44 protein-coding genes (2 of these 44 only partly in view) are annotated in these 57,671 nt (G+C 68.8%); 19 read left to right on the top strand and 25 right to left on the bottom strand.

Features of this window, described 5'->3' with window-relative positions; all coding sequences use genetic code 11:
* Positions 1-180: the end of a LamG-like jellyroll fold domain-containing protein gene (locus tag ACQZ13_RS15375; RefSeq protein ID WP_431045843.1), read on the top strand. The gene continues 1,833 nt to the left of window position 1, outside the view; 180 of the gene's 2,013 nt are visible here — the last part of the coding sequence; its start codon lies beyond the left edge, outside the window; its stop codon occupies positions 178-180.
* 11 nt (positions 181-191) lie between these two features.
* Here ACQZ13_RS15375 and ACQZ13_RS15370 read toward each other — a convergent pair whose 3' ends face one another.
* From ACQZ13_RS15370 to ACQZ13_RS15355, 4 genes are read right to left on the bottom strand one after another with little or no spacing between them, the layout of a single operon-like run.
* Positions 192-1,031 carry an alpha/beta fold hydrolase gene (locus ACQZ13_RS15370; RefSeq protein WP_431045841.1) on the bottom strand — a complete coding sequence of 280 codons (840 nt, stop codon included), beginning with the start codon at positions 1,029-1,031 and terminating at the stop codon, positions 192-194.
* Positions 1,028-1,849, bottom strand: coding sequence for a 2,3-dihydroxyphenylpropionate 1,2-dioxygenase (locus ACQZ13_RS15365; protein ID WP_431045839.1), 822 nt, complete (start codon positions 1,847-1,849; stop codon positions 1,028-1,030). Before ACQZ13_RS15365 ends, ACQZ13_RS15370 begins: the two co-directional genes overlap by 4 nt.
* Complete coding sequence (locus ACQZ13_RS15360) at positions 1,842-2,156, bottom strand: subunit of meta cleavage enzyme (protein WP_431045837.1); 315 nt, start codon at positions 2,154-2,156, stop codon at positions 1,842-1,844. The genes ACQZ13_RS15365 and ACQZ13_RS15360 overlap by 8 nt, the downstream gene beginning before the upstream one ends.
* Complete coding sequence (locus tag ACQZ13_RS15355; protein ID WP_431045835.1) at positions 2,153-3,322, bottom strand: alpha/beta hydrolase family protein; 1,170 nt, start codon at positions 3,320-3,322, stop codon at positions 2,153-2,155. The genes ACQZ13_RS15360 and ACQZ13_RS15355 overlap by 4 nt, the downstream gene beginning before the upstream one ends.
* Positions 3,323-3,659: 337 nt before the next feature.
* On the opposite strand from ACQZ13_RS15355, the gene ACQZ13_RS15350 reads away from it, so the two are divergent.
* Positions 3,660-4,781: an FAD-dependent oxidoreductase gene (locus ACQZ13_RS15350; RefSeq protein WP_431045833.1), complete on the top strand. Its 1,122-nt coding sequence runs from the start codon at positions 3,660-3,662 to the stop codon at positions 4,779-4,781.
* A 106-nt stretch (positions 4,782-4,887) separates the two neighbouring features.
* On the opposite strand, the gene ACQZ13_RS15345 is transcribed toward ACQZ13_RS15350, so the two are convergent.
* Entirely contained in the window at positions 4,888-5,730 is an 843-nt protein-coding gene (locus ACQZ13_RS15345) for an SDR family oxidoreductase (RefSeq protein ID WP_431045831.1), read from the bottom strand.
* 110 nt (positions 5,731-5,840) lie between these two features.
* Here ACQZ13_RS15345 and ACQZ13_RS15340 point away from each other — a divergent pair, with 110 nt between their 5' ends.
* The 3 genes from ACQZ13_RS15340 (at position 5,841) to ACQZ13_RS15330 (ending at position 8,514) form a co-directional block, all read left to right on the top strand.
* On the top strand, positions 5,841-6,800 hold the full coding sequence (locus tag ACQZ13_RS15340) for an AraC family transcriptional regulator (RefSeq protein ID WP_431045829.1): 960 nt from the start codon (positions 5,841-5,843) through the stop codon (positions 6,798-6,800).
* Positions 6,801-6,970: 170 nt separating this feature from the next.
* On the top strand, positions 6,971-7,510 hold the full coding sequence (locus tag ACQZ13_RS15335) for a hypothetical protein (RefSeq protein ID WP_431045827.1): 540 nt from the start codon (positions 6,971-6,973) through the stop codon (positions 7,508-7,510).
* Positions 7,511-7,599: 89 nt separating this feature from the next.
* Positions 7,600-8,514 (top strand): alpha/beta fold hydrolase, encoded by a 915-nt coding sequence (locus ACQZ13_RS15330; RefSeq protein ID WP_431045825.1) that lies wholly within the window; start codon positions 7,600-7,602, stop codon positions 8,512-8,514.
* A gap of 31 nt (positions 8,515-8,545) precedes the next feature.
* On the opposite strand, the gene ACQZ13_RS15325 is transcribed toward ACQZ13_RS15330, so the two are convergent.
* The 4 genes from ACQZ13_RS15325 to ACQZ13_RS15310 form a co-directional block, all read right to left on the bottom strand.
* The gene (locus ACQZ13_RS15325) at positions 8,546-8,806 is read right to left on the bottom strand and encodes a hypothetical protein (RefSeq protein ID WP_431045823.1); all 261 of its coding nucleotides are present in this window, start codon (positions 8,804-8,806) and stop codon (positions 8,546-8,548) included.
* Between the two features lie 186 nt (positions 8,807-8,992).
* Entirely contained in the window at positions 8,993-10,075 is a 1,083-nt protein-coding gene (locus tag ACQZ13_RS15320; RefSeq protein ID WP_431045821.1) for an alpha/beta fold hydrolase, read from the bottom strand.
* 15 nt (positions 10,076-10,090) lie between these two features.
* Positions 10,091-10,732 (bottom strand): uridine kinase, encoded by a 642-nt coding sequence (udk, locus tag ACQZ13_RS15315; RefSeq protein ID WP_431045819.1) that lies wholly within the window; start codon positions 10,730-10,732, stop codon positions 10,091-10,093.
* 135 nt (positions 10,733-10,867) lie between these two features.
* Positions 10,868-11,797: a LysR family transcriptional regulator gene (locus tag ACQZ13_RS15310; RefSeq protein ID WP_431045817.1), complete on the bottom strand. Its 930-nt coding sequence runs from the start codon at positions 11,795-11,797 to the stop codon at positions 10,868-10,870.
* 114 nt (positions 11,798-11,911) lie between these two features.
* Between ACQZ13_RS15310 and ACQZ13_RS15305 the strand changes: the two genes are divergently transcribed.
* Positions 11,912-12,700, top strand: a complete 789-nt coding sequence (locus tag ACQZ13_RS15305) for an SDR family oxidoreductase (protein ID WP_431045815.1) — start codon at positions 11,912-11,914, stop codon at positions 12,698-12,700.
* A gap of 58 nt (positions 12,701-12,758) precedes the next feature.
* On the opposite strand, the gene ACQZ13_RS15300 is transcribed toward ACQZ13_RS15305, so the two are convergent.
* On the bottom strand, positions 12,759-14,150 hold the full coding sequence (locus tag ACQZ13_RS15300; RefSeq protein ID WP_431045813.1) for a sigma-54-dependent transcriptional regulator: 1,392 nt from the start codon (positions 14,148-14,150) through the stop codon (positions 12,759-12,761).
* Positions 14,147-16,006 carry a sensor histidine kinase gene (locus tag ACQZ13_RS15295; protein ID WP_431045811.1) on the bottom strand — a complete coding sequence of 620 codons (1,860 nt, stop codon included), beginning with the start codon at positions 16,004-16,006 and terminating at the stop codon, positions 14,147-14,149. The genes ACQZ13_RS15300 and ACQZ13_RS15295 overlap by 4 nt, the downstream gene beginning before the upstream one ends.
* 130 nt (positions 16,007-16,136) lie before the next feature.
* Between ACQZ13_RS15295 and ACQZ13_RS15290 the strand changes: the two genes are divergently transcribed.
* The 4 genes from ACQZ13_RS15290 (at position 16,137) to ACQZ13_RS15275 (ending at position 22,685) form a co-directional block, all read left to right on the top strand.
* Complete coding sequence (locus tag ACQZ13_RS15290) at positions 16,137-16,823, top strand: DUF4166 domain-containing protein (RefSeq protein WP_431045809.1); 687 nt, start codon at positions 16,137-16,139, stop codon at positions 16,821-16,823.
* Between the two features lies 1 nt (position 16,824).
* On the top strand, positions 16,825-18,342 hold the full coding sequence (locus ACQZ13_RS15285) for a TIGR01777 family oxidoreductase (protein ID WP_431045807.1): 1,518 nt from the start codon (positions 16,825-16,827) through the stop codon (positions 18,340-18,342).
* A 16-nt stretch (positions 18,343-18,358) separates the two neighbouring features.
* A complete protein-coding gene (locus ACQZ13_RS15280) occupies positions 18,359-20,173 on the top strand; it encodes a hypothetical protein (RefSeq protein WP_431045805.1) in 1,815 nt (604 codons plus the stop codon).
* A gap of 178 nt (positions 20,174-20,351) precedes the next feature.
* Positions 20,352-22,685: a di-heme oxidoredictase family protein gene (locus ACQZ13_RS15275; RefSeq protein ID WP_431045803.1), complete on the top strand. Its 2,334-nt coding sequence runs from the start codon at positions 20,352-20,354 to the stop codon at positions 22,683-22,685.
* Positions 22,686-22,694: 9 nt separating this feature from the next.
* Here the strand turns inward: ACQZ13_RS15275 and norR are convergent, their stop codons facing one another.
* Positions 22,695-24,302, bottom strand: a complete 1,608-nt coding sequence (norR, locus tag ACQZ13_RS15270; RefSeq protein ID WP_431045801.1) for a nitric oxide reductase transcriptional regulator NorR — start codon at positions 24,300-24,302, stop codon at positions 22,695-22,697.
* Between the two features lie 193 nt (positions 24,303-24,495).
* Here norR and hmpA point away from each other — a divergent pair, with 193 nt between their 5' ends.
* Together hmpA and ACQZ13_RS15260 are read left to right on the top strand one after the other, a co-directional pair.
* Positions 24,496-25,683 (top strand): NO-inducible flavohemoprotein, encoded by a 1,188-nt coding sequence (hmpA, locus tag ACQZ13_RS15265; RefSeq protein WP_431045799.1) that lies wholly within the window; start codon positions 24,496-24,498, stop codon positions 25,681-25,683.
* Positions 25,684-25,856: 173 nt separating this feature from the next.
* Positions 25,857-26,690 carry an enoyl-CoA hydratase-related protein gene (locus ACQZ13_RS15260; protein WP_431045797.1) on the top strand — a complete coding sequence of 278 codons (834 nt, stop codon included), beginning with the start codon at positions 25,857-25,859 and terminating at the stop codon, positions 26,688-26,690.
* 81 nt (positions 26,691-26,771) lie between these two features.
* Here ACQZ13_RS15260 and ACQZ13_RS15255 read toward each other — a convergent pair whose 3' ends face one another.
* Together ACQZ13_RS15255 and ACQZ13_RS15250 are read right to left on the bottom strand one after the other, a co-directional pair.
* Positions 26,772-28,652: a putative bifunctional diguanylate cyclase/phosphodiesterase gene (locus tag ACQZ13_RS15255; RefSeq protein ID WP_431045795.1), complete on the bottom strand. Its 1,881-nt coding sequence runs from the start codon at positions 28,650-28,652 to the stop codon at positions 26,772-26,774.
* Between the two features lie 131 nt (positions 28,653-28,783).
* Positions 28,784-29,713, bottom strand: a complete 930-nt coding sequence (locus ACQZ13_RS15250) for a LysR family transcriptional regulator (RefSeq protein WP_431045793.1) — start codon at positions 29,711-29,713, stop codon at positions 28,784-28,786.
* A 198-nt stretch (positions 29,714-29,911) separates the two neighbouring features.
* On the opposite strand from ACQZ13_RS15250, the gene ACQZ13_RS15245 reads away from it, so the two are divergent.
* From ACQZ13_RS15245 to yghU, 5 genes are read left to right on the top strand one after another with little or no spacing between them, the layout of a single operon-like run.
* On the top strand, positions 29,912-31,114 hold the full coding sequence (locus ACQZ13_RS15245; protein ID WP_431045791.1) for an efflux RND transporter periplasmic adaptor subunit: 1,203 nt from the start codon (positions 29,912-29,914) through the stop codon (positions 31,112-31,114).
* Positions 31,111-34,332, top strand: a complete 3,222-nt coding sequence (locus ACQZ13_RS15240; RefSeq protein ID WP_431045789.1) for an efflux RND transporter permease subunit — start codon at positions 31,111-31,113, stop codon at positions 34,330-34,332. The genes ACQZ13_RS15245 and ACQZ13_RS15240 overlap by 4 nt, the downstream gene beginning before the upstream one ends.
* Complete coding sequence (locus ACQZ13_RS15235) at positions 34,329-35,864, top strand: efflux transporter outer membrane subunit (RefSeq protein WP_431045787.1); 1,536 nt, start codon at positions 34,329-34,331, stop codon at positions 35,862-35,864. Before ACQZ13_RS15240 ends, ACQZ13_RS15235 begins: the two co-directional genes overlap by 4 nt.
* Complete coding sequence (locus ACQZ13_RS15230; RefSeq protein ID WP_431045785.1) at positions 35,852-36,952, top strand: NADH:flavin oxidoreductase; 1,101 nt, start codon at positions 35,852-35,854, stop codon at positions 36,950-36,952. Before ACQZ13_RS15235 ends, ACQZ13_RS15230 begins: the two co-directional genes overlap by 13 nt.
* A 52-nt stretch (positions 36,953-37,004) precedes the next feature.
* Entirely contained in the window at positions 37,005-37,877 is an 873-nt protein-coding gene (gene yghU, locus ACQZ13_RS15225; RefSeq protein ID WP_431045783.1) for a glutathione-dependent disulfide-bond oxidoreductase, read from the top strand.
* A 31-nt stretch (positions 37,878-37,908) separates the two neighbouring features.
* Here the strand turns inward: yghU and ACQZ13_RS15220 are convergent, their stop codons facing one another.
* The 7 genes from ACQZ13_RS15220 to ACQZ13_RS15190 form a co-directional block, all read right to left on the bottom strand.
* A complete protein-coding gene (locus ACQZ13_RS15220) occupies positions 37,909-38,295 on the bottom strand; it encodes an SCO4402 family protein (RefSeq protein WP_431045781.1) in 387 nt (128 codons plus the stop codon).
* The gene (locus ACQZ13_RS15215; RefSeq protein ID WP_431045779.1) at positions 38,292-41,744 is read right to left on the bottom strand and encodes an RHS repeat domain-containing protein; all 3,453 of its coding nucleotides are present in this window, start codon (positions 41,742-41,744) and stop codon (positions 38,292-38,294) included. Before ACQZ13_RS15215 ends, ACQZ13_RS15220 begins: the two co-directional genes overlap by 4 nt.
* 41 nt (positions 41,745-41,785) lie before the next feature.
* Positions 41,786-46,498 (bottom strand): FG-GAP-like repeat-containing protein, encoded by a 4,713-nt coding sequence (locus ACQZ13_RS15210; RefSeq protein WP_431045777.1) that lies wholly within the window; start codon positions 46,496-46,498, stop codon positions 41,786-41,788.
* A 251-nt stretch (positions 46,499-46,749) separates the two neighbouring features.
* The gene (locus tag ACQZ13_RS15205) at positions 46,750-47,025 is read right to left on the bottom strand and encodes an HU family DNA-binding protein (RefSeq protein WP_067272237.1); all 276 of its coding nucleotides are present in this window, start codon (positions 47,023-47,025) and stop codon (positions 46,750-46,752) included.
* A 307-nt stretch (positions 47,026-47,332) separates the two neighbouring features.
* The gene (locus ACQZ13_RS15200; protein WP_431045774.1) at positions 47,333-48,808 is read right to left on the bottom strand and encodes a PA domain-containing protein; all 1,476 of its coding nucleotides are present in this window, start codon (positions 48,806-48,808) and stop codon (positions 47,333-47,335) included.
* Between the two features lie 3 nt (positions 48,809-48,811).
* Positions 48,812-49,261, bottom strand: a complete 450-nt coding sequence (locus tag ACQZ13_RS15195) for a post-PEP-CTERM-1 domain-containing protein (protein WP_431045772.1) — start codon at positions 49,259-49,261, stop codon at positions 48,812-48,814.
* A gap of 53 nt (positions 49,262-49,314) precedes the next feature.
* The gene (locus tag ACQZ13_RS15190) at positions 49,315-49,953 is read right to left on the bottom strand and encodes a choice-of-anchor J domain-containing protein (RefSeq protein ID WP_431045770.1); all 639 of its coding nucleotides are present in this window, start codon (positions 49,951-49,953) and stop codon (positions 49,315-49,317) included.
* 634 nt (positions 49,954-50,587) lie between these two features.
* Here ACQZ13_RS15190 and ACQZ13_RS15185 point away from each other — a divergent pair.
* Positions 50,588-51,376, top strand: coding sequence for an alpha/beta hydrolase (locus ACQZ13_RS15185; protein ID WP_431045768.1), 789 nt, complete (start codon positions 50,588-50,590; stop codon positions 51,374-51,376).
* Positions 51,377-51,445: 69 nt separating this feature from the next.
* Positions 51,446-53,002 (top strand): HD domain-containing phosphohydrolase, encoded by a 1,557-nt coding sequence (locus ACQZ13_RS15180; protein ID WP_431045766.1) that lies wholly within the window; start codon positions 51,446-51,448, stop codon positions 53,000-53,002.
* A 6-nt stretch (positions 53,003-53,008) separates the two neighbouring features.
* Here the strand turns inward: ACQZ13_RS15180 and ACQZ13_RS15175 are convergent, their stop codons facing one another.
* From ACQZ13_RS15175 to ACQZ13_RS15160, 4 genes are all read right to left on the bottom strand, one after another.
* The gene (locus ACQZ13_RS15175; protein ID WP_431045764.1) at positions 53,009-53,881 is read right to left on the bottom strand and encodes an alpha/beta fold hydrolase; all 873 of its coding nucleotides are present in this window, start codon (positions 53,879-53,881) and stop codon (positions 53,009-53,011) included.
* Between the two features lie 241 nt (positions 53,882-54,122).
* Positions 54,123-55,313 (bottom strand): MFS transporter, encoded by a 1,191-nt coding sequence (locus tag ACQZ13_RS15170; protein WP_431045762.1) that lies wholly within the window; start codon positions 55,311-55,313, stop codon positions 54,123-54,125.
* A gap of 216 nt (positions 55,314-55,529) precedes the next feature.
* The gene (locus ACQZ13_RS15165) at positions 55,530-57,659 is read right to left on the bottom strand and encodes an ATP-binding protein (RefSeq protein WP_431045760.1); all 2,130 of its coding nucleotides are present in this window, start codon (positions 57,657-57,659) and stop codon (positions 55,530-55,532) included.
* A 4-nt stretch (positions 57,660-57,663) separates the two neighbouring features.
* Positions 57,664-57,671 carry the 3' portion of a response regulator gene (locus ACQZ13_RS15160; RefSeq protein ID WP_431045758.1) on the bottom strand. The gene runs 682 nt beyond the window's last position, so 8 of the gene's 690 nt are visible here — the last part of the coding sequence; its start codon lies off the right edge, out of view — the gene reads right to left on this strand; its stop codon occupies positions 57,664-57,666.

The following is a 57,671-nucleotide window of genomic DNA, read 5'->3' as shown; positions in this document are numbered from 1 at the left end:
GCGGCCAGCATGAGCTGGTGGGAGCTGTTGTTTCTCGGCCTGAGCCTGGCCCTGAGTTTTCTCGAGATCATCTTTCCCAACCCCACCACGGCCGTGTGGGCGTCGCTCAAGCTTGGCCAACTGGTGGTCGCCTGCGCGCAGTTGGTGGTTGTCCTGAGCGAAAAACCCAAGGACTGCTGATCGGATCCCGACTAGCGTGGTGCGGCGCGGACGAATCCGCTCACCAGCGCCGCGAAGGTCGCGGGCTCTTCCACGTTGCTCATGTGGCCGGTGTCCAGCGCGACGAAGTCCGCCGCGGGGAGGGTGGCGGCGACGGTCCGCACCGCGGCCAGCGGCACGGCGCGGTCGGCCGCGCCGGCGATGACCAGCGCGGGGCACTCGATGGCGGACAGGACCGCGAGGTGGTCCAGACGCTGGATCGTGCGCACCGCCTGGCGGTAGCCCTCGCGGCTCGTCGAGCGCACCAGGCCTTCGAGCCAGCGCGTCGTCGTCGGCGACGCCTGCGCCACGACCGGCGACAACCAGCGGTCGACCGTGGCGCGCACGTGCTGCTCGACCGGCGCGGCGTCGTAGTCGCTCAGCCGACGCTCCCAGAGCGCGGCCCCCTCCGCGCTGGTGGTCGAACCGGCGTGCGCCAGCACCAGCGAGGCCGTGCGCGACGGATGCCGCAGTGCGAAGGCCTGCGCCACCATCGATCCCCAGGAGGTGCCGACCAGCGTGACGCGCGACTCGCCGTGCGCGTCCAGCGTGGCCGCCAGCGCGTCGGCGACATCGGCCAGCGTGGCATCGCCGGCCAGCGGGGCGCTCTCGCCGTGTCCCGGCAGATCCACGCAGAGCAGGCGGAAGGCCGGTCGCCACGCGTCCAGCTGCGGGGTCCACAGGGCGCCGCTGGTGCAGATCGCGTGCAGCAGCACCAGGGTGCGAGGGGTGTCCGCGTCGCTCCGCCCATCGCGTCCGTCGCGTCCGTCGCGTCGCACATGCAGCGGCGCCAAGGCATGGGGGAGGGGGAAGGGCAGTCGCGCTTCGCTCACAGCGTCCACTCCGCCAGGCCGATGCCGGTGTACCAGCGGCTGATCGCGCGGTAGAAGATCGGCCGGCAGGGCCGCCCGTCCGCCGCGCCGTGGGCCATCAGCCAGGTGCGGATCTCCTCCGCCCCGTTGCCGGCGGTGTGCACCCGGTCGCGTGCGAAGCTCACCAGCTCGTCGGTGTCGCCGCTGACCAGCCGCTCCAGCAGTCCGCGGTCGAAGTCCTCGTTCACCAGGCCCATGCGCGGCGTCGCGATGTCGTGGCTCAGGCCGCCGGTGGCAAGGATGGCCACGCGCTCGCAGCCGGCATGGGCGTGGACGGCGCGGCGCAGGAAGCGCCCCCAGTCCACGCAGCGCCGCATCGTGGGCAAGGGCGGCTGCACGCAGTTCACCATCAGCGGCACCACGGTCACGCCAGGCACCAATCCGGCCAGCAGCAGCGGCGTGAGCGCACCGTGGTCCAGGGTCAGGTCGATCGAGAACGACGGATCGAAGCCGTCCTCCAGCGCCTGGCCGATCAGATGGGCGCCCAGCCCCGCGTCGCCACGCAGGGTCTGGCGCTCGGCCTTGAGCCAATGCTCGACGGGCGTCTCGTACTGCGCCGCGGCGCCGATGCAGAAGGCCGGGAAGTTGTCGAAGAAGAAGTTGTGGACGTGGTCGTCGGAGATGACGATCACCGCGTCCGGCCGCGCGTCGGCGATGCGCCGGCCCATGGTCTCGAAGGCGTCGAAGACCTCGCGCCGTTCCTGCTCGGGCACGGCCTCGGGGAAGTTGAGCATGACCGGCGTGTGGCTCGCCGCGAAGATGCCGACAAGTTCAGCCATGGGCGCTCTCCTTCGCGCCCACGGCGCGCAGCGAGGCGAGGAAGGCCGGCTCCGGGATGTGCAGACCGAGGCAATGCGCGCGCAGCAGATACGGGTTGGCGCCCGCGAGGTACATCGCGCCGATGTCGTTGGTGCGGATGGCGGTGCGCAGCGCGTCGTCCAGCGGAACCGCGGACAGGTAGGCGGCGGCGTCGGTGCGGTAGCTCGCCAGCTGGCCCGCGTCGTGATGCACGTCGTAGAGCACGCGATTGAGCCAGTAGGCCGAGGGGGAGGGGATGCGCTGCACCCAGTTGCCGGCGCCGCTCATGCCGCCTCCGAGCCGCTGGTCAGGTGCCCGTGCAGCCAGGTCACGATGGTGGGCAGCGTCTGCGGCGTGTTGCCCATGTGGCCGCCGGGGAAGAAGCGGACCGCCTTGGGGCTGCCGTGTTCGGTGAGCAGGTGGATGTCGGCGATCGGGCACTGGCGGTCCTCCTTGCCGTTGACCAGAAGGAGCGGGGCGCTCGGCTGGTCCAGCAGGCCCTGGTCCACCAGGGATAGGCGTTTGAAGAAGGCCAGGTACTCGGCGTCGTCGCGCGCGCCCAGCATGCGGCAGCGGGTCTCGACCAGCTCCATCAGGTAGCTGTCCGGATAGCGCGAGGCCTCCACCCACTCCGGCTGGAACATGTGGTGCGCGCCGCCGCCCCAGTTGACGGCGGCGGTGACGCGCTCGGGCAGCAGGTGCGCGAGCTTCGTCGCCCAGTAGCCGCCGAAGGAGCGGCCCAGCAGCCCGAGGCGGTCGCCGCGAAGGTCTTTCTGCGCGGCGGCCCAGCCCATCACCGGATAGAACTGGCGTTCTGCGTCCTGCACGCCGCGCACGGGCGATTCGCCGGTGCCGGCGTTGTCCATCGCGATGGTGGCGATGCCGGCGGCGAGGAAGGCGTTGCACGCGGCGGTCATCTGTTCCTTCCACGCATCGACGCCGCCCCACATCAGCACCACGGGCGGACGCGCGACGCCGGCGGGACGGCGCACCAGGAAGACGATCTCCCGGCCTTCGCCCTCGCGGCCGTCGAAGGGCAGGGTCACCCGTTGCACGGGGTCGGGCCACAGCGCGCCCGCGGCGACGTAGGTCTCGCGCTCGGCCTGGGCGCAGCGTTCCTTGGCCGGATGGTTGGGGCAGGGGAAGCGGCCCATGAAGTAGTAGCCGCTGGCGGCCATGTACGCGGCGGCGGCGGCGCTCCTGTCGCCGCTGTCGCGCGCCTGGTCGGCGCGATGACGCGCCTCGTCGCCGGCGCGTCCCCACACGGCGGCCCAGGCCTCGCCGTCCAGGCCTTCGAGCTGGTCGATCAGCCGCAGCCCTTCGACGGGATCGATCAGGTTCATCGGATGGACCTTGGCGGCGAGCTTGTCCTTCATCCACTGCTTGGCCTCGGCCAGCGTCTTGGGACGGCCTTGCACGTTGCCGGAGACGGGGTGCTGTTCAACGGTTGTCATGAGCGATTCCTCTCGGGTGGTTCAAGCGCCCGGCCGTGCGCCATGCTCGTCGGTGGCGGTCGATCCGGGCCTGCGGGCATGCTAGGAATCGCGGGCGCGCCGGCTTTCTCCGGCGCGCAGGGATCGTTGACTGGATGTGCAGCGGGACTGCGGCGGTGCCGGCGCCGGACCGGGCCGTCCGCCTGGAAGCGCCCCGATGCCGGCCGAGTCAAAACCGCCGACGCTCCTGGACAAGCGCGGGTGAGGGCGCTGGCTACGCTGCCCGCATCGCCGGGAGCCCGGACACGCGGTGGTCGCGTGGGTCGGGCCGACTCCAGGCAGAACAACAGGAAACAGCATGCAGCAGCGACGCGCATTGATCGTGGGCGGAGGCATCGGGGGCATGTCGGCCGCGATCGCCCTGGCCGAATCGGGCGTGGACATCGAGCTCATCGACCTGGACCCGCAATGGCGGGTCTACGGCGCGGGCATCACCATCACCGGGCCGACGCTGCGGGCGTTCAAGGCGCTGGGGGTGCTCGAGGACATCATGGCCAAGGCTTACACGGGCCACGGCATCCAGGTGTGCGGCGTGGATGGCGCGCCGTTGCGGGTGCTGCCGACGCCCGTGCGCGAGCAGGACGGCATCCCCGGCTGCGGCGGCATCCTGCGGCCGCTGCTGCACACGATCCTGTCGACACGGGTGCGCGCCGCGGGGGTGCAGGTGCGGCTGGGGCTGTCGGTGGCGCGTTGCGACGATGACGGCGACGGCGTCTCGGTGACGTTCACCGACGGGAGCTCGGGGCGCTTCGATCTCGTGATCGGCGCGGACGGGCTGTTCTCGCGCGTTCGCGACCTGATCTTCCCCGACGCGCCGCGTCCGGCGTTCACGGGGCAGAACGCGTGGCGGCTGAAGCTGCCGCGTCCGGATGGCATCGACCGGCGGCATTTCTTCCTCGGCGGTCCGTACAAGGTCGGGCTGACGCCGGTGTCGGCCGACGAGATGTACCTGTTCCTGCTGCAGAACTCGACGGAGAAGCTGCGGGTGCCCGAAGCGGATCTGCACCTGCGTCTGCGCGAACTGCTGAGCGCCTACGGCGGCGTGCTGCGGGAGATCGCCGAGGGGCTGTCGCCGCGTTCCGAGATCGTGCTGCGACCGCTGGAGGCGTTCCTGATGCCCGGACCGTGGTACCGGGGTCGGGTGTTGCTCATCGGCGATGCGGCGCATCCGACGACGCCGCAGCTGGCGTCCGGCGCCGGACTGGCGGTGGAGGATGCGCTGGTGCTGCGGGACTGCCTGGACGAGTCGACGGACGTCGAGTCGGCCTTCGAGCGCTACATGGCGCGGCGGTACGCACGCTGCCGGCTGGTGGTGGAGAACTCACTGGAGATCGGCCGCCGGGAGCAGGCCGGGCGGCCGATCGAGGAACAGACGCAGTTGGTGGAGCAGTCGCTGGAGGTGCTGGCGCAGCCGATCTAAGCGGACCCTGTGGCGCACTCCGCCACCTGAATCCGTATAGTCACATAATGCACATTGTCAGTCTTATGGATGGCGGAAGGTGCCGGAGCGCCTCCTGCCATTTGCCTCAGTTCCCGGCTGGAAAGTCGGTCGAGAACGCCGTCTCCTTCTGGGATTCCAGCTCCGCCAGACGTGCGGTCAATGCCCGGTGCATGGCGGAGTACGCGTCGCTTCCGAGCGCCAGACGTTTCGGCGCCGGTGTTTGATCCACGCTGTCGATCATCAGCCGGACCATCTGAGCCGGGTCTCCCTGCGGCTGCACGGTCGCTTCCTCGATCATGCGATGCACCTGCGCGATCGGCGTCGACGCATAGGCTTCCAGCCAAGCCCCCAGCTGCGAACCTCCGTAGCGGAACTCGGTGCGAGCCCCTCCCGGTTCCACCAGCGTCGCTGCGATGCCGAAGGCGGCTACTTCCAGGTTCAAGCCTTCAATGAAGCCTTCGATGCCCCATTTGGTGGCGTGGTACAGCGAGCCGCCTGGAAATGCGGCTTGGCCGCCGACCGAGGACAGCTGCAGGATCCGTCCGCCGCCTTGAGCCCGCAGATGCGGTAGCGCGGCGCGCGCCACCTGGATGGACCCCAGCAGATTGGTGTCGAGCTGGCGTTCCACCTGCTCGTCGGTGAACGATTCCGCCGCGCCGAAGAGTCCGTAACCGGCGTTGTTGACGATCACGTCGATGCGTCCCAGATCAGCGAACGCCTGCGTGACGACGCGTCGGACGGCGTCGCCATCGGTGACATCGAGCAGATGAAGCGAAAGACGATCTCCGTGCTTCGACTTCAGATCGGCGACCGCAGCGTGCTGTCGAACCGTGCCGACGACACGGTCGCCGCGCGCGAGCAGTTGCTCGGTCATGTGACGGCCGAAGCCGCTGCTGATGCCTGTGATGAACCAGGTTCGTTCTGTCATGGGAACTCCTTCAGGAACTTGTGGAGGAAAGGAACATGTCGCCACGATAGGCTCACGGTTCTGGACTTTGAATATCGTGGCGTCCAGTTCTGTTGCTCCATAATCCAGACGTGGCCGATGATCCGTTCTCCGATGTCCTGAGGTTGATCGACGCGAAATCGCTCGTGTCGGGCAGCCTGATCGCCGATGGCGACTGGGCGATCCGCTTTCCGGCATCGGATCGCGTGAACTTCTGGGGCATCGTCCACGGCAGCTGCTGGTGCGCGATGGAGGGGGCGGACCGCCCTCTTCTGCTTGAGCCCGGCGATTTCCTGTTGCGTGCGTCGCCGCGCACGGCCGTGCTGGCGACGGACCTTCAAGCGAAGCCCATTGACCTCGCCGACATCCCCGTCTCCGCAACGGGAAACCTTCGCCGCCTGGGCGACGGTGACGGCGAGGGCGAAGGCTTCTCGATGGTGGGCGGCAAGGTCGATCTCGATGAGACCTTGGGAGCTGCGCTACTGGCGTCGCTTCCGACGACGGTGCTGATCAAGCACGGGTCGCCGCATGCGGCGGTTCTTCAGGATCTGCTCGCGCAACTCGTGCGCGAGCGGACCGAGGCGCGGCTGGGTGTCGCCGCGGCATCGGCCCACATCGCCCATCTCATGTTCATCCAGATCCTGCGCGCGCATCTGGAGTCGGACGCGGCGATCGCTCCGGGCTGGCTGCGTCTGCTGGGCAACCAGCGTCTCGCGCCTGCGGTGCAACTGTTGCACGCGGCGCCGGAACGTTCCTGGGGGCTGCACGAGCTCGCAAGCGCTTGCAGCATGTCGCGCGCGAGCTTCGCCGCGCATTTCAAGGCCAGCGCCGGGCTCGCGCCGCTGGCCTATCTGGCGCAGCTCAGGATCCGGCTGGCCGCAAGAGCCCTGGTGGAAAGCGATGCCCGGATCTCGACCGTCGCATTCTCCCTGGGCTATGCGTCCGAGAGCGCCTTCAGCGCCGCGTTCAAACGGATCGTGGGCGAGGCGCCGGCGCGCTATCGGCGCGCGAGGCGGCCGGAGAAGAACGTCCCGGAGCCCCCCCCCAGTTAGCTAAAGAAGGTCGACGCTGGCCCGTGTCAGGCGCCAGTCATGCGTCCTCAAAAGGAAGGATGACATTCGCAAGCTAATTCAATCGAATCGTGCATACCTCGGGAGGATCTATGCCTTCGACTGCGAGCCTAACGTGCCATGCGGATGACGGCACTCTACGCGAATCGGAATTGGTCGACGCCCTCATGCGATACGGCGGTGAACAAGCACGCATCGTTCGGACCAACCCGAAGCTCTTGAAGACGACGTTCGATTTGCTGAGATCAATCGAAAGGCAAAGCTACCTAGCGGGCATCTCTGCCGTCGCCAGCGGTGCAGCCAATATGACCAAAGCGGCGAATGCTGATCGGCGTGTGGTGGATGGGGTGCGTTCCGCCTCCTACATGATCTCGATTTTCAAGTACTCGAAGACATTGGCAGACGTCTCCAAGCTCTCTGGCCCGGGCGCCGTTGGCGTGTTCGTCACTTCCAATGTGCTGGCGAAGGTGGGCTTAACGATGACGTTGATCGGGACGGAGGGCGAGAAAGCGGCATGTATCGGCGCCTATACCGAGCTGGTCTCGTCCGTCGTGATGACAGAGATGCTGCTTCCTGCCGCAGCGCTGTCAGGGGTTGGGCTCGCACTATTGCTCATCTCCATCACGCTGCAGACTTACAACGCCTACTTGGTCTGCAATCCGCCGCCCAAGGCGGCCCCGACGTTGAAATAGTTTGTGGCCGGACGCGTCACCGACGCAGCAGCGGATCAGCGCGGCTTGAGGTAGCTTCCCGGGGCGGGACACGACTCGGAGGAGCACGCATGATCCAGACCTTCCAACGCCGCCTCCCCAACGGCATCACCCTGAGCTGCCGCGCCGCCGGCGAGCCCGGCAGGCCGCTGATGGTGCTCCTGCACGGCTTCCCCGAGGCGGCGTTCATCTGGGACGAGTTGCTGACGTTCTTCGCCGACCCCGCGCACGGCGGCTACCGCTGCATCGCGCCGAATCTGCGCGGCTTCGAACGATCGAGCGCGCCGAAAGAAGTCGCTGCCTACAAGGCCCAGCTCCCGATCCAGGACATCCAGCAGCTCGCCGCCTCCGAACGCGCCGACGGCACGATCGCCGCGCTCGTGGCGCATGACTGGGGCGGGGCCTTCGCCTGGGGTTTCGCCAACGCCTTCCCGGCGTTGATCGGCAAGCTGGTCATCATCAACTCGCCGCATGCGGGCACCTTGTCCCGCGAGCTGCGCAACAGCGAGGCGCAGCGCGAGGCCAGCGCGTACATGAACTTCCTCGCCCGGCCCGATGCCGAGGCGCTGCTCGCTGAAGACGACTTCCAGCGTCTGTGGACGTTCTTCACCAACATGCAGGCCGGCCCCGACGGCTTCGGGTGGCTCACCGAGGACCTCAAGCAGCAGTACCGCGAGGTCTGGCGCGCCGGACTCACCGGCGCCTGCAATCTCTATCGCGTGACGCCGATGAAGCCGCCCTTGCCCGGTCAATCCATCGACGCCATCCCGGTGCTGCCGCGCGAGCGCCTCATGGTGACCATGCCGACACTCGTGTTCTGGGCATTGGACGACACCGCGCTGCTGCCCGGACTGCTCGACGGGCTCGAGGACTACGTGCCGCGGATGGCGCTCATCAAGGTGCCCGGCGCCACGCACTGGATCGTGCATGAACAGCCGCAGCTGATCGCGAGCGAGATCGAGCGCTTCCTGCGGCAACCGGCCTGAGCCCCCTCCCCGCGCTCACCACGCCCTGGCGTCACCGAGCAACCGGCTCGGCGTTGAGCGCGCGATCCAGAGCTTCCTTGTAAGCCTCCTTGCGCTGCGCCTTCTCCTCGGCGCTGACCACGGCGACGCACTTGCGGCGCTTGACCATGCTGCCGAGTTCAGGTTCCCGACTCTCGCAGTCGACCGCCGCATTGGCGGGCGGCTTTACCGGCGTCACAGACGGATCCGGCTTCTGGGAAGCGCAACCGACCAGGCTCGCGAGGCAGATCGAGACAGCGAACAAGCGGAACATGCAAAACCTTCAATTGATCGCCGACCGAGCGGCATGTGGGGGCGAAGCCCGTCGCATGAAGAGGGTGTGAAGCACTCATCAAGGACGCATGAAGGCGCGAGTCTATGCATTCCGCGGCGGCCGCTCAAGACGAGCGACCTAAGGACTAACTCTGCCCTCCCCCCGCCTTGAACCTCGCCGCGTGTCTTACCTGCCAGAGTCGGCCAGCAGCGTCGCCAGCGCCTCTTTCCACAGCGTTGCCACCGTGTGCGAGCCGTGCCCGCGCGTGGCCGGGCTGAGCGGAATGACGATCGCCTTGCCGCGCGGAACGCGTTGGATCTCCCGCTCCAGCAGGGCCAGCTCGGGTGGGTTGATCAGGTCGTCCGCCGAATTGACCGCCAGCAGCGGCGCCTTGATCCGCTCCAGTCCCGGGTTGGGGTCGTAGTCGCGCGAAGACTCCAGCGCGTAGAGCGTGTCGTTGGCATCGCTGTTCTTCTCGCCGCTGGCCACGGCCGCGGCGATGGCCGCGTCAGCGGCGGCCAGGGTCGGCCATTGCTGCTGACGCAGCACCGGGTTGCTGGACATCAGCATCAGCATTTCGCTCGCCGTGCCCAGGCTGGGCGGCTGGCGCTTGTAGTTGCCGCCCTGCCAGGCCGGGTCGTTCCGGATCGCATCGATGACGACCCGGCGCCACAGCCGGTTGCGGCCGGCGATCTGCGTCGGCAGGCTGGCCAGCGGCATCAGCGCATCCATGAAGTCCGGATAGCGCTGGCCCCACAGCCACGTGTGCATGCCGCCCATCGAGGTGCCCATGACCAGGCGCAGATGATCGACCTGGAGGCCCTCGGTGACCAGCAGGTACTGCGCCCGCACCATGTCTTCGTAGCCGTAGCGCGGGAATCTCGCCCGCAGGCCGTCGCTGGGCTTGGACGAGGCGCCGTGGCCGATGCCGTCGGGCAGGATCAGGTAGTAGCGGCTGGCGTCCAGCAGCGCGCCGGCACCGAACAGTTCGCCGGAGAACTCGGGCCGGATGAACTGCCCTCCGGTGCCGCCGGTGCCGTGCATGATCAGCACCGCATTGCTGACGCGGCCGCTGGCGTCGCGCTGCGGCTTGCCCAGCGTGCGGTAATGCAGCTTGAGCTCGGGCAGCACCTCGCCGCTGGCGAAGCGGAAGTTGCGGGCGATGAAGTCGCCCTCCACGGGCACTGGATCCTCAGCCGCCCACGCGGGGCCAGCGAGCAGACCACCGGTCAGCAGGATCAGGCACAGGCGCTTGAAGAACGGGAACATGGCGGAGGCTCCAGATCAGTGGGGGTCGATGTCACGCACCAGGCTCATCACCTTGGTGGTGATGATGTCCACCGCCGGACCGTTGGCCCCGTGCGGCAGGATGACGTCGGCATTGCGCTTGGTCGGCTCGATGAACTGCTTGTGCATCGGGCGCACGGTTTCCAGATACTGGTTCACCACGCTCTCGGTGCTGCGCCCGCGTTCCTGGATGTCGCGCTGGAGCCGGCGGATGAAACGCACGTCGGAGGCGGTGTCCACGTAGATCTTCAGCGACATCAGCTTGCTCAGCTCGGGGTCGTACAGCGCGTAAAGGCCCTCCACCACGACCACCGGCGCGGGCTTCACCGTGATGGTCTGCGAGGAACGGTTGTCGGCCGCGAAGTCGTACACCGGCATCTCGATCGCCTCCCCCTTGCACAGCGACGCCACGTGCGCCGTCATCAGCGGCCAGTCGAAGGCGTCGGGGTGGTCGTAGTTCTGCTGCCGCCGGTCTTGCGGCGACATGTGCGACTGGTCCAGGTAGTAGTCGTCCAGCATCACCACCGCCACCCGCTTGGGCCCGATGGAGGCCAGGACCTGGCGCGTCACGGTCGATTTGCCGCTGCCGCTGCCGCCGGCAACGCCGATCACGAAAGGCTCGTTGTTGGTTTTATTCATGGAGATCTTCGCCACGCCTTCAGTCGCGGCTCCGGTTCGCAATTTGCAGAGCATTCCATTATCGGAGACCGGGTCCTCACGCTGCCGCAGGGCTTTCCATTCGCTTGCCTCCCCATGTGCGCCCATGCGCTCCCCTCATCCGGCCTTGAACCTCGCCGCGTACCCCTGCGCCTTGAACTGCTCGATCACGTGATCGACGAACACCCGCACCTTGGCCGGCACCAGCCGGCGGCTCGTGTAGTAGATCGCCAGCGGCAGCGCGTCGGCGTACCAGGCCGGCAGCACGCGCACCAGCTCGCCGCGCTCCAGGAACGGCCAGGCATGCGGCATCGGCAGCATCGCGATGCCCATGCCGTTGGCCGCCGCGCGCGCCATCGCCTCCGGATCGTCCAGCACCATCACCGGCCGCACGCTCGCGACTTCCTCCTGGCCCGCATTGTTCTTCAAGGTCCACGGCACCAGTCGTCCTGAGCCCAGCGAACGTCGCAGCAACCCGCGATGGCGCACCAGATCCGCCGGCTGCTTCGGTACCGGATTGGCCGCCAGATACGCCGGAGCCGCCACCAGCACGATCCGCAGCCGCGCCAGCTCGCGCGCGATCAGCGCGTCCGTCAGCTCGATGCCGCCGCCGATGGCGACGTCGAAACCCTCGGCCACCAGATCGACCTGGCGGTTGTCGAAATGCAGGTCCGGCACGACATCCGGATAGCGCCGCACGAACGCTTCCATCATCGGCACGAAGTACTCGCGTCCCACCGTATGGGCCAGCGCGACCTTCAAGGTCCCGGCCGGCTTGCCCGCGCCCTGCCTCAGGTCGGTCAGCGCGTCGCCGATCTCGCTCCACGGCCGGCGCACCTGCGCATACAGGCGCTCGCCGTCGGTCGTCAGCGCCAGGTTGCGCGTGCTGCGCTGGAACAGCCGCACGCCCAGCCTCACTTCGAACTGCGCCACGCTCTTGCTGACCGCCGCCGGCGTCAGCCCCAGCCGTCGCGCGGCCGCGGAAAAGCTGCCCTCGTCGGCGGCGGCGATGAAGGCATCGAGGGTGCTGCTGAGTTCTGTCGACATGGCGCCAGCTTATACCAACGGTTGAAACTGAACACGCCGCTTTCCAACTACCGCAATCAGGTGCCGACGGCCATAGTTCATCCCATCAACCACCCCTCTCCGAAAGGAAACGTCATGAGCACCACCACCAACACCGCCGCCAAGACCACCACCAACGGCACGAACGGCGTCCTGGCCGGCAAGGTCGCCTTCATCCACGGCGGCTCGCGCGGCATCGGCGCGGCCTCCGCCCGCCGTCTGGCCCGCGACGGCGCGACCGTCGCGATCGGCTACGCGGCGTCGGCCATCGCCGCCGAAGCGCTGGTCGAAGAGATCAAGGCCTCCGGCGGTCAGGCGATCGCCGTCAAGGCGGACGCCAACGACGCCGCCGCCCTCACCCGCGCCATCGACGGCGTCGCCGACCGCTTCGGCCGACTGGACATCCTCGTCAACAGCGCCGGCGTGCTGGCCGTCGCGCCGCTGGACCAGTTCACGCTGGAGGACTTCGACCGCACGGTCTCGGTCAACGTGCGCTCGGTGTTCGTCGCCACGCAGGCCGCCGCCAAGCACATGCGCGAAGGCGGCCGCATCATCAACATCGGCAGCACCAATGCGCAGCGCATGCCCTTCGCGGGCGGCGCCGTCTACGCGATGAGCAAGTCCGCGCTGGTCGGTCTGGTGAAGGGCCTGGCCCGCGACCTCGGCCCGCGCGGCATCACCGTCAACAACGTGGCCCCCGGCCCGGTCGACACCGACATGAACCCGGCCGACACCGAGTTCGCCGCCGGCCTGCACGGCCTGATGGCCCTGCCGCGTCACGGCAAGGCCGATGAGATCGCCGCGATGGTGGCCTACCTCGCGGGCCCGGAAGCGGCCTTCGTCACCGGCGCCGACCTGCTGATCGACGGCGGCTTCGCGGCCTGAGTCGGGCGTCCTGAGTTCCGCCATCGGCATCCGGTCAGCGCCGGATGCCGATCGCGGCTCACTTCAACCCCAGTCTCCCGAGCTTCTTGATCAGCCCCGCCCGGGAGATCCCCAGCCGCCGGGCGGCCTCGGACTGGTTGCCCTCGGTGGCCTGCATCGCCTCGCTGATGAGCCGGCGCTCCAGCTCCGTCATCGCCTGGTCGAGCAGGCCGCCGCGATCGTCGCCGTCGATGCCCGCGGGCGTCGGCGACGCCGTCACCGGCCCCTCGCCGGCCGCGAGCGACAGCGCCTCGGCATCCACGTCCTGCTGCCCCGGCAGTAGCAACGCCGCCGCGGCATCAACCACTGCCTTCAGTTCGCGCACGTTGCCGGGCCACTCGCGAGCAGTCAGCCACGCCATCGCGCCCGCCGCGATGCCCGCGCCGCGCTGCCGGGCAAAACTCGCCGCCAGCACCGGCACGTCGCCGCGCCGTTCCGCCAGGCCCGGCGTCCGCAGCACCACGCCCTTGAGCCGGTAGTACAGATCCTCGCGGAACTCGCCGGCACGCACCATCGCCTCGAGATCCCGGTGCGTCGCCGCGACCACGCGCACCTCGCTGGTCTTCGTCACGCGACCGCCGACCGGCATGTACGTGCCTTCCTGCAGGAAACGCAGCAGCTTGACCTGCATCGCCGGCGGCATCTCGCCGACCTCGTCGAGGAACAGCGTGCCGCCGCGCGCCACCTCCACCAGGCCCGGCTGATCGCGGTAGGCGCCGGTGAAGCTGCCCTTCATGTGGCCGAAGAGCTCGCTCTCGAGCAGCTCCGCCGACAGCGCGCCGCAGTGCACCGGCACGAAGGGCGCCGCGGCCATCGGACCGTGCTCATGCAGCGCCCGCGCGACCAGTTCCTTGCCGGTGCCCGTCGGTCCGAGCACCAGCACGTTCACGCGCGTCGGCGCGACGCGCCGGATCATCGCCCGCAGCGATTGCAGCGCCGGCGACTGGCCGACCAGCCCCATCGAGTCCTCGCCCTGCTGGCGCCGCAGCTGCGCCAGCTCCGTGTCGAGCCGGCGCTTGCGCAGCGCCCGGTCGACGACGAAACGCAGCAGATCCGGGTCGATCGGCTTGGCCAGGAAGTCCCAGGCGCCGAGGTCCGCCGCACGCAGCGCGAGCTCATGCTCGGCGTGACCGGTGAGCACCACGACCGGCGCGCCGCTGAAGCGCGGGATCAGGGTCAGGCCTTGCTCGGGGTCCATGCTGGGCGGCATCGCCAGGTCCAGCAGCACGAGGTCGGGCTGCTCGCGCGCGAAGGTCGACAGCGCCTCCTCGCCGTCGCCCGCCGTGAGGACCTCGTGCCCCAGGTTGCGCAGGAAACCGCCGCCCAGGCGCTGGAACGCGGCCTCGTCGTCGACGAGCAGGACGCGGCCGTGGATCGGGGACGTCGACGAAGACGTGGAAGAGGAACTCATCGCGGCAACTCCAGCGTGAAACAGGTCGTCCAGGGCGGACGGGACGTCAGCGCGGCGCGCCCGCCGTGCGCCTCGGCGATGCGCGCGACGATCGCCAGTCCCAGTCCGGTGCCGCCCGGGCTGCGCGAGGCGAAGGGTTCGAAGAGACGTTCCCGCAGCTCCTGCGGCACACCGGCGCCGTCGTCGCAGACATGCAGCCGAAGGAGCGCGCCGCCGGGACCGGTGGCCGGCTTGTCGTCCAGCTCGATGTCGATCTCGCAGCCCGCTGCCGACGCGCCGCGCGCGTTCTCGATGAGGTTGATCAGCGCCTGCTCGAGGCGCCTCGGGTCGAGGCTCTCCACCCAGACCTCGCCCGGCCACGCGGCCGACAGGCGAGCGCCGGGCTGGCGGCGGATCACGCCCTCGATCAGGGATCGCAGCTCCACGCGCTCGCGCTGCAGCCGCCAGGGCTTGGCGTAGTCCAGCAGATCGCTGGTGAGGTGCGCGATCCGCGCCACCTGCGCGCCGACCTCCTGGCGCGTCTCCGTCGGCGCCATCGCCACCGCCATGCCGATGATGTTGAGCGGATTGCGGATGTCGTGCGCCACGGTCGCGGCCAGCGCGCCCAGTTCGGCGAGCCGCGCCTGGACCTGGCGGTCACGCTCGCGCGCGGCGGCCTGCTGCGCCTGCTCGACGCGCAGCGCCGCGTCGGCCAGCACGGTCGCGAACAGCTCCGCCACGTGGCGTTGTCCGGGCGGTGCCGCCTCCCACGCCGTCCAGCGCGGCGTCCACGACACGCCGTCGCGATGCATCGTCAGCGCGGGGCGATCCGTCGAAGGCAGTGCGCGATCGGCGGTCTCCACGCCCTCCTCCATGCCCTGCTCGACGCCCTCTTCCACGATCACCGTCACCGACGTGCCCAGGCGACGGCTGAGCAGCGCGGAGGCTTCCGCGCCCAGCCGATCGAGGCTGCCGGCCGCCTGCAGCGTCTCGCGCCAGCGGCCGAGGTCCTGCGCGCTGACCTCGCCGCCCGGGTAGATCAGCCGCTGCACGAAGCGCCGCACCGGTCCGTTCAGCGCCAGGCAGCCGGCGGCGACCGCCAGACCGCTAAGCCAGCGCGACTCGAACGGCAGCACCAGCGGCATCAGCCCGACGATCGCGATGCCCGACGCCAGCAGCAGCGTCCACACCAGCGCCTTGCCGGCCCAGGCGTTCGCGACGAACACGCCGTAGCGCAGGATCCCGTAGACCAGCATCAGCGGATACAGCGGGAAGGCCAGCAGCGGGAACGGATAGACCGGCCAGCGCATCAGCGCGATGGCGTAGCCGCCCAGACAGGCCAGCCCCCACAGGCACGAGGCCGTGACGGCCGCGACCTGACCCCGCGCGGGGCCGCGACCGTCGATGGGCGGTCGCATCAGCGTGCGCAGCAGCACGCCGACGCCGCCCAGCCCGAGCACCACCCACGAGAGGCTGGTGATCACGGCGGCCGGCTCGGCGACGGCCAGGCGGCCCACGTCGGGATGGTCGACGAAATGCGCCGGCCGCAGCACCTGCGACGCCAGCACCGCGACGCCGCCGAGCACGTAGGCCGCGGTGATCCAGCCGCGGCGCAGCGGCGCGCGGCAGAACACCACGCAGAAATGGAAGAACACCGCGGCGGCCAGCGGCGCCGTCGCCAGCACGTGCAGCGAGAACGGCTCGACGCCCGGGCCGAACCAGTTCGGCAGCTCGTTGCCGGAGATCCAGACCGCGATCGCGACCAGGAAGGCCGCCAGCAACCGCCCGCCCGCCACCCGGTCCGCCCAGGCCAGCAGCACGCCCGCCAGCAGCAGCGTCTCGGCCAGCGCCAGCCCCATCGTCACCCGCAGCAGCATGTGTATACGTCGTAGACAGTCGACAGGGCGGAAACTGTATACGACGAACACAGCTGGTGGTTTCGCCCTCAATGGAATCAACGACTTAGACGTGTTTTCAGGGTGGCCCGTTTCTCGCGATAGAGGCAGCATGAACGCCCTCTTCCGCACCCCGCTCCAGCTCCGGTCCCGATTGGCGGCCCTGGTCCCGGCCTCGGCGCCAGCGCCAACGCCGGCACCGGCACCGGCACCGGCCGCCCTCGACCTTCCCGCCCTGATGGGCGCCGAGGCGTGGGCCCGTCTTCCCGCAGCCGTGCAGCGCCGCTTCGGCACCCATGCGGAGCCGGTCTGCTACGCCGGCCGGATGGACCTGCACTGCTCGCGCCTGGGTCGCGTGCTGGCCTGGCTTGCCTGGCCGCTGCGCGGCCCGCTGACGCCCGACTGCGCGAAGGATCTGCCGGTCGAGGTCGCCGTCACGCCCGACGGCCATGGCGGCGTGATCTGGTCCCGCCGGCTGGGTCGCCGGGTCGTCCAGTCGGTCAAGCGCGCGCATCCCGACGGGCCCGGCGTGCTCGAACGCACCCGCGGCGGTCTGGCGATGGCGCTGGACGTCCTGGAGGACGACGGCGCCCTCGTCTTCCAGAGCCGCCATTACCTCTGGTGCCTCGGCCCGGTCCGGCTGCGCCTGCCCGCGCTGCTCAGCCCGGGCCAATGCCGCGTCGAGCACCGCGACCTCGGCGCCGGCCGCTTCCGCTTCACCCTGACCATGACCCACGCCCGCTGGGGCCAGACCTTTCAACAGACCGGCGAGTTCATCGACCCGGTCCAGGAGTCCTGATATGCACATCCTCGATGCCGTCCTGATCGCCCAGGCGCTGCTGGGCGCGTTCGACAACCTCTGGCACCACGAATGGGCCGCGCGGCTGCCGCATCGCCGCGGCGCGCGGCGCGAGCTCGCGCTGCACGCGGGGCGCGAGGCGCTCTACGGCGCCCTCTTCCTCGGCCTGGCCTGGTGGTCGTGGCACGGCACGCTCGCCCTGGCCGTCGCCGCCGTGCTGGCCGTGGAGGTGGTCATCACGCTGACCGACTTCCTCGAAGAGGACCGCACCCGTCAACTGCCGCCCTTCGAGCGCTGGCTGCACACGGTGCTGACGGTGAGCTACGGACTGTTCCTCGGCCTGATGGGACCGCGCCTGATCGAGTGGTGGCAGCAGCCGACGGCGCTGGCGCCCGCGGGACGGGGTCTGGTCTCCTGGGTCTTCACGGCGATGGCTGTCGCCGTCTGGGCATGGAGCCTGCGGAACGCACTGGCCGTGCGGCGTCTGGGCCGCGAGGCCGAGGCGCTGCGCGAGGAGTCCGCGCTGCCGCCCGCACCGCGCCATGCGTCGGCGGTGCTGATCACCGGCGCGACCGGCTTCGTCGGCCAGGCGCTGGTACGGCGGCTGCGCGCGCAAGGTCGTCGCCTGATCGTGCTGTCGCGGGATCCGAAGCAGGCGCGGCTGCAGTTCGGGACGGACATCGCCGTCGTCGGTTCGCTCGACGAGATCGCCGCCGAGACCCGCATCGAGGCCTTCGTCCACCTCGCCGGCGCGCGTGTGCTCGGTCGCCCATGGACCCGCGCCCGTCGGGGCGAACTGATGGAAAGCCGCACCCGCCTGACCGAGCAGCTCCATCGTCTGGTGCGTCGCCTGGAGCGTCCGCCGGCGGTGCTGGTGGCCGCCTCGGCAGTCGGCTTCTACGGCGCGCCGGAATCCGGTGTGGTCTGCGACGAGCGCTCGCCCGCGCAGCGCGGCGTGTTCCAGTCCGACCTCTGCGCGGCCATCGAGCACGAGGCGATGCGCATGGAGACCGTCGGCATGCGCGTCGTGCGGCTGCGCTTCGGCGTGATCCTCGGTCGCGAGGACGGCGCGTATCCGATGCAGGCCCTGGCGGCCCGTTTCGGACTCGCCGCGCGACTGGGCGACGGTCGCCAGCCGGTGCCGTGGATCCACCGGGACGATGCCGTCGGCTTCATCGACTGGGCGCTGCGACGCCCCGACCTGCGCGGCGCCGTCAACGCCGTGGCGCCCGACCTGTGCGACCAGGCGGCGTTCTCCACGGCGCTGGCCGCCTCCTTCGGACGTCGAGCCTGGATGCGGATGCCGGCGGCGCCGCTGCGCGCACTCGCGGGCGAGATGTCGACCTTGTTGCTGGACGGTCAACGTGTCGTGCCGCGCATCGCCCTGGCGAGCGCCTATCCCTACCGCTTCGCGACGCTCGCGGCGGCGCTGCGCGACCTCGCTTCGCATCCCGACGCACCGGTTCGGATGCGGCCCTCCGACGAGGGACGCACTGCCGACGATGCCGCCTCGATGTAACGGCATTCAAGGCGTCATGAGCAGCACCATCCCCACCGCACGCGCGATCACCGTCCCTCCTCCGTCGGCCGACACGCTGAGCGGGCCCTCGAGCGGAACACTCTCCGGACCGCAGTCGGGCTCGCAGACGCCGACGCAGACCACGCCGGCCGCCGCCGATCCGCAGCTCAAGCCGCCTTCGAGCGAACACATCCTGCCCGGCCTGTCCTCGCGGCGCTCGTCGCTGGGCAGCGTGAAGCAGGAGGGCGGCGCCGACAGCGAGCCGGTCCGCTCGCGCCCCTCCAGCCCGCCGCGCCAGACGGCGCCCAAGGTGCTCAGCCGGACGTCCTCGACGAACAGCACCGGCGGCCCCGGCCGCTCGGCCGACGGGCAGGAGCACATCCCCATGACGCCGCTGGGCGGCAATCCCAACGGCAGCAGCAGCTCGCTGTCCAGCGACGCGCAGCGTCCGGTCGGCGCCGCGCCCGGCGGCGCGCCGTCCATCACCGAGCAGCGCCGCTCCTCGGCCACCGAGACGGAACATTCGTCCGCGCTGCCGCACCAGCCGCGCGACGAGATCACCGAGCTGACGCGCGGCATGCCGGGCGCCTTCGAACCGCGGCTCCGCGCCGAACCCGAGGCCGGCCCGCGTGCGCCGGCCGGCCTGTTGTCGCTGCACGCCGAGAGCGTGCCGAGACCGCGCGACGTGAACCCGCGCATCGACCTCGGCGCGCTCGCGCAGAAGCTGCCCGACGACGTCACCGGCTGCGTGGCCTACATGCTCAGCGCGATGCGCCAGAGCCGCGACGACATCCCCGCGTTGGAGACGCTGGCCAAGCAGCAGACCGCGGTGCTCGAGTCGCGCGGCATCCGCACCCGCGACGACTTCGTCGCCGTGCTCCAGCAGGTGCAGTGGCGCGACCAGGGCACGGCGATGATGCACGGCATGGCCTCGGCCAGCGGCTTCAACCTCGGCAGCCTGCCGGTGAACCTGAAGGTGGCCGACCTGACCCTGGCCGGCCTGATGAAGACCATGCCGCAGCTGCCGGTCGCCGTGCCGGCGCTCATCACCGGCGCGGTGATGGGCCTGGCGCTGTCGATGCTGGACGTCGCCTCCGGCGCCGCCGCCGGCAAGACCTTCCACGACGCCTACTTCACCCGCCCGCCGGGCGAGCAGCTGGCCAATCAGCTGCCCGACCACCTCGCCAACGCGAACCCGCCCACCAAGACCAGCCTGGCGAAGGACAACTCGGCGGCGGCGGGCCTGAGCTACGGCGCGGCGCGCAACGGCGCGATCCGCGTGCCGTTGATGGTCGGACTGGAACTCGCCGGGAAACCGGAGGTGCGGGCCAAGGTCGACGGGCTGGTCGATCCGCTGCTGGGCCTGCCGGTGGGCGGCGGCGGCATGCGCATCGCCAAGAACAGCTTCGACGTCACCGCCGGACGCGCGGGCTTCCAGCACTTCCTGGCGCGCGAGGACCTGGGCGACTGCATCGCCCACCTGCAGAAGCCGGGCTCGGAGCAGGTCCTCAGCGCCCTGGCGCGCTTCGGCACCCACGCCGTCAACCTCAAGCAGACCTTCCCTGAAGCGCTGGCCGACACCTTCGCCAGCAAGGTCGGCTACACCTCGCACGGCATCCTCGGCGCCGGCTTCGCCGGCCTGACCGCCATGGTCGCGAGCCTCCCGGCGACGCTGCAGAAGGATCACGGCCTCAGCGAGACGGCGGCCAACATCACGACCCAGTCGCTGAAGTTCGTCGTGCTGCAGGCGCTCTATCACGTGTGGGGCGGTGCCCTCGGCGCGGTCGGCGGCCCCAAGGCGCCGGATCCGGCGGCGGTGTCACACGCCTGATGGACGCCTGACCCGCCCCCGCATCCCTCCTCCGGGGTGCGGCGGCGCATCAATTCGTCACACATTTAAACTTGCCGACCGGCAAATCAAACGAGGACACTCCCTGCGCCTGACCCTCGGATGAGGGACACACACACCACCAATCGCACCAAGACCAACAGGCACGGGAGGGACTGACATGATGGGCAAGGCGTTCGTCCGTGCCCTGCTGGGCAGCGCCTTGCTGACCGCCTGCGTCGGCGGCGGCAACGGCTTCAGCGGACAGCACGGGAGCAGCCTCCGGTTCGCCGCGGGCCACGGAACAGGCGACGACACCGCCGTCGGCACGGACATCGGGCCGGACGACACGACGACGACCTCACCCTTCCTCCTGGCCGCCGAGGGCGCGACGCCGACGCCGCTCTTCGAGCCGCAATCGCCGATCGAGACGCTGCAGTTCACGCTGCCGGACGGCACCCTGGTCACGCGCTTCGGCAACCGCGCCGTGGGTCGCCACGGTCGCGAGCGCGGCGAGGAGTGGAACGAGGCCGGCCAGGGGCCCAACGAGACCGTCGACGAGGCCGGGAAACCGGTCGACAAGGGCCGCGGCGCCTACCTGGGCTTCGTCCCGAACTCCTTCAGGAACCGCACCTGGGGCCTGGAGATCGTCGACGACAGCCGCGTCCCCGGCGTGACCCGGCCCACGCTGAAGGTCAACACCTACAACCCGTCGGTGGACTTCCTGCCGGGCGGCACGGCGTTCTTCCGCGCCTTCGACCGCGTCGGCGTGACCGGCTACGGCTGGATGGACAACGGCACGCTGCTCGACGGGACGGGATCGGTCTGCAAGCCGGTGGGCTATCCGGCCGGCGGCAAGTCCGGCGTCGACCATTGCACGGTCGTGGTGAAGGAGTACCCGGGCCACGTGGGCCTGGGCCAGGACGGCTTCCCGGACGGCAGCGTCGTGGGCGCGCGGGCGCTGAAGATCGGCGATCCGGTCGAGGTGGCGCCGTCGATGTTCTCGACCTTGACGTCGATGCGGGGCCGCGGCGACGCCGGCGGCATCCGCTACTTCGCGGGCGAATGGCTCTATGTCGTCGGGCAAGGCCTGACCCCCTGGCACGGCGTCCAGCCGCGCCTGAACAGCGCGCCGCTGCCGGAGTCCACCCTGTCGGGCGGCCTCGGCTCCGTCTCGTACAACTATTCGGACGAAGGCTTCCGGATGTTCCAGCAGCCGGTGGGCAACATCGGCATGCAGGACATGCAGCGCTTCGTCGACGGCCGGCGCACGGCCCACAGCAGTTTCGTCACCGGCGCGCACGACGAGGCCGGCAACGACCCGATGCCCGCCGTCGCCGACCTGGCGGGCAAGCGCTTCAACGCGGCGTCCTGCGTGCAGTGCCACACCAACAACGGCCGCAGCCCGGCGCCGTTCATGGTGGACCAGCGCCTGGAGGGCATGGCCTTCCACGTGGCCGTCAGAGGGGACGACGGCAGGATCCGTCCGGATCCGCGTTACGGCTCGGCCATCCTGATGAACGCGGCGTCGGCGTCCGGCGCGACGCAGGACGGCGGCAACGCGGTCAAGGTCGCGGGCTTCGAGACCCGCGCCGTCACGCTGGCCGACGGCACGACGGTCGAGCTGCGCAAGGCGAAGTTCGCCTTCGCGGGTCCGACGCCGGAACTCTGGTCCGCGCGCGCCGCGCAGCCGCTGATCGGCGTGGGCCTGCTGGAGGCGGTGCCCGAGGAGGACATCCTGGCCCGCGTGCGGACGAAACCGGACGCCGACGGCGTCCGGGGCCGGGCCAACTTCAGCGTCGATCCGGAAACGGGCGCGACACGGCTGGGCCGCTTCGGCTGGAAGGCGGGCAAGTCCAGCCTCCGGCACCAGGTGGCCGCGGCGCTGCTGAACGACATGTCGGTGACCTCGTCGGTGTTCCCCAACCGCAGCTGCGCGATGGACCCGGCGGGTTGCCGCACGGCCCCGCCGCAGACGGGCATCGCGGAGACCGACCTGGTCGCCCTGACGCAGTACATGCAGCTGCTGGCCGTGCCGGCGCAGCGCAGCCTGGCGAGCGGCTTCCCGAAGGGGGTCGCGCCGATGGAGGAGCACCGCGTAGATCCGGTCCAGGTGGCGGCCGGCCGCAAGGTCTTCGACGCGCTGCGCTGCGCGGCCTGCCACACGGCGGAGATGAAGACGGGCAGCCACCACCCGTTCGCGGAACTGCGCGACCAGACCATCCGGCCCTTCACCGACCTGCTGCTGCACGACATGGGCCCGGGCCTGGCGGACAGCCTGCCGGAGGGGCGCGCACCGGGCAGGATGTGGCGCACCTCGGCGCTGTGGGGCATCGGCTACACCGAGAAGGTGGCGCAGTGGACGCCGGTCGGCTACCTGCACGACGGGCGCGCGCGCAACCTCACCGAAGCCATCCTGTGGCACGGCGGCGAGGCCGAGAAGTCGCGGCAGCGCTTCGAGAAGTTGTCGACGGCGGAACGGGAGGCGCTGCTGGCCTGGTTGCGGTCGCTGTAGACGCCGGACTCAGTCCCTGGTGGTCACGCCGAGGCGCCTGGCCAGCCGCAGGAAATTGCTGCGGTCCATGCCCGCCTCGCGCGCGGCGGCGGCCATCGCGCCGCCGTTGCGTCGCAGGGCGTCCTCGATCCATCGCCGCTGGAAGCGCTCAGTGGCCTCGCGCAGGCCGACGCCCGCACCGGCACCCGCATCGGCATCAACACCGGCTTTGCTCGAGGAGTCGACGTCGACACCGACGTCCACATTGAGGTCTGCGTCTGCGCTGGAGCGGGAGCCGGCGACGACGGCTGCGGCGACTGAAGGTCGCTGCGACGCCGGCGTATCAACGGGCGGCGAAGCCAATCCCAGATGCCCCGGCTCGATGGCGATCCACCGCCCTCCCCGGCCCGCCGACGACAAGGCGCGCAGCGCGGCGCGGCTGATCAGGTGTTCCAGCTCGCGCACGTTGCCGGGCCAGTCGTGACCCAGCAGCGCCTGCGAGGCCGCGGGCGAAAGCCGCAGGTTGCGCGCGCCCAGCCGGTGCTGGTTCTCCTCCAGGAAGCCGCCGGCCAACGCCAGCACGTCGCGGCCGCGCTCGCGCAGCGGCGGCACGCGCAGCGGGTAGACCGACAGCCGGTGGTAGAGGTCGGCGCGGAAGCGGCCGCGCGCCACCTCCTCGCGCAGGTCGCGGTTGGTCGCGGCGATCACGCGGACGTCGACCTTCTGCACGCGGTCGCTGCCGGGCCGCTGCACGTCGCCGCTCTGCAGCACGCGCAGCAGCTTGGCCTGCACCGGCAGGGGCAGCTCGCCGACTTCGTCCAGCAGCAGCGTGCCGCCGTCGGCCAGCTCGAACTTGCCGCTGCGGTCGGCGATCGCGCCGGTGAACGCGCCGCGCTTGTGGCCGAAGAGCTCGCTGTCCGCCAGCGTCTCGGGCAGCGCCGCGCAGTTGATCTGCACCAGCGGTCGATCGCGCCGCGCGGATCGCGCATGCAGCCGCTCCGCGACCAGCTCCTTGCCGACGCCGGTCTCGCCGAGGACCAGCACCGTGAGATCGGATCCCGCGACGGTGTCGATCTCCTCGCGCAGACGGACCATCGCGGCGCTGCGACCGAGCAGCTCCCGCGATCCGCCGCGTGAGGCGGCGCGCGCCAGCGCCTGTTCCTGCTCGGCGCGCCGGGCCATCTCGGCGATGGTTTCCTCGGCGGCGATGCCGGTCTCCAGCAGGCGGACGATGCCTTGCAGCCGCGCGTCGTCGACGCCGTCGAATGCGCGCGGGTCCAGCGCGTCCAAGGTCACCAGTCCCCAGATGCGGCCGTCGACGCGCAACGGCGCGCCCATGCAGTCGTGCACCGCTTCGAGCTCCTGCTGGTGCTCCAGCAGCCCGTCGTACGGATCGGGCAGACCCGCGTCCGCCGCGAAACGCAGCCCCTTCCCGCTGGCCAGCAGCCGCGCCAGGCGCGGATGCGCCGCCACGGGAAAGCGCCGCCCGAGGGCTTCCTCGGCCAGCCCGTCGACAGCCACCGGCTGCAGCACCGCCGCGGCTTCGTCGGGCATCAACCGCAGCAGCGCCGCAGCGTCGCAGGGGACCAGGCCGCGCACGGCGGCCAGCAGTTGGCGGTAGCGGGAATCTGGCGTCATTTCGACCTGACCGTTGTCAATCCGACACCGGCGCATCTTCGGTCATTTCGACCTCAATGGCGAATCCATGCGAGTCAAGAGCATTCGACTCATTGAAAATCAATCAGTTAGGAGCGACTCTGAAAGCTGCCGGCGCTGGCACGGATCGTGAGTAGGAAAGACCATCCACAACGAATCCGGAGTAGAGAAGCTCATGTTCAAGCCTCAGACCATCGCCCTGATCCAGGCCACGGTGCCGCTGCTGAAGTCGCGCGGCGAAGACATCACGCGGCACTTCTACCGCGCGATGCTGACCGACCATCCGGAGCTGAAGGCCTTCTTCAACGAGGCGCACCAGGCCGAGGGCACGCAGGCCCGCGCGCTGGCCGGCGCGGTGCTGGCGTATGCGAGCCACATTGACCGCGTCCATGAACTCGCCCCCGCCCTGCCCCGCATCATCCAGAAGCACGTGGCGCTGGGCGTGCAGCCGGCGCACTACCCGATCGTCGGCGCCTGCCTGCTGGATGCCATCCGCGAGGTGCTGGGCGCGGACGTCGCCACCGACGAGATCATCGCGGCCTGGGCCGAAGCGTACGGCGCGCTCGCGCAGTTGCTGATCGACGCCGAGGAGCAGGTCTACGCCGCCACCGCCGCACTGCCCGGCGGCTGGCGCGGACAGCGCGCCATGGTCGTCGCGCGCAAGGAGCGCGAGAGCGAGCTGATCACCTCCTTCTATCTGCAGCCGGTCGACGGCGGGCCGCTGCCGCCCTTCCAGCCGGGTCAATACCTGACCCTGGTCCTGCACATCGCCGGCAGGACGGTGCGCCGCAACTACTCGCTGTCGGACGCGCCGGGCAAGGCCTGGTACCGCGTCAGCATCAAGCGCGAGGACGGCGGGCTGGTGTCCAACTGGATGCACGACACGGCCGAGGTCGGCACGCGCCTGGACGTCCAGGCGCCGGCGGGCGAGTTCACGCTCGACGCCGCGGCGACGCGGCCGCTGGTGCTGGTGACCGGCGGCGTAGGCATCACGCCGGCGATGGCGATGCTGGAATCGACGGCGGCCAGCGGCCGGCCCATCCGCTTCATCCACGCGGCGCGCCACGGCGGCGTGCATGCGTTCCGGGAACGCGTGGACCTGCTCGCGGCGACGCACGGGAACGTCGAGGCGCTCTACGTCTACGACGCGCCGCGCGACGGCGACGAGCCGCACGAGGTCGGCTACGTCACCGATGCGCTGCTCGCGCGTCACCTGCCGGAGGACCGCGACGTCGACCTCTACCTGCTCGGCCCCAAGCCCTTCATGCAGGCGGTCTACCGGGCGGGCCGCTCGCTGGGCATCCCGACGACGCAGCTCCGCTACGAGTTCTTCGGTCCGGCCGAGGAACTGGTCGGCGCCTGACGGGAAGTCACGGCGCCTGGAAGCGCCTGAGAGCCCTCTCCAATCGGCATCGGGCGTCGCGTCCTTGACGCGGCGCCCGACGGTCTCCCGCTAGCATCGTCCGATCCCCTGCCCGGCCGCGAGACCCATCGAGCCGGCGACAGGGACGACAGGAACGATCCAAGGAGACACGAATGGACTGCCTCACCCTGAGCGAAGAAGCCGGCGTCGGCCACCTGGTGCTGAACCGGCCCGATGCGATGAACACGATGTCGCCGCAGCTGTGGCGCGAGCTGGAGACGGTGCTCGAGCAGCTCCATCGCAGCCCGACGCTGCGGGCGCTGGTGATCTCGTCGACGGGCAGGCACTTCAGCGCGGGGATGTCGCTGGAGGTGTTCCAGAACGGCGGCATCCAGCTCGACGATCGCAGCGCCGAGGGCCGTGCGGCCATCGTGGACCTGCTGGCCGACATGCAGCAGGCGTTCAACCGGCTCGACGAGCTGCGCGTGCCGACGATCGCGGCGATCCAGGGCGGCTGCATCGGCGGCGCGGTGGACCTGGTGGCGGCCTGCGACATCCGCTATGCGGAGACCGGCGCGTTCTTCTGCATCCAGGAGATCAACATCGGCATGGTGGCCGACCTGGGCACGCTGCAGCGCCTGCCCAAGCTGGTGCCGCTGGGCGTGGTCAAGGAACTGGCCTACACCGGTCGCCGCATGCCGGCGGCGCGGGCGCAGGCCGTGGGCCTGGTGAACGACGTCTTCGCGACGCAGGCGGAATGCGTGGAAGCCGCGCTGCAATGCGCGCGCGAGATCGCGCAGAAGCCGCCGGTGGCCGTCTGGGGCAGCAAGCAGGCGATCCACTACGCGCGCGACCACGGCGTCAAGGACAGCCTCCAGCAGATGGGCTGGCTGCAGGCAGCGATCTGGCAGAACAGGAATCTGATGGAAGCGTTCGCGGCCGCGCAGGCCAAGCGGCCGACGGCCTTCCCGGATCTGGCGGCGTTGAAGTTTTTCCGGGAAGGTTGAGCGCCATCCGCGCCGTCCGTGCGATCGGCGCGACGTCGCTCAACGTCCGCCAGGCCCGCCGCGCCCTCCGCCGGCGCCTCGTCAGAAATTCGTCGCCGCGAACTTGACTTCCAGGCCGGTCAGCGTGGCCACGGCCTGGGCGCAATACTCGCCGCGGTCGGTTTCGCGCCGCAGCATCGCCTCGAGCTCGGTCGCGGGCACGCCCGGGCTGTACAGGAAGCCCTGCAGCAGATCGCATCCCAGGGCGCCCAGCACGCGCTCCTGCGCGTCCGTCTCCACGCCTTCGGCGACCACCTTGAGCCGCAGCGTGCGCGCCATCTGCACGATGGCGTGGGCGATCGCGCGATCTTCGGTGCCCTCGGCAATGCCGCGCACGAAGCTGCGGTCGATCTTGAGCGTGTCGACCGGGAAGCTGCGCAGTTGCGACAGCGACGAGTAGCCCGTGCCGAAGTCGTCCACCGCCAGACGCACGCCGCGCGTCTTGAGCGCCCGCAGCATCGCGACGGTCCGGCCGCCGTCCTGCATCAGCATGCTTTCGGTGATCTCGAATTCCAGCCGCGTCGGATCGATGCCGCTGTGCGCGATCGCCTCGTCGATGTCGGCGAGCATCGAGGGATCGCGGAACTGGGCCGGCGACAGGTTGATCGCCATGCCGATGGCGGGCAGCCCCGCGTCTTGCCAGGCGACCAGCTGCTCGCAGGCCTGGCGCATCACCCAGCGTCCCATCGGCACGACCAGGCCGGTTTCCTCCGCGATCGGGACGAACTTCGCAGGCGGGATGCTGCCCAGCTGAGGATGCTTCCAGCGCACCAGCGCCTCGACGCCTTCGATCAATCCCGTGTGCGCCGAGACCTTGGGCTGGTAGTGGACGGACAGCGACTCCGACTCGACGGCCTGGCGCAGCGCGGCCTCGAAAGCCAGACGCTCGACGGAATGGCGGTTGAGGTCCTCGGCGTAGAGCTTGAACGTGCCGCCGCCGTCCTCCTTGGCGTTGTGCATCGCGATGTCGGCGTGCCGCATCAGCGTCTCTTCGTTGCCGCCGTCCTTGGGACAGAGCGCCACGCCGACGCTGGCGCTCAGGCGCAGTTCGTTGCCGCGGATGCGGCACGGCGCGCCCAGCACGTCGATCAACTGGCGCGCGGTCGCGCCCAGTGCCGCCGGGTCGAGCTCGTCCACCAGCATGGCGAATTCGTCGCCGCCCAGGCGCACGACCACGCGATGTGCGCCGACGGCGGTCTGCAGACGTTCGCCGAGCAGGCGCAGGAGCTCGTCGCCGACGACGTGGCCGAGCGAATCGTTGACGTTGCGGAAGCGGTCCAAGCCCAGCATCAGCAGCGCAAAGCCGCGATCCGACGCCGTGGCCCAGGCGATCTGCTGGCGCAGCAACCGCGACAGCGATGCGCGATTGGCCAGACCCGTCACGGGATCGGTGAAGGCCAGGCGCTCGACCTGGGCGGCGGCCTCCTTCGCCATCGCGCTTTCCAGGCGCAGCTCGAACGTGGTCCGTTCCAGGGTCTCGGCCATGGCGTTGAAGGCGCGACCCAATGCAGCGACCTCGGCGGTGCCTTGCGGGATCAGTCGGGTGCCGAAGCGGCCTTCCGCGAAGGCGTCCACGCCGGCGTGCAGGTCTTCGATGGAGGTGGAGAGCCGGCGCGCCCATCGCGTGCCGACCAGGGCGACCAGCAGCATCACCGCCAGTCCGGTCAGCGCGATCAGCGCGATCGCATGCGGCGCGAGGTGGCGCGCTTCGGCCGGCGCGACGTTCTCCAACGATTGCCATTGGAGGCTCACGGCGGCGCCGGTGATCAGCGCCACCGCCGCGCAAGCGCAGAGGACCAGGCCCAGCAGCTTGCGCTGGATCCCGTCGGCGGGACCGGCAAGCGGCCACCAGCGCCGGGGCGCCGTGCCGGTGGACAAGGTCGGCAGTCCGGGGAGGATCGGGGTCTGGGCGTTTGACGGCATGGCGGTACTCCGCAAGGGGGCCAGGCAAAGGACAGCCCATTGTTTCGGGCGGTCCCCGGCCTCGCCAGTGGCGGATATCGACAGCCTGCGTCGGCAAAGTGCTGACAGCGACCCCGGGCGGGCCCTCCAGGTCAGTCGCGCAACGCGGCGGCGCGCCAGCCGACCTCGGCCTCGCGCACGACGCCGCCCACCCAGTCCACGAAGGCCCGTACCGTCGGCGAGAGGTGCCGGTTCTTCGGGTAGAGGACCGACAGCGGCACGGCCGGCGAGGGATAGCGCGTCAGCACGCGCTGCAGGCGGCCGCTGAGCAGGTGCGGCTGCACCATGTAGCTGCCGGCGCGGATGAGCCCCAGGCCCTCGAGCGCGCAGGCCACGTAGGCATCGGTGTCGTTGACCACCAGGCCTTCCGGCACGCGGATGAAGCGGTCCTCGTCATCGATGACGAAATGCCAGGGGAGCGTTCGCGCCGTCCGGCTCGACAGGTAGCCCACGGCGTGATGGTTCTGGAGGTCCTCCAGCGAGGATGGCGTGCCGTGCCGTGCCAGGTATTGCGGCGACGCGCAGGTCACCCAGTCGAAGGCGCCGATGCGCCGCGCCACCAGCGTCGGCGAGTCCTCCGGCGTCCCCGCGCGGATGACGCAGTCGATCCCTTCCTGCACCAGCTCCACGGTGCGGTCCGCCACGGTCAGCGTGAGTTCGACGTCGGGGAACTTCGACTGGAACTGCTCGATCGCCGGCAGCACCACCAGGCGCGCCAGCGACAGCGTCATGTCCACGCGCAAGCGTCCGCGCGGCCGCCCGGCGCTGCCGGGGAAGCCCGCTTCGACGGCCTCGATGTCCGCCAGCAGACGCCGGCAATGGTCGTAGTAGGTCGTGCCGTCCGGGGTCAGGCTGATGTGCCGCGTGGTCCGCTGAAGCAGACGCACCCCCAGGAAGGCCTCCAGCTCCTTGACCGCGCGCGTCACCCGCGAGGGCGGCAGCGAAAGACTTTCCGCGGCCCTGCCGAAGCTGTGCATCTCGACGACGCGCGCAAAGATCTGCATCGATTGGAGCCGGTCCATGAGGTCTCTCCGTGTGCTGGATTTCTTCTTCGATCTGGAACAAGCAGCAGGGCCTTCACCACCGGATTTACTGGGAATACGGTGATTTTCTCGACACCATAATTCCATCTGAGGCAATAAATATAGCCAGTTTCAGATCTGGATGCGAGGGCGACAGCCGCGCAGACTCCGGCCCATGTTCCAAGCCGAGTCCCTCGTATGACCTCCCTCAAGAAGCATCCCCTGGCGATCGCCACGGCCGCCATGGCGCTACTCGGCGCCGGCGGCATCCTCTGGCATCACGCCCCTGAAGCCCACGCTGAGGCCGCCGCGCCACTGCCCGTCGTCAAGGTCCGGCCCGCCGCCTTGCGCCAGGTGTCCGACACCCAGGACTACACCGGTCGTCTGGAAGCCGTCGAGCAGGTCGACGTGCGGCCCAAGGTGCCCGGCACCCTGCTCTCGGTGCACTTCAAGGACGGGCAGCAGGTCCGTCAGGGCGACCTGCTCTTCACCATCGATCCGGCGCCCTTCGAGACCCAGGTCCGGCAGGCGCAGGCCGACCTCGTCGGTGCCGAGGAGCGTCAACGCCTGGCCGATCTGGAACTGGCCCGGGGCAAGCGGCTGCTGGAATCGGAGTCGATCGCGCGTCGCGAGTTCGACACGCTCGACAACGCGTCGCGCCAGGCGGCCGCGTCCCTCAAGGGCGCGCAGGCGGCACTGGCCCGTGCGCAATTGCAGCTGAGCTACACGCAGGTGCGGGCGCCCATCGCCGGCCGGCTCTCTCGCGCCGAGATCACGGCGGGCAACGTCGTGGGCGCTGGCGGTGACGCCGCGCCGCTCACGCGCATCGTGTCGGACGGCAAGCTCTATGCGTCCTTCCATGTCGATGAGCAGAGCTATCTCCGGCTGATCGCCCCGGCCCTGCGCACGGGCGCGCGCCCGCTCGTCAAGGTCGGTCTGGCGAGCGACGCCGGCTACCCGCATGCGGCGATCGTCGAGGCACTCGACAACCAGATGGACATCCGCTCGGGCACGGTGCGCGTGCGGGCGCGGCTGGAGCACGTGGACGTCGAGATGCTTCCGGGCCTGCAGGCACGGATCCGCCTTCAAGGCGCGGCGCCGTACAACGCCGTGGTCGTCGACGACGCGGTCGTCGGCACGGACCAGGACCGCAAGTACGTGCTGATCGTCAACGCGCAGGACAAGGTCGAGCGCCGCCCGGTCGAGCTCGGCGCGCTCCAGGGCCGCGAGCGCGTGCTGCGCAGCGGCGTGGAAGCCGGATCCCGGGTCATCGTGGACGGCGCGTTCCGCGTGACGCCGGGCGCCGCGGTGAACGCGCAGGCCGCCGAGCCGCTCAAGCCCGCCGAAGCGTCCAAGGTCTCCAAGGCGTCTGTCGGCGCCGCGGTAGGAGACCGGTCATGAACATCTCGAAGTTCTTCATCGACCGGCCGATCTTCGCCTGCGTGCTGTCGGCGCTGATCCTCCTCGGGGGGATCGTGTCGGCGCTGCACATGCCGGTGTCGGAGTACCCGCAGGTGATCCCGCCGTCGGTGGTGGTGCACGCGCAGTACCCGGGCGCCAACGCCAAGACCATCGCCGAGACCGTGGCCGCGCCGCTGGAGCAGGCCATCAACGGCGTGGAGGACATGCTGTACATGGACTCCAAGTCCGCCGGCGACGGCCACCTCTACACGACGGTGACCTTCAAGCTGGGCACCGATCCGGACAAGGCGCAGCAGTTCGTGCAGACGCGGGTGTCGCAGGCGCAGGCGCGTCTGCCCGAGGACGTCCAGCGGCTGGGGGTCACGGCGGTCAAGAACTCGCCCGTGATCACGATCGCGGTGCACATGGTCTCGCCCAAGGGGACCTACGACAACAACTACATCAGCAACTACGCGATCCTCCATGTGAAGGACCGCCTCGCCCGCATCCCGGGCGTGGGCGACGTCGTGATCTGGGGACCCGGCGGCTATGCGATGCGCGTGTGGCTGGATCCCGCGGCACTGGCCCAGCGCGGCCTGAGCGCCAATGACGTTGCGGATGCGATCCGTCGCCAGAACATCCAGGCGGCGGTGGGCTCGATCGGCAGCGCGCCGGCGACGTCCGACGCGGCCTTCCAGCTCAGCGTCAACGCCGACGGCCGCCTCAAGACGCCCGAGGAGTTCAAGGGCATCGTCATCAAGTCCGACGCCCGCGGCGCGATCACGCGCCTGGGCGACGTGGCCCGCGTGGAACTTGGCGCCGAGGACTACGGCATCCGCGCCACGCTGGACAACGCGCCGTCCGTGGCGGTGGCCGTGCAGGAGGCGCCAGGCGCGAACTCGCTGCAGATCTCGCGCGAGGTCCATCGCACGATGGAGGCGCTCAAGAAGGACTTCCCCGAGGACGTCGCGTACCGCGTCGTCTACGAACCCAGCCGCGCCATCCAGACCGGCATCGACGCGGTCGTGAAGACGCTGCTGGAGTCCATCGCGCTGGTGGTGCTGGTGGTGTTCGTCTTCCTGCAGACCTGGCGCGCCTCGCTGATCCCGCTGCTGGCGGTGCCCATCTCCATCATCGGCACCTTCACCTTCCTGTACCTGGCGGGGTACTCGATCAACACGCTGTCGCTGTTCGGACTGGTCGTGGCCATCGGCATCGTCGTCGACGACGCCATCGTGGTCGTGGAGAACGTCGAGCGCAACATCGCCCGCGGCCTGACGCCGCGTGAGGCGACCTACCAGGCGATGCGCGAGGTCAGCGGTCCCATCATCGCGATCGCGCTGACGCTGTCCGCGGTGTTCCTGCCGCTGGCCTTCCTCAGCGGCCTGACGGGCGAGTTCTACAAGCAGTTCGCCATCACCATCGCCATCTCGACGCTGATCTCGGCGGTGAATTCGCTGACCCTGTCGCCGGCGCTCTCGGCCCTGCTGCTGAAGTCCCATGGCGACAAGCCCGACGCGCTCACGCGCGGCATGCACAAGGTGTTCGGACGCTTCTTCGGGCGCTTCAACCGGGCCTTCGACCGCGCCTCGGAAGGCTACGGCGGCGGCATCGGACGGATGCTGAAGCACAAGGGCGCGATGCTGGGCGTGTACGGCGTCCTGCTGGCGGGCACCTGGTGGCTCACCGACCACGTGCCCGGCGGCTTCGTGCCGGCGCAGGACAAGGAGTACCTCGTCAGCCTGGCGCAGTTGCCGGAAGGCGCCACGCTGGACCGCACCGAGGCCACGATCCACCGCATGGACGCGATCGCGCTCAAGCATCCCGCCGTGATGGCCACGTCCGGCTACGCGGGCCTGTCGATCAACGGCGTGACGAAGAGCTCGAGCACCGCCCTGTCCTTCGTGCTGCTCAAGCCCTTCAAGGATCGGCCCGGCATCAGCGCCGACCAGGTCGCGGCCGATCTGCGCCGCGAATACGCGAGCATCGGTCATGCCTTCACGGGCGTGTTCCCCGCGCCGCCGGTCTTCGGGCTGGGGACGACGGGCGGCTTCAAGCTGCAGATCGAGGACCGCGCCGACCTCGGCTATGAGGCGCTGTACGCGGCCACGCAGGCCTTCATCAAGAAGGCGTCCGAGGCGCCGGAGCTGAGCCCGCTGTACACGACCTACACGGTCAACGTGCCGCAGCTCAAGCTCGACATCGACCGCACCAAGGCACAGCAGCTGGGGGTGGACACGCCGGCGGTGTTCGACACGCTGCAGGCCTACCTGGGCTCGTACTACGTCAACGACTTCAACTTCCTGGGCCGCGTCTACCAGGTGCGGATGCAGGCGGACAGCCGCTTCCGCGCCACACCCGACGACATCGGCCAGCTGCACGTGCGCAGCGACTCGGGGCAGATGGTCCCGATCGCGTCGATCGCGACGGTGAGCCAGACCTACGGTCCCGACCAGGTCCAGCGCTACAACGGCTTCACCTCGGCCGACGTCAACGGCGCGCCCGCGCCCGGGTACTCGTCGGACCAGGCGATGGCGGCGATCGAACGCATCGCGGCGGAAACGCTGCCGCCCGGCATGGGCTACGAATGGACCGAGCTGACCTACCAGCAGATCATCGCGGGCAACAGCGCCGTGTGGATCCTGCCGCTGTGCGTGCTGCTCGTGTTCTTCGTGCTGGCCGCGCAGTACGAGAGCCTGACGCTGCCCTTCGCGATCATCCTCATCATCCCGATGAGCGTGTTCTCCGCGCTGCTGGGCGTGTGGCTCACCCATGGGGACAACAACATCTTCACGCAGATCGGTCTCATCGTGCTGGTGGGGCTGGCGTCGAAGAACGCGATCCTGATCGTGGAGTTCGCGCGTGAGCTGGAGATGGCGGGCATGTCCACGGTCAAGGCCGTGATCGAAGCCAGCCGTCTGCGACTGCGCCCCATCCTCATGACCTCGCTTGCTTTCATCATGGGCGTCATCCCGCTGGTGCTCTCCACCGGTGCGGGCGCGGAGATGCGCCAGGCCATGGGCATCTCGGTGTTCTTCGGGATGCTGGGCGTGACCCTCTTCGGGCTGTTCCTGACGCCGCTGTTCTACGTGGTCGTCCGACGGCTCAGCGGCGGCAAGCCCCTGCATTCGGCCGTGCATCACGACGCGCCGGCCATCGTTCCCCATCACACCGATCCCCATCACCCAGCGCTCCAGCAGCCGGAGGGACAAGCATGAACCGACTTCTCATGACGAGCCGTCGTCCGGCTCGATGGATGCTGCGCGCCGTGGCCCTCGGGGTGGGCGTCTTCATCCTCACCGCGTGCGCCGTCACGCCGACGGAGCAGCGACCTGAGCTGAACCTGCCCACGCGCTTCGTCGAAGCGGACCGCGGCGCAGGTGCCGAGGCCAACGCAGGCGCCAACGCGGGCGCAGGTGCCACGCTGAAGGCGGCCGAGGAACCCGGCCGCTGGCATCCCGCGGAGCCTGCGGATCAACAGACGCCCTCGCCCTGGTGGACCGTGTTCGGGGATCCGGTGCTGGTGCGTCTCGAAGAGGAAGCGCTCAAGGCCAATCCCGACGTCGCCATCGCGATGGCGCGGCTCAAGCAGTCCCGGGCGCTCACGGCCCGCAGCGAATCCGCACGCGCGCCGACGGTGGACGCGGGCTTCGGACCGACCCGTCAACGCATCTCGGGTGCCGCCGCGGGACGGGGCGACGACGCGCCGGGATCGACGCAGACCCTGTGGCGCGCGCAGGCCTCGGTCGCGTACGAGGTGGATCTCTTCGGAAAGGTTTCAGCCGGCGTGGCCGCCGCACGCGCCGACGCTGCTCAGCAGCAGGCGCTTTCGCATCAGATGCTGCTGCTGGTCCAGGCCGACGTGGCCCGGACCTACCTCAGCCTGCGTCAGCTGGAAGGCGAGCGGCGGCTGCTGCGCGAGACGGTGAGCCTGCGGGAAGACGCGATCCGGCTGCTGGAGCGCAAGCAAGGCGTCGGCGCGGTGGCGCGGCACGTGGTCGATCAGGCGCGCACGGAGCTGTTCGCGGCCCAGGCCGAGCACGTGGCCGTCGATCAGCAGCACGCGTTGACGTCTCATGCGCTGGCGACCCTGCTCGGCAAGGCGCCTGCGGACTTCGCGCTGGAGGCGACTCCGCTGACGCAGCTGTCCGTGCAACTGCCGGCAGGGCTGCCCTCGACCCTGCTGGAGCGTCGCCCCGACATCGCGGCCGCGGAACGCGCCATGGCGGCGGAGAACGCCCGCATCGGCGTGGCCAAGGCCGCGTTCTTCCCATCGCTGACGCTCACGGGCTCGCTCGGCTACGAGTCCTCCGACCTGGGCAACCTGGGTCGCTGGTCGCAACGCACCTTCCTGCTGGGGCCCCTGGTCGGGACCGCGCTGAGCCTGCCCGTCTTCGACGGCGGACGTCGTCGCGCCGACGTGGACCGCGCTAGCGCTCGTTACGAGGAACAGGTGGCCGTCTATCGGAAGACGGTGCTGCAGGCGTTCCGCGAAGTCGAGGACGCGCTCGTCTCAATGCGGACCGTGGATGAGCGTCTCGGCCATCTGCGCGGCGCGGAGGAAGCGTCGACGAACGTGGCCCGCTCCGCGAGGTCCCGATTCGCCGAGGGCGATGTCGACTACCTCATCGTCGTCGACGCCGAGCGGACGCTGCTGCGCCACCGCCAGTCGCGGCTCCAGTCCGAAGGCGAACGGGCCCGGGCGACGGTGGATCTGGTCCGCGCGCTCGGCGGCGGATGGGAGCTCTGATGCCAGTGTCCACCCTCTTTGAACCCCTGTCGCTCCTGCACGGGCCGGCCATGAGGAACCGCTTCATGCTGGCGCCGCTCACCAACCAGCAGAGCGAGCTGGACGGCACGCCGTCGGAGTTCGACCTCGATTGGATCGATCAAGTCTCGCAAGGCGGTTATGCCCTCATCCAGACGGGCGCCGCAACGGTCGAAGCAAGCGGCATCGCCTTTGAACGTCAACTGGGGATTCACGACGATTCGCAGTTGGCGGCGCTGACCCACATGGCCGATTCGCTACGCGCGGGCGGCGGTCTCTCCGCGGTGCAGCTGCATCACGCGGGCCATCGCGCCAATCCGTTGATCGGCGGCGTCCCTTCCCCGGCCTCGACCGGGACACTGGACGGCATCCACGGTCTCAAGACGGACCAGGTCGAGCGCATCCGCGACAGCTTCATCGAAGCCGCCAAGCGCGCCGAACGCGCAGGCTTCGACGGCGTTGCGCTGCACGGTGCGTTCGGCTGGATCCTGTCCGAGTTCATGTCCCCGGCCTTGAACCGGCGCGGCGACGCCTACGGCGGCAGCGTGGAGAACCGCGCGCGACTCACGATCGAAGTCCTGGAGGGCATCCGCAAAGCCACCGGTCCCGACTTCCAGATCGGCTGGCGGCTGTCTGTGGAGCGCTATGGTCTGCGGCTCGAAGAGCTGCGCGAGATCACCGCCCACATCCTCGATCGCGAGCTGATCGACTACCTGGACCTCGCGCTCTGGGATTCGCGTCAGATCGTCCGCGAGGGGTCGTTCCTCGGGAAGACGATGCTGAGTGTCTTCACCGGCATCCCCCGCAAGGGCGTGCGCGTCGGCGCGGCGGGCCGCGTGATGAGCGCTCAACGCGCGGCGGAGCTCCTGGACGAGGGCTGCGACTTCGTCCTGATCGGTCGCGCCGGCATCCTGCAGCGGGACTTTCCGCTGCAGGTCGCGGCCGACCCGCATTACGACAGTCCCGCGCTGCCGGTGACGGCGCAGTTCCTGCGCGCCGGCGGATTGAGCGAGCGCTTCATCGATCACATGCGAGGCTGGCCGGCGTTCGTCCTGCCGGGCAGCGTCTGATGTCATCCCCCTACTCTCCTCGTTTCCTCCTCATTTCCTCAAGGAGCACGCCATGAGCGACACCCCTGAAGAGAACCAGCCGGCCGGCTACGTGCCGCCCAAGGTCTGGGCGCCCAAGCAGACTTACGGGCATTCCTTCGCGACGATCAACAGCGCGACCTCCGGCGCGCGCTTCGAGCGCGACTTGCCCGTCGGCGGACATCCGCTGCAGCTGTATTCGCAAGGCACGCCCAACGGGCAGAAGGTCACCATCCTGCTGGAGGAGCTGCTGGCGGCCGGCCACACCGACGCCGAGTACGACGCCTGGTTGATCGACGTCTTCAAGGGCGACCAGTTCGGGAGCGGCTTCGTCGGGGTCAATCCGAATTCGAAGATCCCCGCGCTGGTGGACCGTTCGATGGATCCGGCGATCAACGTCTTCGAGAGCGGATCCATCCTGGTCTATCTCGCGGAGAAGTTCGGCGCCTTCCTGCCGACGGATCTCCGCGCCCGGACGGCGACCTTCAACTGGCTGATGTGGCAGATGGGCGCCGCGCCCTTCGTCGGCGGCGGCCTGGGCCACTTCTTCGCCTATGCGCCCTTCAAGATCGAGTACGCGATCGATCGCTACGCGATGGAGACCAAGCGCCAACTCCACGTGCTGGACACGCATCTGGCCACGCACGAGTACGTTGCCGGCGGCGAGTACACGATCGCCGACATGGCGGTGTGGCCGTGGTATCCGACCAGCCTCTTCAACTACGGCGCCCAGGAGTTCCTCGCCGTGGAGGACTATCCCCACCTGCTGCGCTGGCAGAAGGCCATCGCGGCTCGCCCCGCCGTCGCCAGAGGTCGCGTCGTCAACCGGATCAACGGCAAGTCGGGCGAATGCCTGCGGGAGCGGCATTCGGCGGCGGATCTGGATGCGTTGGGGCTGGTCCGTTGATGAATGGGGCAACACCTGCCCCTATTGCCGGCTACGGCACTTGGTCTCGGTCCGACATGATTGACAGCGCCGCCCTCGCCGCTTCCACCACTCCGACCCATTCAGGGAGCGCGATGTATTGGGAGTCCTTGAGTCGCTTGCCGTACTTCTCGAGGATGGCATCTATGGCATCTATCACGGCTGTCACGAGTCGCGCCTCGTTGGCGTCCACGAGCATCCAGCCGATGTTCCCGTGAGGGTCATCCTTCAGAGTCGAGTCGTCGAAGAAGAAGTGAACGGCATATCCGAACTCGTCGTGCTGCACCGAGCCCAACGGTAGACCCTGTACCCAGACCCGCTGCTGATAGATCGGATCCGAGAGCGCATGTAGGTTGCCCAGAAGCTCGCGACGTTGCTCCGCCGAACTGAGTTTGCTCATGGCCTGTCCCAACGTGACCAGCGCACCCACTCGCTGAGCGGAATGTGTGCGTTGACAGGGTCATTCTTGATGCTGCCGTTGATCGGATTGCCATCCCGGCCTCTTACCTTCCCTCCGCTGAGCACCACGACATGGTCCACTTGTTGACTAGGCTGGCTGTTGTCGGGGTTCCCCTTATCGATTCTCACAATGTTCTCCTTGGGAGCCTTGGGATCCTTGTACTTTCTGCCCTCGCCACCGCTATTGGGCTCTCCGTCGCCCCATTCGTCGGGGATCTTATCCGTGGCCTCCTGGGGAGGCTGCCATCCACCTCCCTGGGAGGATCCCTGAGGATCATCGCCCGCTTCCAGGGCTTCGGCATTGAGGGCGTCCATCGCCCGCTGGTTCAAGATGTAGTTGGGCACCAGCTCGCCGGTCTTCGGGTCAGGACTACATAGTGCCCCCGGCCCGCAACGTCCGCTCGGTTGTCCGAAGTTGCTAGGGCCCACGATGATGAACAGGACGAGCGCCTCCGGAATGGCGGCAAGCCCGGTTCCTAGCTTGCGAAGGTCTACGAGAGGCTTCACACCTTGAATAAGAACACGGGGCAGCGTACCTGTTGGTCGCTGCATCGCCAGCCCGGTGCCAAGCAGGGTAACCGAGCCTCCTGCTTTTTCAGGCTTGTTCGATTCGCCTTCAACCACCACTTTCGGAAGTTCCCGCTTCTCCTCCTCCTGTGCGGCGCCACCGCCGCTGGTGTTGATTCCGTTAACGAAATCGCCGTCGGTCATGTAGAGGTGCTCGACAGCCAAAAAGCCCGACGGATCAACATAGGAAAGGCTGTTGTTCAGGACATAGCTGTAGCGGTTGAACGCCTGCGGATTCGACGGGTCCGGCACTGTGGGGTCGGCACTGGTCATCCGGCCCGAGATCGGGTCATAGACTCGACCGTTCAGGTGGACCAGCCCGACCTGGTCGAGTTGCTCCTGACCGGTGTAACCGCTGTGGTCCTGCGTGTTCCGCATGCTGCCGAAGCCTGGCCCGGAATCGTCCAATCCGGCCTCCGTGCGACGCCGACCCCACGGGTCATAGCTCATCCGTTGCAGCACCGCCCCGGACTCGTCGACGACACCCACCGCGCTGCCGAGATGGTCGGTCATGAAGTAGCGCACGGCCTTTACACCCGCATCGCCGGGCTGCGCCGTCGCGCTGGCGACCCTTTCCTCCAGGAAACCGAGCGAAGCTGGCAGGTAGGTCCGAATGGTGGTCGTGCCAGCGGCTGCATCCACTTCCTTCTCGACGTTGCCAGCGTAATAGATCGTCGTTGACGGCGCGCCAGGCGCGCCGCCTGACATGGGACTGATGGTCTGCTTCACACGCTGCCGATCCGGTCCGAAGAGGAAAGCCGTGCGCTGAATCGCAGTCGGACCGTCCATGCGGTCAACGCTAGACAGACCGTTGAACGTCGTCCAGGCGTAGTGACGGTTCAGGCCGTCCACCAGATTGCCGTTGCCGTCGTACGTCAATTGCGGGTTGGTCAGGCCCAGGACTGGCTGGTCGCTGTCGATGCGGCTCAACGCGTGCGGCCCCGCACTTCCCGATGCGGGATACACCAGACGGCCGATGCCGTCCTTTCGCACCAGATTGCCGATGGCGTCGTAGTCGTAGAACTTCGTCGGCTGCGCCGCCAGTTGGGAGCTGGTCAATCGGTTCAGCTCATCAAAGAAGAACACTTCCAGCAGCGAGTCTCCACCAGTGCTGATCCGCTGCTCACGACTGGTGACGTTGCCGAGTGCATCGTGGTTGTAGCGATCACGTTGATGACTGTCCGCACCCGGGGATGGCCCGACGTCCAACGACTTCAGGCGGCCGGTGAACGGATTCAGTCCCCACTGCTGGATCAGGCCGTTCCCCCACTGCGCCTGAGTCAGGACACCCGCAGCGTCCCGTGCAAGTGTGGTCGAGATCGCAGCACCGTCACGCACGAGGCGGGTCGCATAGCCCTGGGCGTTGTATTCGGTGGACAGCGTCTGGTGCGGCGCGCCCGGCGTACCACCACGCGGCCCCCGCCTGAAAGACGTGGATGCTGTCCGTCCGAAACCGTCGTAGGCGAACTCGGTCACATAGTCCCAGTCGAGACCGATGGTGAGACTCGCTGGCCGGCTGACTGCGTCATAGGCACGAACCTCGCGATAGTCCTTGGCGCCGGCCGTCCAGGTGTAGGCCTCGGCCAACCGCCCGACGCCGTGGGCGGCGGAGTCATACTCCCATCGCGCATCCTGGTCCGCCGACAACCGACGTGTCATGCGTCCCAGTTCGTCGAACGTGACCGTGACCGTCTGGTTCTTCGCGTCGATCTGCTGCCAGGTCTGTCCAAGCGCATTGGTCCAATAGCGGCGGACACCCAGGTCGGGATCGTTGAGCTGGGTCTTGCGACCTCGCAAGTCGTAATCGATCGCCGTCTGATTGCCCTTGGCATCGAAGACGCGAGTCAACGCATTGAAGCCGTCGTGCACGAAGCTCATCGAATAGCCGCGTGCGTCGATGAGGCGGCGCACGCTGCCAAGCACCCCGCGGATCTCAACACGCTGCTGGGACTTGGCGTTTGTCGAGGTGGTCCGCAACCCTTGATAGACCGTGGTGGAGACGTCCTGCCCGCCGTTGTCCGCCGGGAGACGGAGTTCCGTCGGGCGCCCGAGGTCGTCGTAGTAGGTCTCAGCAAACACCTGCTGCGCACCGGCGAAGTACGCCCGCGAGCTCCTTTCCAGCAGCCCCTTGCCGTTGAAGATCTTTTGCGTAAAGACCTGCCGACCATCGAAACCCCATGAGCGCGTCTGCACCCGCCGCCCCAGCGCGTCGAGGAACTCCTCCGACGGAACGGCGCGCTGAACGCCCTGGGCCCAGTACTGGGTGATCAGCACCTGCGTCGCGTGATTGGCGCAACTCTCCATGCACTGGCGATACGCGAAGGTTTCGCTCCTTCCATCCGCGAAGTCCGCCCGTGTCTTCCGGCCCCAGCCGTCGTACTGCCACGTCGTGGTGAGATTGTTGGGACCCGTCATCGTCAGCAGCGCGCCGAGCCCGGCGTTGTAGGTCCGCGTCTCCTTGTGCTGCTTGGCGTTGATCACTTCCAGGACGAAGCGATCCTGGGGGTCATAGTTCAGCTGCTCAACGGTGCGAAGCACGTTGGCGCCGGTCTGCATGTCGCGGTAAGCCAGTTGGCGTGACCGCAGTACGCCTGTCGTCGGTTCGCGGTTGTAGATGGTCCCCAATGTCAGGCTGGGGTCGCTCCCCGGTTCGATCGTCTCCCGGATCAATTGCCCGTAATCGTCGTACTCGAACGTGGTCGTCCGGGTCACCGTCGTTGTCTGGGCAAGCGCGCAGCCACCGATCGCTGCCGCCATGACAGCGAGGATTCCGTGCAGCACGCGCACCCGTCCGTCGCGACCCTTGGATCGTTGTTGTTCCATCGCTCCTCCCTGGAGTTCTGTCGCGAATGTCTGACCGTGGCTCATGGGCACACGCTGTTGTTCGGCGGACTCGTGGATCTGGTTTCGACCGCCAGATCAAGACTCGTAACCCGGTTCAATGCGTCCGTGACGGTCACGCGATATACGGCGGAGCCCCATTCGCACGCCACGGTCTGTCGCGTGGCAAGCGTGGCCGTGGCGGTGTTGCCACCGGTAATCGTCGTGCTGGTGTTGTTGGATTGCAGGGCGATCCATTGGTAGACGAATGGCGCCAGGCCGTTGGCGACGTTGGCCGTCGCGGTGACCGTGTAGGTGAACAGTCCCTTGCCGACAAAGCTCTGCGGGAACACTGGCGTGGTGGTCAACGAAGGCGGCGGCGGATGCACCGTCAACGACACGCCGGTGCTGCCCGCGACGCCGCCCTGAGGCGATGCGATCAGCGTGCCTCCGTAGTTGCCGGCGGAACCCGAGGTCGTCACGGTGACCGTACCGCAGACCGCGCCCGCGCCGCAGGCGCCTGTCGGGCCGGTTACCGATGCGCCGCCGATGGCGGAGTAGCTGATGGCCGCGGTCGCCGTTTGTCCCACGTTGGTCATCGTGCAACTGAGCGAAGCCGGAGTCGGGGCGATCGTCGGCGAGTTGGCGCCGCAGTTGCTGAACGCGAGTTGCGCCTGGGTGTAGACCCAGAGGTTGACGCCGTTGCTGGCCGAGCCGCCCGAGTCTGGCGAAGCGGTCAAGGTGCCGACATAGTTGCCGGCGTTGCCACTGGTGGTTACCACCGCCGTTCCGCACACCGTGCCGCCCGCGCACGCTCCGGTCGGTCCGGACACCGAGGCGCCCGCGATGCCGCCGTAACTGATGCTGTTGGCGCTTGCCTGGCCGGTGTTGCTCAGCGTGCAACTCAACGTGGCGGCGTTCGGCGTGGTGACCGGCGAGTTGGCGGAGCAGTTGCTCCAGGCCAGTTGCGCTTGCGATTGGACCACCAGGCTCAACGGCAGTTGTGCGCCGCCGCCGGCGTTGGGCGTTGCGGTGAGGACGCCATCGTAAGTACCTGCTGTACCTGGCGTCGTCACGGAGACAACGCCGCAGCTCGACGTCGCGGCGCAGGCACCCGTCGGCCCGGTGATGCTGGCGCCCGCGACGCCGCCGTAGGCAATCGCGGTGATCGACGTCTGGCCGGCATTGAACACTGTGCAGCTGAGTCGCGCACTTGCGGGCGCCGTCACCGGCGACGTGCGCGTGCAGTCGCGGAACTCGAGTTGCGAGGCGGTGAGCACCCAGAGGTCGATCGACATGCTGGCGCCTACACCCGTGGCCGGCGTCACCGCGAGGGTGCCGGTCACATGGCCGGGCGTGGTGGCCGACGTCACGGTCACGATGCCGCAAATCGTGCCTGCCTCGCATCGGCCGGTCGGCCCAACGATGGTCGCGCCGACGATGGAGGCGTAGCTGATGGCGCTGGCTGCGGACTCTCCCTCGTTCGCAACCTGACAGATGTGCGTAGCCGGCGTCGGCGTTGTCGTGAACGAGACGATTGAGCAAGCCGACAGCGTCAGGCGCGCGGGCGACGCCGGCGCGGCGACCTGCAGCGTGACGGCCGCGGAAGCGACGCTACCGGAGCTTGAGGTAGCCGTGACCTGGCCGTCGTAGCGACGGGGGCTCGTACCGCTGGTGACGACCACGCCGCCGCAGTCGCCGGAACCAGCCGCGCAAGACGTCGGCCCTGACACCGTAGTGCCGGAGGGACTCGTGTAGACGATGCCGGTCGCCGCAGTCTGGCCGAGATTGCCGAGGCGGCAAGTCGCCTGGTCGGGCGTCGGGGCCAACGTGCCGGATCCCATGACGCACGCGCCGAGGGTCAACTGCGCGGGCACGACCGGGCTGCCTGCTGGCGTGCTGGTCTTGGTCACCTGCTCCTTGGTCTTGAGGCCCAGCAGCCAATAGACGTCGCGATTCTCGAACTCACGCGTGATGACGGTGGTCACGCTCTCGCCGTCAGGCCCCGAGACGACCTCGGTTGCGTGTGTGACGTTGCCGTAGGCGTCCACCGTGTCGATGGTCGAGCTGCCGCCTAGAAGTGGACTGCCGTCCAGGTCGTTAGCCGTGACGGTCTGCGTCTTGATGTAGGGATAGACCGTGCCACTGCCGGTGTCCAGTCTGGCGTGCCCCAGTGTCTGGAGTGACAGGAGTCCGCCGCTGCGAGACGTGCGCCTGACCTCTTTGGTTGCGCCGATGTACGGGAAGTCCTGTCGCAACAATGTGGTGGTGGTGATTCCGTTGTCCTGGTCGATGGCGGTCACCTTTGAGAAACCGAGCGACCCGCGTCCGCGCAGGTCAGCTGCGGCGCCTTGGTAGCGATAGTCGAAGGCGTGCCACCCGCCGATGCCGTTGCTCAACTCCATCCGCGACAGGATCGCCTGCCCGTTCAGTTGCAGCCGGCTGGGATAGGGGAGCAAAGGGCCTGGCGTATGCACGGCGCGGTTCTCCAGACCTTCGTAGAAGAAGCGCGTGGTCGCTCCGCGACCTTCGGTGACTGAGGCCAACAGGTCCTGGTAATTCGCCCCTGCGGTCAGCGTGACATACCAGCGTCCCGGTAGCGTTGCGTTGTCGTAGTAGGCGCGATCCGGAATGCCGTCGCCATTCAGATCCGCGATGATTTCGGTAAGGTAGAACCCAGGCGGAACACCGCCTGGCAGCGCCGTGCACGGCGCAAACGCGGTATCTCCGATCTGGCAGATTCTTCCGGTTGAGTAGCTGTCGACCCACCCGTCTCGGTCGTTGTCTGCAAGAACGTCGACCGGACTCTGCGTACTTGGCGAGATGGGGCGCGTGCTGCAGGACAGGCTCGTGCCGGTCGATTTGCAGACCTCGAGCACCGGCGCATTCGGGTTGCCCGTGCCGACGGCGGCCATCGTGTCGCTATAGGCGCCGAACGGATCGCGGTTGATGTCCGCCATCACGCTCTGTCCGGGCTGTACGGGGGCGATGGCACTGCCCACGCTAGCCGCCACACTAGGCCACATTACAAAGCCGGTGTCGGTGGCGACGTATGCTTCCCATTGAGCATTTCCCGCCGATGGTCCGGTGCGCATGGCGTATTTGAGAATGTCAGGACGCCCGTCGCCGTTCAGGTCTCCGATGCGCTGATAAACCCGGGTACGTAACTCGTAGTCATCACCGGACGACAATGCCGCTCCCAAGTTCGCGTAAGCGACGCAGGGGTCAAAGCCCGCGCCATTGGAGCGGCAGAGGAAGTTGTCATTGAACAGGTTGTAGACCAGAAGGTCGTCACGCCCGTCGCCGTCCATGTCCGCGACCATGTAGCGTTGCGCGAACTTGCCCGACGATTGCGCGTTCCACGTCTGGCAGGAGAAGCCAGAGCCTGTCGATAGACAGATCGTCCAGGGGCCGATGCCCGAGATCTGGCTGGGCAGCAAGGCAATGTCCGTCAATCCATCGCCATTGAAATCGCCCGACATGGACTCCTCAGTACGCCCTGCCACGGCCGACCATGTCTGGCAATTGAAGGCCGTACCCGTGGACAGGCAGACCTTCCAGGCACTGCTACCGTCCGCATAAAGCAGATCCACGGCGCCATCGCCGTTGAAGTCTCCCATCACGGTCTTGGCCTTCACCTGTTCCGACGGAATGGGCTGCTTGGGCGTGAATTCGATGTTGATGTTAGGCCCGCCCCAGTAGCCGCTGCCCGCGATTCCAGATGCATTGGAGGCCGGGTCCCGCGTAGTCCAAGCCAGTTCCGTCGCAGGCAGGCAGGTGCCCTGCGCATCGCAATCCTGGACCCGCCATAAAAGGCTGCGTCCACTGGACAGTCCTTGCTGGTACTCAAGCCGGAAGTCTCGTACCAACGTACCGCCGTTGCCCGCGGCATCGGTGCCGACATAGGTCTTGATTGCGGTCATGCGGACCGTGCGGCGCAATTGCTTGCCCATCACATAGCCACTCCAAGGATCCGGTCTGGTCTCGTAGCTGAAGCGAACCGCGGCGTAAGTGTTCAAGCCCTTGGCGCCGTTGCCGGTGTAACGGATCTGGGTCGGGTAGTACTCGCCCTGAGCATTGTTCTCAAGGTAGTCAATCTCGTAGTAGTTGCCGCGACGGTCTTCGACGTGGTCCAACAACCAGTACAGACCGGCGGTCGATCCGGGTGCCTCGATGCGGGCAGATACGCTCAGACCGTAAGCGAGAGTCATCCCGTCCTTGGTCTCCACCGTGAACAGCGCCGGTCCGTCAGCAGGCGTGTTGCGAATTCGTGTCGAGACGATGCGCGAGAAGCCGTCAATCTCGGTGCGATATCCAGTCTCTGTACCGCTCACGGCGCCCAGTGACACTAGACGCTGACCATCGAGACAGTATTGATCTTCGTTGTTGAGCGCCACGCCTCGCCGCACACCGTCTTGGGCGAGGGTCTTGGGGCAGCGCGTAATGGCGGAGAGTCCCGAGAGGGTCCAACCTCTTCCCAACCATCCGTCTTCGGTCTGGCTGGAATAGCTCAAGGACAACTGCGGCTGAACACCTGCTGTGCCAGGCGGGAGAGGCAGCGCAATGTTGTATGTGGAGGCTCCGGTCAATGTGGCGCTGGCTGAACCCTTCAGCGCACCGGCCACTCCTGCGGAGAGGTTTGGCGGTGTGATATTGACCGCCTGTGCCCATGCCGAGCCGCAGAGGGCGAGGCCGACACAGGCGATGACAGAGATTCTTCCTCGTGCGCGCACAAGCGCCTGCTCGACTCGCAGCATGCGATTCCTCCCTCTTCGATCTCTTTGAACTTATGTCCCTATGTCATCACGCTGCATTAACAGACGACAAGCTCTCGCTTTCCCTTGCCTTGCACCTCTCAGAGACACGTCGATCCGGCCGATAGGAGCGCCAGGCAACACCTGCCCCCACGCCGGGAGTTCCCGCATCCGCTCGGCTCCACCCAAAAACGACAACGCCCGCCCTGCTTTCGCAGGAGCGGGCGTCGCCCAGTGACAGCAAGCCGGGAGGCTTACTTGTTCACCGCATCCTTCAGCGCCTTGCCGGCGGTGAACTTCGCGACCTTGGAGGCCGGGATGTCCAGCGCTTCGCCGGTGGCGGGGTTCTTGCCGGTGCGGGCAGCGCGGTCGCTCACCTTGAAGGTGCCGAAGCCCACCAGGGCGATCTGGTCGCCCGAAGCCAGCGCTTCGGTGATGGTTTCCAGGGTCGCGTCCAGGGCGGTCGCGGCCACGGCACGGGTCACGCCAGCCTTGGTGGCGATGCCTTCGATCAGTTCACTCTTGTTCATCAATGCTTCCAGTAAAAAACCAGGTTCCGGCTAGCCGGGGCCGGCGATTATCAGCCAGTCCTGACCACCCGCCTGTTTGAAGACGCAACCAGCCGCCCCCTTCACCCCCTCAAACGTCCGCATGGCGGATTTCATCGCCCGTTTGAGCGACATTCCGGCGACATGCGGTCGACATCAAGCGGGTTCCGGCTGACGTCCGGCTGCCGCGTGCAAGAAAAAAGCCTGGCGCTTTCGCACCAGGCTTTCGGGACCCATCCTACCCGACCCGCCCGCAAGGGGGCCGGCCGGGCGTCGGATCAGGCTCGGATTACCAGCCCAGATCCTTCAGCAGCGGCTTGGTCAGGTCCTTGGGCGGAACCAGGACCAGGCCCAGGTCGGGGCTGATGTTCGGTTCCATCAGCAGGTTCGGCGTGGCCGAGACATCCCAGTGCGACACGGACGAGCCGCCCACCAGCGGGTTCGGCGTGTACAGCAGCGGGCGACCCAGCGCATCGGCACCGGCGCGGCGGCTCTGATCGACGCCCAGCGAGGCGTTGGCCAGACCCGGCTTCGTGCGCGTGCCGTAAGGCAGCGCCGCGGTGATCGCGCTGCGCAGCTTGAGGGCATCCGCCTGCGAGACGCTCACCGTCGGGATCACCACCGTCGGGTCGGTGCCGCCCAGGCCGGGGGCAGCGCCCGCGGCGTTGTTGGCGATGATCACGCCGATCGCGCCCGCGTTCTGGGCGTTCTTGGCCTTGACCGCGAAGCCGCACACGCCGCGATCGATGATGGCCACCTTGCCCGTCACGGCCGTCGTCAGGGCCGGGCTGAACGGCAGGCAACCCGCGCCGTTGGAATCAGCCGGCACGCTTGCCAGCGCACCCAGGTTCATGCCGCTGCTCACCGCAGGACCGAACGAGGCCGTCCCGTAGGCATACAGGCCCGAAGCACCCGGCGCGGATGCCGAGATGCTCAGCACCGGCGTGGCGCTCAGCATGCCCGCGCCTGCCACCACGTTGGGGCCGATCCAGGCCAGGCCCAGCGGATTCACCGCCGAGGCCTGACGCTCCGGGCTGGTCATGTTCAGCCAGGTCTTGCCCTGGGTGTTGTCGAACATGAAGCGTTCCCAGATGCTGGGCAGCCCGTCGTCGGTGTACATCGTGCCTTGGCGGTTGATCCGCTTGCCGGTGGAGGTCTGCACCGACAGCACGCTGAAGCCCAGGCCGTGGCCCAGCTCATGCAGCAGCGTCTCGACGAAGTTCACGCCGGTACCGAAGTTGCCGTCCACGCCCAGGTAGAACGGCGAACCGGCCAGGCAGTCGCTCTTGCCGAGGTTGATGTTGAACTGCGTCTTGATGTCGACGTTGTTGTAGCCGGTCGGGTCGGGCTGGCCTTCGCTCAGGTTCACGCCGGACAGCTTGTTGGCCAGCGCCTGCGGGTACCACGTGTCCGGGGCGCCGCCCGGGAAGCCGTACCAGAAGTTGTAGGCGCTCGCGCTGCCCAGGGTCGCCGAGGACGCCGTGCAGGTCAGCGCTTCCCAGCCCGCCGAGACGGTGATGGTGACGTCGCTGTCCAGCGCCTTCTCCCAGACGTCGGCGACGTACCGGTACACGAACATGCGCTGCTCGCCCAGCGTCGTGCCGGGGTTGCCGCCGACCGGCGTGGCCGGTGTCGGATCGTTGAAACCGACACCGACCGGATCGCGGCTCTGGATCACGATGGTGGCGGCCTGCGCCACGCCGGCGCCGCACAGCGCGGCCACGACGGCCGTGCGCAACAGGGTCTTCTTGAAGGTCTTCTGCATGGCTTACTCCGTGGGCAGGGCCGACTTGGCGGCGGCGGCGCTCTTCATGAACGCTTCGGCTTCTTCCTTGCTGGCGAAACAGGCTTCGATCAGCTTGCCGTCGGGTCCGCGGACGATGACAGACTGGCTGGCCATCTCGTCGGTCGCGCGGATGCCGGTGGCGCCGCTGCTGTGGACCTTCATCTGCGGAGAGATCGCGACGGCGCGCAGCGCGACGCGGGCCTTGGCGGCCGGCACCTGCGCCTGCAGCGCGGCGTGTTCTTCGGCCGTGGCAGGACGGAGCTTGCCGGTCTCGGCGTCACGCACGACGACGAGGGAATCCTGCGACGCGACGGGCGCGGCGGCGGAGGTGGCAGTCGGGGCGGCGGACGCCGGCACGGCGGCTTCGTGAGCCTGCGCCGCCAGCGGCAGGGCCGCGGCGATCGCCAGGCCCAGGGAAATGCGGGTGATCATGGTCGTTGTCCTTGCGGAGATGACTCGGAAGTTCCGATGATTCGAAACGCGGTTCAACGCTGTGCGCGACGGCGGCGGGCGGCCATCAGGCCCAGCAGGCTGACGCCGGCCAGGGCCCAGGTCGACGGCTCCGGCACGTTCACGACGACGTCGTCGACACCGACCACATTGGCCGAATTGGCATCGCCGAAGTACTGGATCGCGAAGCGCGCGCTCGAGCCCAGGCCCTGGCCGGCGAGCTGGAAGCTGTAGCGGGTCCACTCGCCGGCGACGGTGATGCTCGCCTGCGGTGCGAAGCTGGCGAAGGCGCCGGCCGCATCGATCAGGCCATAGGCCAGTTGGTCGACGAATCCAGGCACACCCTCGCCGCGAGCCCAGAAGGACACTTCCAGGTTCTCTGCCGTCGAGAACACCGGGCTGATCAGCCAGCTCGACAGCGTGCCGCCGACGTCGACGGCGCCGTAGTTGGAGCCGATGTAGGAGGTCGGCGCGCCGCTGTGCGCGTTGAACGCAGCCACGTTGCCCTGGAACCAGGCGGGATAGTCGGGGGTGGCGGGCGTGCCCTGATTGGAGATGAGCCAGCCTGGCAGCGTGTTGACGTTGTCGAAGCCCTCGTTGATGAGGGTCGGCCCCGCGTGGGCCGCGGCCGCGGCGCCGACGAGCGCCAGGGCCAGACAGGTCTTCTTGAACATGTTCTACGTCCTTCTTCAGGATGAAGGTGGGATGTCCACCTGGACTTGGACGACGGCGCACCGTGATGCGGGGCGCCGTCTTGACTGCTGACGGCCGGCGGGAGGACGACCTTCGGGCGTGTCGATTCTGTGACTCTTGTCACGGAGAGCACGAGGGGGTAGCGCCGCGGTTCCCCCTTGGTGCGGGGGTGGTTCTTTCCCTAGGGGGTGACTCTTTCGGGCCGGTCGGCGGGCTTGGGGAGGCCCCTCGCCGGGGTCAGGACTTGCCGGCGCGAACCCGTCGTGGCGGGCGCAAACGGCGCGCAAACGCATCCGCATTGGGAATGCGGCAAGCCCTGGCCCCGCGCGCGGGTCGCTCGCCGGTGGCGGCCTCCGCCCGCGCCGGGCGATGGCCGTTTGACGCCGGATTCACACCGCCTGCGGTCGAGTGTGGCGGGCTCGGTGTAAATACCGATGGGCAACAGCGACCCCTGTCACCTCCGTGTCACTTCCTTGTCACCCGTGCCGGCGGCTGCCCCGATTGGGAGAACCCGACCTCGGACATTCGTCCGATACCGGCGCGAGGCCCGATTCGCGACAGTAGAGCCCTGTCTTGAACACCTCGACACCCCTCCCAACCACCAGGAGCCTGACCATGACCTTCACCCGCCGCCTCATCGTCGCCGCCGCCGCTGCTTCCGCCCTCGCCGCCTCGGCCGGTCTGTCGACCGCCGCGCTGGCCGCCACGCCGGCCGCTCCCGCACAACCGTCGGTCGTGATCGTCCACGGCGCCTTCGCCGACGGCTCCGACTGGGCCAAGGTCATCCCGCTGCTGCAGCGCGAAGGCGTGCAGGTCACCGCGGTGCAGAACCCGCTGAGCTCGCTGGCCGACGACGTCGCCGCCGCGCGCCGCGCGATCGACGCGCAGCCCGGCAAGGTCGTGCTGGTCGGCCACTCGTGGGGCGGCACGGTGATCACCGAAGCCGGCAACTCGGACAAGGTCGCCTCGCTGGTCTACGTGGCCGCCTTCGCGCCCAACGTCGGCCAGAACACCGCCGAGCAGGGCAAGGGCTTCCCGGCGCCTTCGGGCTTCGCCCACATCAAGCCCGACGCGCAAGGCTGGCTCAGCCTGACCGCCGAAGGCATGAAGAACCACTTCGCGCAGGACCTGCCCGCGGCGACGACCGCCGTGATGACGGCCACGCAAGGCCCGATCCAGGCCAAGGCCTTCGAGCAGACGGTGTCGGCCGCGGCGTGGAAGAACAAGCCGTCGTACTACGTGCTGGCCACGGCCGATCACATGATCGCCCCCGAGGCGCAGGCGTCGATGGCCGCGCGTGCAGGCGCGAAGGTGACCAAGGTCGACAGCTCGCACGTGCCGCAGCAGTCGCAGCCCGAAGCCGTCGCCAAGGTCATCCTGGACGCCGTCCGGCAATCCCGGTAAGGTCCGCGCCGTCCGCGGGCACCCATGGCGCGGTGCCCGCGGCGCGCCGGACTTTGCCCCTGGGACGCCGTGACTGATCCTTCCCCCCTGCCCCCTTCGACTTCTCCTGCCGCTGCGACTGCGGCGTCTTCCACCGCCGTTGCGGCGGGCTCGCGCGTACCGGTGCTCGACGCCGTGCGCGCGTTGGCCTTTGTGGGCGACCTCAGCATGGGGCAGCCGGTCGACCATTCGACGCGAGCCGCCTGGCTCGCCACGCAGATCGCTGAAGCCGCCCGCGCCGACGGCCTCGCGCTTGGCCGCGACGCCGACCTGGCGCCCGGCCACGCCGCTTGCGTGGCGCTGCTGCGTTGGTCGGGCTGCACGGCCAACGCGCCGGAGTTCTCGGTGCTGATGGGCGACGATGTCGGCGGTCGCGACGCGATGCTGTCCAACGGTTCGGCCGAGGAGGCGTCCGCGTTGGCGGGCACGCTCGGCGAGGCGGCGCTCATCCATTGCGAGGTCGCCGGCGAGATCGCCCGGCTGCTGGGCCTGCCCGCCAACATCGAGCGCGCAATGCGCCATCTCTTCGAGACCTGGAACGGCCACGGCAAGCCCGACGGCCTGAGCGGCGACGAGGTGCCCGCCGTCGTCTTCCATGTGGCGCTGGCGGGAGACCTGGAGATCTTCTCGCGGGTGCACGGCGTGGCGGCAGCGCTGCGTCACATCGGCGAGCGCTCGGATGCGAAGTATCCGAAGGCACTGGTCGACGTCGTGACGCGGAATGCGCAGACGTGGATGAGCGCGCTGGACGCCGGTGCCCACGAGGGCTCGCAGACCGCCGGCAAGCTCGATGAGACGCTGGCTGCGCTCGAGACGCCGCTGGAACTGGTCGCCGACGTCATCGACCTCAAGCTCCCCTGGATGACGGGCCTGTCGCGGCGCGTGGCCGATTCTGCGCGCGAAGCGGGCGCGGTGCTCGGCTTCGACGCGGCGGCGCTGGAGCGGCTCCATCGCGCAGGCCTGCTGCACGGCATCGGCCGCGCCTCGGTGCCCAATGCGCTCTGGAACGAAGGCCGCCGACTCGGCGAGGCCGATCGCGAGAAGCTCCGCCTGATGCCCTACTGGACCGGCCGCGCCGCGCGCCGCCTCAGCGCGCTGCATGCCGAAGCGGAGCTTGCGTCCTACGTCGACGAACGGATGGACGGCTCCGGCTCCTTTCGCAGCGCGGCAGGCGCCGCGATCCCGATGCCCGCACGCGTGCTGGCCGCAGCGGCCGCGTGGGTGACGGTACGGACCGGCCGCCCCGGCGCGCCGGCGCTCGACACCGAAGCGGCCCGCGCGGCCATGAGCCAGGAAGTGGCAGCCGGTCGACTCGACCCGCAAGCCGCCGATGCCGTCTGCGGCGCTGAACGTCGGCGCGTGGTGTCTCCATCGCCGGGTTCAACAACCATCACGCTCTCCGCGCGCGAGACCGAAGTCCTCGGACGCATCGCCATCGGCGAAAGCAACAAGGAAGCGGCGAAGGTGCTCGGCATCAGCCCCGCGACCGTCCGGACCCATCTGGAAAGCGCGTTCCGCAAGCTCGAATGCAGCACGCGGGCTGCGGCGACATTGAAAGCGATGACGATGGGGTTGCTGACGGTCTGAAACCGCCTAACTGCCCTCGCCAGGGCGTTGGCCGCTGGACCATGGGGCCTTGGCGTCAAGCGCCAAAACCCCAAGGACCACCGTCCCCAACCAGTTCCTGACTTCGTCGATCACTTCGGCGGGCTTGTCCTTGTGCGGCGAATGCCCGCATGCGGGGATCTCGAAGAGACGTGTCTGCGGGACTTCGCGCGCGATGCCCCGGATCTGCTCGAGCGTGCCGTACTCGTCGTCGACACCTTGCATCGCGAGCAGCGGACACGTGATCGCGCGGATCTCCTCAACGATCGACCAGTCGCGGAACGCAGCACTCAGCCACGTCTGGCTCCATCCGCCGAACGGTGAATCCGGATCGTCATGGAAGCGCGCGAGACGGTCGCGCAGCGGGCCCGCCTCGTAGATCTCGACCGTCTTGCGAATGCCGTCGAGGGAGATGTCTTCGACGACGATGTGCGGCGCCGCGACGATCGCGCCCGCCGTCGGCAACTTCGCCGCATGCAGCAGCGCAATCGACCCGCCGTCGCTGTGCCCGAAGAGCCACGGCGGCGAAGTCACACCCAATCCCGCAAGCACCGCAGGCAGCACCTCGTGTGCCTGACGGTGCAGGTAGTCGACCTCCCAGCGATCATCGGGTGCGCGCATCGTCGAGCGCCCGTAGCCGGGACGCGAGTACACGAGCCCGCGCATGCCGATCGCTTCGCACAAGCGCGCCGGGAAGTCCCGCCACATCGCGATCGAGCCCAGGCCTTCGTGGAGGAAAACCATCACCGGCGCATCGGCGATCGTGTCGCTGATCGCAGCGTTGACCCAGGTGTATTCGATGTCGGTGGTCCGGCCGCGCCAGTCGATGCGTAGCCGTTGCGTCGAAGTCGTGCTGTTCATGGGCACGATCTTAGGCATGCGCAAAAAGAAAAGGCCCCGGTCGTGAGACCGGGGCCGAAAGTTCGTCCGCCTGCAGAGGGAAAAGGCGGACCATGCGAGAGAGAAGCATGAACAACGGAAGCTCGAATTCCGTTGTCAGGATCAACTGTAGGGAGGTCGGCGTTCCGTGGCACGACGGCATGGCCGCATCGTGCCCTCGGTGAACGCCCGATGCGCGTGTCGGGCGTTCGCCTACACGGCTTCAATCCGCCGCGGCGGTGCCGGTCGCGCGGCCCGTGCCACCGAGCGCGCGCTGCGCGCTGGCGGCCATGAACAGCGCGAAGAAGACGACGCAGGAGAGACCGGCCGTGAGCGAGGTGTGCTCCGCGATCATGCCGATGAGCGGCGGGCCGGCCATCATGCCCAGGTAGCCCAGCGAGGAGACCGCCGCGATGCCGTGCGCGGCGCTGACGCCGGGCACCTTCGAGGCCGCGCTGAACAGCACCGGGACGACGTTGGACAGGCCCAGGCCCACCAGCGCGAAGCCCAGCAGGCCCGCGGAGGCGACCGGCACCAGCAGCGCGGTGGCCATGCCGGCGGCCGCCAGCAGTCCGCTCGCGATCATGAGCGGCACCGGTGCGACACGCGCCCGCACCCAGTCGCCACCGAAGCGGCCCAGCGCCATCGCCAGACTGAAGCTCGCGTAGCCGAGCGCGGACAGACTCGCATCGCTCGCGCGCTCCTGCTTCATGAAGAGCACGCTCCAGTCGTACATCGCACCCTCGGCGATCAAGCCGAGCGCGGCCAGCGTACCGATGAGCGCAAGCACGCCGCGCGGCAGGCTCAACGGCTGCGACTCGCCAGCGTCGGTCTTCATCTTCAGCATCGCGCCGCAGGCGCCCAGGATCAGCACCATGCCCGTGCCGCAGGCCACCAGCAGATGGGTCTGCGGCGTCCAGCCCAGCAGCGGCAGCAGGCTGCCGACACCGGCGCCGACCATGCCTCCGAGACTGAACATCGCGTGGAAGCCGCTCATCAGCGGCCGGCCGGCAAGATGCTCGATCTCGGTGGCCTCGGCGTTGATGGCGACGTCGAACAGACTCGCCGTCGCGCCGAAGAGCATCAGCAGCAGAACCAGCCCGAGGTAGACGCTCGGCGCGATCAGCATCGACACGCCCGCCGCGCAGAGCACGCCGGTGAGCCCCGCCACGCCGCGTGGACCGAAGCGGGCCACGACACGCCCAGCTTGCGTCAACGCCAGCAGCGCGCCCACACCCGAGGCCAGCATCGCAATCGCCAGCGACTGCTCACCCAGACCGTAATGCGCCTTGACCGTCGGCACATGCACACCCCAGGTCGCGAACAAGGCCCCCGAGACGAAGAACTGGATGCGCAGCGCCCAGGCCGCCGAGTTCAGGCGGCGAGGCGTCAAGGTGTCGGAGATCGTGGTCATCGTGGAGCGGCGTGAAGAGCCCGTTACTGTAGGCGCCATGAGGCGCCCTTCGCGCGGATGTCGCCCCTCGTTCAGCCAAGCGCGGGCTCTCCACGAGGCATGAGGGCTCCCTCCTGGACCCTCAAGCCTCATTCCGGCCCCACCAGCACCCGCTGACCCCGCTCCCTTCGCTTGGCGCCGGAACATGCGAAGTCGGCGCCGGGGTCAGGTCATGCGTCAGGACACCATGCCGCGCAAGGCGTTGAAGAGCTTGCGCGGCTGCAAAGGCTTGAAGAGCACCGTGTGACCGCTTTCAGTGGCACGACGAAGTTCCTCGCGACTGGTGTCGCCCGTGACGAGGATCGCCGGCACCTCCATGCGGCAAAGCTCGCGCACCGCGCGGATCGCCGCAATGCCGTCCGGACCGTCGCCCAGGTGCAGGTCCGACAGGATCAGGTCCGGCGGCGCAGCGCGCGTGCGCACGGCCTCCGCCGCTTCGGCCGCGGTCGCCGCGATGATGGATTCGTAGCCCCACTCCTCCAGCAGCAGCTGCAGGCCGATGCGGATGGGCTCCTCGTCGTCGATGACCAGTACCGAGCGCGGCTCCATCACCGGCATCGGCACGGTGTCCGCCGCCGTCGTGAACTCGGGGATCTCGGGCAGACCGCCCAGCGGGATGCTCAGGCGGAACATCGTGCCCCGACCCGGCCGCGACGCGACCATCAGCCGGTAGCCCAGCAGGTGCGCCAGACGCTTGACGATCGCCAGACCCATGCCGAGTCCTTGCGTGCGGCTGCGTTCGCTCTGGCCGACCTGATAGAACTCCGCAAAGATGCGCGGCAGGTCGCTGGACTTGATGCCGATGCCGGTGTCCCAGACCTCAAGGTTGAGGTGGGTCGAGGTCGACCGCGCGACCACCACGACGCCACCCTCCTCCGTGTACTTGATCGCGTTCTGGATGAGGTTGCCCAGGATGCGCTCCAGCAGCTGCGGATCGCTGGTGACGGACTTGCCGCCCGGCGAGAAGCGCAGGCCCAGCCCCGCGCCTTCCGCCTGTCCGGCGTAGTGCATGTGCAGACGGCGAAACAGGTCGCGCAGGGTGAAGTGCTGCAGATTGGGCTCGACCGTGCCGGCGTCCAGCCGCGAGATGTCCAGCATCGCGTTGAAGGACCGCTCCAGTCCCTCGATGGAGCGCATGACGTTGCGGATCAGCGGCTCTTCCTCGGTGCCTTGAAGGCGCCGTTCCAGGCTCGCGGCGAAGAGGCCCAGCGCATGCACCGGCTGGCGCAGGTCGTGGCTCGCGATGGCGAGGAAACGGCTCTTCTCCTGATCGGCGCGGATGGCGCCGTCGCGGTCCTGCTCGATGGTGCTGAGCTGGAGGTCCTGTTCCATCAGCAGGCGCTTGGCGCGCTGCCAGCGATGGTGCTCGAGCAGGGCCAGTCCGCCCACGACGGCCGCGGCCAGGAACCAGACGGGACCGGCCCCCGCCCGCGCGGTGGGATCGAACAGTCGCGCCAGGCCTTCGGAGGCAGGCAGCACCGCGATGACCGCGGCCCAGCGCCCCATAGGCGCAAGGAGCACGCCGAGGACGGCGGCCGTGGCCGCGAGCAGCGGTCCGGTGAGCAGGCCGCGCGCGCCCGGCGATTCGGCCAGCCACGGATGCAGGGCCAGCAGGCCGAGGCAGCCGGCCGCCTGCAGGTAGAGAAGCCGCCGCCCTTCGCGGTCGGAAAAGGCCATGCGGCTGCTGTCGGTGCGGGGCCCGCGATGCGACAGGGACCGCGCGGTGAAGACGCAGCCGAGCGCGAGCGCGATGACGCCGAAGACCCAGACCATCAGGCCCGCCGCCGGCATGCCGCGCAGCAGCGCCGAGATCAGCGGCACGGCGACCGCCGTCAGCAGCCAGGGCCAGTGGCTCCAGGCCTCGTCGAAGCCGGCGTCCTGCAGCCGGCGTGTGATCGCGCGCCGCTCGCGGCGCCGACCTTCCTGGACGGATTCGTCGTTCTCCGCGACGGCGCCGGCGACCGCCACGAAGAGGCTGGGCTTGGGCGGGCGGCGCGAGCGCTTGGGGCGCGGCGGCAGGCCGTCCGCGGACGGCGGCTCGCCACCCCCGGTGGGCGTGCCGTTGCCGCCCGCACCGTCGCCGGCATCGGACGATGGCGCAGAGGCCGCACCCGCCGTGGAAGAAGCCGAACCCGGGGAGGGATCCGCGCCGGATCCATGCGGGTCGCCGGCGGACGAGGTTCCCGAAACGACGCTCGCCGGCACGTCGAGGACGTCCGGCGAGTCGATGAGGATCTCGGTCGGCGGGAAGCCGGTGTCGGGGGCGTGCTCGCGGGTCCCGCGATCGCCCCGATGGACCGTGGCCACCGCGTCAGCGGA

It is taken from the genome of Roseateles sp. L2-2 (genome assembly GCF_050613215.1).
Taxonomy (GTDB): domain Bacteria; phylum Pseudomonadota; class Gammaproteobacteria; order Burkholderiales; family Burkholderiaceae_C; genus Roseateles; species Roseateles noduli.
The sequence above is the reverse complement of the archived record's forward strand: the minus strand, read 5'-3'. Positions and strand labels throughout refer to the sequence as shown.

Excerpts from the sequence above, each read along its gene's own strand:
- udk (WP_431045819.1), bottom strand. The coding sequence starts at position 10,732 with ATGAATAAAACCAACAACGAGCCTTTCGTGATCGGCGTTGCCGGCGGC.
- ACQZ13_RS15220 (WP_431045781.1), bottom strand. The coding sequence starts at position 38,295 with ATGAGCAAACTCAGTTCGGCGGAGCAACGTCGCGAGCTTCTGGGCAAC.
- ACQZ13_RS15170 (WP_431045762.1), bottom strand. The coding sequence starts at position 55,313 with ATGACCACGATCTCCGACACCTTGACGCCTCGCCGCCTGAACTCGGCG.
- norR (WP_431045801.1), bottom strand. The coding sequence starts at position 24,302 with ATGACGCCAGATTCCCGCTACCGCCAACTGCTGGCCGCCGTGCGCGGC.
- ACQZ13_RS15215 (WP_431045779.1), bottom strand. The coding sequence starts at position 41,744 with ATGGAACAACAACGATCCAAGGGTCGCGACGGACGGGTGCGCGTGCTG.
- ACQZ13_RS15275 (WP_431045803.1), top strand. The coding sequence starts at position 20,352 with ATGATGGGCAAGGCGTTCGTCCGTGCCCTGCTGGGCAGCGCCTTGCTG.
- ACQZ13_RS15185 (WP_431045768.1), top strand. The coding sequence starts at position 50,588 with ATGACCTTCACCCGCCGCCTCATCGTCGCCGCCGCCGCTGCTTCCGCC.
- ACQZ13_RS15355 (WP_431045835.1), bottom strand. The coding sequence starts at position 3,322 with ATGACAACCGTTGAACAGCACCCCGTCTCCGGCAACGTGCAAGGCCGT.
- ACQZ13_RS15285 (WP_431045807.1), top strand. The coding sequence starts at position 16,825 with ATGCACATCCTCGATGCCGTCCTGATCGCCCAGGCGCTGCTGGGCGCG.
- ACQZ13_RS15255 (WP_431045795.1), bottom strand. The coding sequence starts at position 28,652 with ATGCCGTCAAACGCCCAGACCCCGATCCTCCCCGGACTGCCGACCTTG.
- ACQZ13_RS15175 (WP_431045764.1), bottom strand. The coding sequence starts at position 53,881 with ATGAACAGCACGACTTCGACGCAACGGCTACGCATCGACTGGCGCGGC.
- ACQZ13_RS15190 (WP_431045770.1), bottom strand. The coding sequence starts at position 49,953 with ATGTTCAAGAAGACCTGTCTGGCCCTGGCGCTCGTCGGCGCCGCGGCC.
- ACQZ13_RS15195 (WP_431045772.1), bottom strand. The coding sequence starts at position 49,261 with ATGATCACCCGCATTTCCCTGGGCCTGGCGATCGCCGCGGCCCTGCCG.
- ACQZ13_RS15310 (WP_431045817.1), bottom strand. The coding sequence starts at position 11,797 with ATGTCGACAGAACTCAGCAGCACCCTCGATGCCTTCATCGCCGCCGCC.
- ACQZ13_RS15345 (WP_431045831.1), bottom strand. The coding sequence starts at position 5,730 with ATGACAGAACGAACCTGGTTCATCACAGGCATCAGCAGCGGCTTCGGC.
- ACQZ13_RS15330 (WP_431045825.1), top strand. The coding sequence starts at position 7,600 with ATGATCCAGACCTTCCAACGCCGCCTCCCCAACGGCATCACCCTGAGC.
- ACQZ13_RS15240 (WP_431045789.1), top strand. The coding sequence starts at position 31,111 with ATGAACATCTCGAAGTTCTTCATCGACCGGCCGATCTTCGCCTGCGTG.
- ACQZ13_RS15230 (WP_431045785.1), top strand. The coding sequence starts at position 35,852 with ATGGGAGCTCTGATGCCAGTGTCCACCCTCTTTGAACCCCTGTCGCTC.
- ACQZ13_RS15235 (WP_431045787.1), top strand. The coding sequence starts at position 34,329 with ATGAACCGACTTCTCATGACGAGCCGTCGTCCGGCTCGATGGATGCTG.
- ACQZ13_RS15210 (WP_431045777.1), bottom strand. The coding sequence starts at position 46,498 with ATGCTGCGAGTCGAGCAGGCGCTTGTGCGCGCACGAGGAAGAATCTCT.
- ACQZ13_RS15300 (WP_431045813.1), bottom strand. The coding sequence starts at position 14,150 with ATGAGTTCCTCTTCCACGTCTTCGTCGACGTCCCCGATCCACGGCCGC.
- hmpA (WP_431045799.1), top strand. The coding sequence starts at position 24,496 with ATGTTCAAGCCTCAGACCATCGCCCTGATCCAGGCCACGGTGCCGCTG.
- ACQZ13_RS15350 (WP_431045833.1), top strand. The coding sequence starts at position 3,660 with ATGCAGCAGCGACGCGCATTGATCGTGGGCGGAGGCATCGGGGGCATG.
- ACQZ13_RS15325 (WP_431045823.1), bottom strand. The coding sequence starts at position 8,806 with ATGTTCCGCTTGTTCGCTGTCTCGATCTGCCTCGCGAGCCTGGTCGGT.
- ACQZ13_RS15365 (WP_431045839.1), bottom strand. The coding sequence starts at position 1,849 with ATGGCTGAACTTGTCGGCATCTTCGCGGCGAGCCACACGCCGGTCATG.
- ACQZ13_RS15245 (WP_431045791.1), top strand. The coding sequence starts at position 29,912 with ATGACCTCCCTCAAGAAGCATCCCCTGGCGATCGCCACGGCCGCCATG.
- ACQZ13_RS15205 (WP_067272237.1), bottom strand. The coding sequence starts at position 47,025 with ATGAACAAGAGTGAACTGATCGAAGGCATCGCCACCAAGGCTGGCGTG.
- ACQZ13_RS15280 (WP_431045805.1), top strand. The coding sequence starts at position 18,359 with ATGAGCAGCACCATCCCCACCGCACGCGCGATCACCGTCCCTCCTCCG.
- ACQZ13_RS15320 (WP_431045821.1), bottom strand. The coding sequence starts at position 10,075 with ATGTTCCCGTTCTTCAAGCGCCTGTGCCTGATCCTGCTGACCGGTGGT.
- ACQZ13_RS15260 (WP_431045797.1), top strand. The coding sequence starts at position 25,857 with ATGGACTGCCTCACCCTGAGCGAAGAAGCCGGCGTCGGCCACCTGGTG.
- ACQZ13_RS15250 (WP_431045793.1), bottom strand. The coding sequence starts at position 29,713 with ATGGACCGGCTCCAATCGATGCAGATCTTTGCGCGCGTCGTCGAGATG.
- ACQZ13_RS15305 (WP_431045815.1), top strand. The coding sequence starts at position 11,912 with ATGAGCACCACCACCAACACCGCCGCCAAGACCACCACCAACGGCACG.
- ACQZ13_RS15295 (WP_431045811.1), bottom strand. The coding sequence starts at position 16,006 with ATGCTGCTGCGGGTGACGATGGGGCTGGCGCTGGCCGAGACGCTGCTG.
- yghU (WP_431045783.1), top strand. The coding sequence starts at position 37,005 with ATGAGCGACACCCCTGAAGAGAACCAGCCGGCCGGCTACGTGCCGCCC.
- ACQZ13_RS15200 (WP_431045774.1), bottom strand. The coding sequence starts at position 48,808 with ATGCAGAAGACCTTCAAGAAGACCCTGTTGCGCACGGCCGTCGTGGCC.
- ACQZ13_RS15360 (WP_431045837.1), bottom strand. The coding sequence starts at position 2,156 with ATGAGCGGCGCCGGCAACTGGGTGCAGCGCATCCCCTCCCCCTCGGCC.
- ACQZ13_RS15290 (WP_431045809.1), top strand. The coding sequence starts at position 16,137 with ATGAACGCCCTCTTCCGCACCCCGCTCCAGCTCCGGTCCCGATTGGCG.